The sequence below is a fragment of the Bacillus sp. FSL P2-0069 genome (genome assembly GCF_038593315.1).
Taxonomy (GTDB): domain Bacteria; phylum Bacillota; class Bacilli; order Bacillales; family Bacillaceae; genus Bacillus; species Bacillus safensis.
Genome location: NZ_CP151984.1, coordinates 1436195 through 1493865, shown reverse-complemented (window position 1 = coordinate 1493865; position 57671 = coordinate 1436195). Strand labels below are relative to the sequence as shown.

General features: G+C 43.2%; 60 protein-coding genes and 1 riboswitch (2 of these 61 running past the window's edge). Of the genes, 2 read left to right on the top strand and 58 right to left on the bottom strand.

Features of this window, described 5'->3' with window-relative positions; translation table 11 throughout:
• Together NSQ34_RS07575 and NSQ34_RS07570 are read right to left on the bottom strand one after the other, a co-directional pair.
• On the bottom strand, positions 1-1641 hold the 5' portion of the coding sequence (locus tag NSQ34_RS07575) for a DAK2 domain-containing protein (RefSeq protein ID WP_024426963.1). 33 nt of this gene lie to the left of the window's left edge; 1641 of the gene's 1674 nt are visible here — the first part of the coding sequence; its start codon is at positions 1639-1641; its stop codon lies off the left edge, out of view.
• Positions 1642-1656: 15 nt separating this feature from the next.
• A complete protein-coding gene (locus tag NSQ34_RS07570) occupies positions 1657-2019 on the bottom strand; it encodes an Asp23/Gls24 family envelope stress response protein (protein WP_008344871.1) in 363 nt (120 codons plus the stop codon).
• A gap of 271 nt (positions 2020-2290) precedes the next feature.
• Here NSQ34_RS07570 and rpmB point away from each other — a divergent pair, with 271 nt between their 5' ends.
• On the top strand, positions 2291-2479 hold the full coding sequence (gene rpmB, locus NSQ34_RS07565; protein ID WP_003212514.1) for a 50S ribosomal protein L28: 189 nt from the start codon (positions 2291-2293) through the stop codon (positions 2477-2479).
• A 69-nt stretch (positions 2480-2548) separates the two neighbouring features.
• Here rpmB and spoVM read toward each other — a convergent pair whose 3' ends face one another.
• The 17 genes from spoVM to NSQ34_RS07480 form a co-directional block, all read right to left on the bottom strand.
• The gene (gene spoVM / locus NSQ34_RS07560) at positions 2549-2629 is read right to left on the bottom strand and encodes a stage V sporulation protein SpoVM (protein ID WP_008354550.1); all 81 of its coding nucleotides are present in this window, start codon (positions 2627-2629) and stop codon (positions 2549-2551) included.
• A 71-nt stretch (positions 2630-2700) separates the two neighbouring features.
• Entirely contained in the window at positions 2701-3345 is a 645-nt protein-coding gene (locus tag NSQ34_RS07555; RefSeq protein ID WP_024426962.1) for a thiamine diphosphokinase, read from the bottom strand.
• A gap of 60 nt (positions 3346-3405) precedes the next feature.
• Positions 3406-4056: a ribulose-phosphate 3-epimerase gene (rpe, locus tag NSQ34_RS07550; RefSeq protein WP_024426961.1), complete on the bottom strand. Its 651-nt coding sequence runs from the start codon at positions 4054-4056 to the stop codon at positions 3406-3408.
• A 3-nt stretch (positions 4057-4059) separates the two neighbouring features.
• Positions 4060-4956 carry a ribosome small subunit-dependent GTPase A gene (gene rsgA, locus NSQ34_RS07545; protein WP_024426960.1) on the bottom strand — a complete coding sequence of 299 codons (897 nt, stop codon included), beginning with the start codon at positions 4954-4956 and terminating at the stop codon, positions 4060-4062.
• Between the two features lie 12 nt (positions 4957-4968).
• Positions 4969-6924, bottom strand: coding sequence for a Stk1 family PASTA domain-containing Ser/Thr kinase (gene pknB / locus NSQ34_RS07540; RefSeq protein ID WP_024426959.1), 1956 nt, complete (start codon positions 6922-6924; stop codon positions 4969-4971).
• Positions 6918-7688, bottom strand: coding sequence for a Stp1/IreP family PP2C-type Ser/Thr phosphatase (locus tag NSQ34_RS07535; RefSeq protein WP_034281746.1), 771 nt, complete (start codon positions 7686-7688; stop codon positions 6918-6920). The genes pknB and NSQ34_RS07535 overlap by 7 nt, the downstream gene beginning before the upstream one ends.
• Before the next feature lie 3 nt (positions 7689-7691).
• Positions 7692-8774, bottom strand: a complete 1083-nt coding sequence (gene rlmN, locus NSQ34_RS07530; RefSeq protein ID WP_024424208.1) for a 23S rRNA (adenine(2503)-C(2))-methyltransferase RlmN — start codon at positions 8772-8774, stop codon at positions 7692-7694.
• A 3-nt stretch (positions 8775-8777) separates the two neighbouring features.
• Positions 8778-10121, bottom strand: coding sequence for a 16S rRNA (cytosine(967)-C(5))-methyltransferase RsmB (rsmB, locus tag NSQ34_RS07525; RefSeq protein WP_024426957.1), 1344 nt, complete (start codon positions 10119-10121; stop codon positions 8778-8780).
• Positions 10108-11061 carry a methionyl-tRNA formyltransferase gene (gene fmt, locus NSQ34_RS07520; protein ID WP_024426956.1) on the bottom strand — a complete coding sequence of 318 codons (954 nt, stop codon included), beginning with the start codon at positions 11059-11061 and terminating at the stop codon, positions 10108-10110. The genes rsmB and fmt overlap by 14 nt, the downstream gene beginning before the upstream one ends.
• A 5-nt stretch (positions 11062-11066) precedes the next feature.
• Positions 11067-11549: a peptide deformylase gene (gene def / locus NSQ34_RS07515; protein ID WP_025092560.1), complete on the bottom strand. Its 483-nt coding sequence runs from the start codon at positions 11547-11549 to the stop codon at positions 11067-11069.
• Between the two features lie 15 nt (positions 11550-11564).
• Positions 11565-13973 (bottom strand): primosomal protein N', encoded by a 2409-nt coding sequence (priA, locus tag NSQ34_RS07510; RefSeq protein WP_342501063.1) that lies wholly within the window; start codon positions 13971-13973, stop codon positions 11565-11567.
• Positions 13970-15187 carry a bifunctional phosphopantothenoylcysteine decarboxylase/phosphopantothenate--cysteine ligase CoaBC gene (coaBC, locus tag NSQ34_RS07505; protein ID WP_342501062.1) on the bottom strand — a complete coding sequence of 406 codons (1218 nt, stop codon included), beginning with the start codon at positions 15185-15187 and terminating at the stop codon, positions 13970-13972. The genes priA and coaBC overlap by 4 nt, the downstream gene beginning before the upstream one ends.
• A 117-nt stretch (positions 15188-15304) precedes the next feature.
• Positions 15305-15508, bottom strand: coding sequence for a DNA-directed RNA polymerase subunit omega (gene rpoZ, locus NSQ34_RS07500; RefSeq protein ID WP_003211647.1), 204 nt, complete (start codon positions 15506-15508; stop codon positions 15305-15307).
• Positions 15509-15511: 3 nt separating this feature from the next.
• Positions 15512-16126, bottom strand: a complete 615-nt coding sequence (gene gmk, locus NSQ34_RS07495) for a guanylate kinase (RefSeq protein WP_024424214.1) — start codon at positions 16124-16126, stop codon at positions 15512-15514.
• A gap of 9 nt (positions 16127-16135) precedes the next feature.
• Entirely contained in the window at positions 16136-16405 is a 270-nt protein-coding gene (gene remA, locus NSQ34_RS07490; protein ID WP_008344898.1) for an extracellular matrix/biofilm regulator RemA, read from the bottom strand.
• A 76-nt stretch (positions 16406-16481) separates the two neighbouring features.
• A complete protein-coding gene (locus NSQ34_RS07485) occupies positions 16482-17357 on the bottom strand; it encodes a YicC/YloC family endoribonuclease (RefSeq protein ID WP_024424215.1) in 876 nt (291 codons plus the stop codon).
• A gap of 83 nt (positions 17358-17440) precedes the next feature.
• The gene (locus tag NSQ34_RS07480) at positions 17441-20116 is read right to left on the bottom strand and encodes a calcium-translocating P-type ATPase, SERCA-type (RefSeq protein WP_024426953.1); all 2676 of its coding nucleotides are present in this window, start codon (positions 20114-20116) and stop codon (positions 17441-17443) included.
• A 164-nt stretch (positions 20117-20280) separates the two neighbouring features.
• Here NSQ34_RS07480 and NSQ34_RS07475 point away from each other — a divergent pair, with 164 nt between their 5' ends.
• The gene (locus NSQ34_RS07475) at positions 20281-21990 is read left to right on the top strand and encodes an NFACT RNA binding domain-containing protein (RefSeq protein WP_326349656.1); all 1710 of its coding nucleotides are present in this window, start codon (positions 20281-20283) and stop codon (positions 21988-21990) included.
• Between the two features lie 37 nt (positions 21991-22027).
• On the opposite strand, the gene NSQ34_RS07470 is transcribed toward NSQ34_RS07475, so the two are convergent.
• From NSQ34_RS07470 to spoIIGA, 39 genes are all read right to left on the bottom strand, one after another.
• Complete coding sequence (locus tag NSQ34_RS07470; RefSeq protein ID WP_268456178.1) at positions 22028-22531, bottom strand: bifunctional precorrin-2 dehydrogenase/sirohydrochlorin ferrochelatase; 504 nt, start codon at positions 22529-22531, stop codon at positions 22028-22030.
• Complete coding sequence (locus NSQ34_RS07465; RefSeq protein ID WP_024426950.1) at positions 22512-23297, bottom strand: sirohydrochlorin chelatase; 786 nt, start codon at positions 23295-23297, stop codon at positions 22512-22514. The genes NSQ34_RS07470 and NSQ34_RS07465 overlap by 20 nt, the downstream gene beginning before the upstream one ends.
• A gap of 74 nt (positions 23298-23371) precedes the next feature.
• Positions 23372-24127 carry a uroporphyrinogen-III C-methyltransferase gene (cobA, locus tag NSQ34_RS07460; protein WP_024426949.1) on the bottom strand — a complete coding sequence of 252 codons (756 nt, stop codon included), beginning with the start codon at positions 24125-24127 and terminating at the stop codon, positions 23372-23374.
• A 29-nt stretch (positions 24128-24156) separates the two neighbouring features.
• The gene (cysC, locus tag NSQ34_RS07455; protein ID WP_034281722.1) at positions 24157-24750 is read right to left on the bottom strand and encodes an adenylyl-sulfate kinase; all 594 of its coding nucleotides are present in this window, start codon (positions 24748-24750) and stop codon (positions 24157-24159) included.
• Between the two features lie 14 nt (positions 24751-24764).
• Positions 24765-25901: a sulfate adenylyltransferase gene (sat, locus tag NSQ34_RS07450; RefSeq protein WP_024426947.1), complete on the bottom strand. Its 1137-nt coding sequence runs from the start codon at positions 25899-25901 to the stop codon at positions 24765-24767.
• Between the two features lie 57 nt (positions 25902-25958).
• Positions 25959-27023: an inorganic phosphate transporter gene (locus tag NSQ34_RS07445; protein WP_024426946.1), complete on the bottom strand. Its 1065-nt coding sequence runs from the start codon at positions 27021-27023 to the stop codon at positions 25959-25961.
• Positions 27024-27036: 13 nt separating this feature from the next.
• Positions 27037-27738, bottom strand: coding sequence for a phosphoadenylyl-sulfate reductase (locus NSQ34_RS07440; protein ID WP_024426945.1), 702 nt, complete (start codon positions 27736-27738; stop codon positions 27037-27039).
• 45 nt (positions 27739-27783) lie between these two features.
• Entirely contained in the window at positions 27784-27930 is a 147-nt protein-coding gene (locus tag NSQ34_RS07435; protein WP_073205135.1) for a YezD family protein, read from the bottom strand.
• A gap of 74 nt (positions 27931-28004) precedes the next feature.
• Positions 28005-28107: riboswitch (SAM riboswitch) on the bottom strand.
• A 167-nt stretch (positions 28108-28274) separates the two neighbouring features.
• Positions 28275-28913 (bottom strand): orotate phosphoribosyltransferase, encoded by a 639-nt coding sequence (gene pyrE, locus NSQ34_RS07430; RefSeq protein ID WP_024424225.1) that lies wholly within the window; start codon positions 28911-28913, stop codon positions 28275-28277.
• A gap of 7 nt (positions 28914-28920) precedes the next feature.
• Positions 28921-29625 (bottom strand): orotidine-5'-phosphate decarboxylase, encoded by a 705-nt coding sequence (gene pyrF, locus NSQ34_RS07425; protein ID WP_025092550.1) that lies wholly within the window; start codon positions 29623-29625, stop codon positions 28921-28923.
• Positions 29597-30529: a dihydroorotate dehydrogenase gene (locus NSQ34_RS07420; protein ID WP_024426944.1), complete on the bottom strand. Its 933-nt coding sequence runs from the start codon at positions 30527-30529 to the stop codon at positions 29597-29599. Before NSQ34_RS07420 ends, pyrF begins: the two co-directional genes overlap by 29 nt.
• Positions 30523-31299 (bottom strand): dihydroorotate dehydrogenase electron transfer subunit, encoded by a 777-nt coding sequence (locus tag NSQ34_RS07415; RefSeq protein WP_176967438.1) that lies wholly within the window; start codon positions 31297-31299, stop codon positions 30523-30525. Before NSQ34_RS07415 ends, NSQ34_RS07420 begins: the two co-directional genes overlap by 7 nt.
• Positions 31296-34511: a carbamoyl-phosphate synthase (glutamine-hydrolyzing) large subunit gene (gene carB / locus NSQ34_RS07410; RefSeq protein WP_176967439.1), complete on the bottom strand. Its 3216-nt coding sequence runs from the start codon at positions 34509-34511 to the stop codon at positions 31296-31298. The genes NSQ34_RS07415 and carB overlap by 4 nt, the downstream gene beginning before the upstream one ends.
• On the bottom strand, positions 34496-35590 hold the full coding sequence (locus NSQ34_RS07405) for a carbamoyl phosphate synthase small subunit (protein WP_024424230.1): 1095 nt from the start codon (positions 35588-35590) through the stop codon (positions 34496-34498). Before NSQ34_RS07405 ends, carB begins: the two co-directional genes overlap by 16 nt.
• A complete protein-coding gene (locus NSQ34_RS07400; protein WP_342501060.1) occupies positions 35587-36873 on the bottom strand; it encodes a dihydroorotase in 1287 nt (428 codons plus the stop codon). The genes NSQ34_RS07405 and NSQ34_RS07400 overlap by 4 nt, the downstream gene beginning before the upstream one ends.
• Positions 36857-37780, bottom strand: a complete 924-nt coding sequence (locus tag NSQ34_RS07395; RefSeq protein ID WP_034281705.1) for an aspartate carbamoyltransferase catalytic subunit — start codon at positions 37778-37780, stop codon at positions 36857-36859. The genes NSQ34_RS07400 and NSQ34_RS07395 overlap by 17 nt, the downstream gene beginning before the upstream one ends.
• Before the next feature lie 130 nt (positions 37781-37910).
• Positions 37911-39239, bottom strand: a complete 1329-nt coding sequence (locus tag NSQ34_RS07390) for a solute carrier family 23 protein (RefSeq protein ID WP_025092549.1) — start codon at positions 39237-39239, stop codon at positions 37911-37913.
• A 155-nt stretch (positions 39240-39394) separates the two neighbouring features.
• Entirely contained in the window at positions 39395-39937 is a 543-nt protein-coding gene (gene pyrR / locus NSQ34_RS07385) for a bifunctional pyr operon transcriptional regulator/uracil phosphoribosyltransferase PyrR (protein ID WP_024424234.1), read from the bottom strand.
• Between the two features lie 170 nt (positions 39938-40107).
• Positions 40108-41022: an RluA family pseudouridine synthase gene (locus NSQ34_RS07380; protein ID WP_176967441.1), complete on the bottom strand. Its 915-nt coding sequence runs from the start codon at positions 41020-41022 to the stop codon at positions 40108-40110.
• On the bottom strand, positions 41019-41486 hold the full coding sequence (gene lspA, locus NSQ34_RS07375; protein ID WP_024424236.1) for a signal peptidase II: 468 nt from the start codon (positions 41484-41486) through the stop codon (positions 41019-41021). The genes NSQ34_RS07380 and lspA overlap by 4 nt, the downstream gene beginning before the upstream one ends.
• A 94-nt stretch (positions 41487-41580) precedes the next feature.
• Complete coding sequence (locus NSQ34_RS07370; protein WP_024424237.1) at positions 41581-41955, bottom strand: hypothetical protein; 375 nt, start codon at positions 41953-41955, stop codon at positions 41581-41583.
• A gap of 160 nt (positions 41956-42115) precedes the next feature.
• Positions 42116-44881, bottom strand: a complete 2766-nt coding sequence (ileS, locus tag NSQ34_RS07365) for an isoleucine--tRNA ligase (RefSeq protein ID WP_176967442.1) — start codon at positions 44879-44881, stop codon at positions 42116-42118.
• A gap of 356 nt (positions 44882-45237) precedes the next feature.
• Complete coding sequence (locus NSQ34_RS07360) at positions 45238-45732, bottom strand: DivIVA domain-containing protein (protein WP_008344947.1); 495 nt, start codon at positions 45730-45732, stop codon at positions 45238-45240.
• A gap of 26 nt (positions 45733-45758) precedes the next feature.
• Positions 45759-46535, bottom strand: coding sequence for an RNA-binding protein (locus NSQ34_RS07355; protein ID WP_176967443.1), 777 nt, complete (start codon positions 46533-46535; stop codon positions 45759-45761).
• Positions 46536-46588: 53 nt separating this feature from the next.
• Positions 46589-46870: a YggT family protein gene (locus tag NSQ34_RS07350; RefSeq protein ID WP_024424240.1), complete on the bottom strand. Its 282-nt coding sequence runs from the start codon at positions 46868-46870 to the stop codon at positions 46589-46591.
• A 6-nt stretch (positions 46871-46876) separates the two neighbouring features.
• The gene (gene sepF, locus NSQ34_RS07345) at positions 46877-47335 is read right to left on the bottom strand and encodes a cell division protein SepF (RefSeq protein WP_024424241.1); all 459 of its coding nucleotides are present in this window, start codon (positions 47333-47335) and stop codon (positions 46877-46879) included.
• Position 47336: 1 nt separating this feature from the next.
• Positions 47337-48026 carry a YggS family pyridoxal phosphate-dependent enzyme gene (locus NSQ34_RS07340; protein WP_041118124.1) on the bottom strand — a complete coding sequence of 230 codons (690 nt, stop codon included), beginning with the start codon at positions 48024-48026 and terminating at the stop codon, positions 47337-47339.
• 6 nt (positions 48027-48032) lie between these two features.
• A complete protein-coding gene (pgeF, locus tag NSQ34_RS07335; protein ID WP_024426938.1) occupies positions 48033-48872 on the bottom strand; it encodes a peptidoglycan editing factor PgeF in 840 nt (279 codons plus the stop codon).
• A 235-nt stretch (positions 48873-49107) separates the two neighbouring features.
• Positions 49108-49344 (bottom strand): YlmC/YmxH family sporulation protein, encoded by a 237-nt coding sequence (locus tag NSQ34_RS07330; protein ID WP_008344958.1) that lies wholly within the window; start codon positions 49342-49344, stop codon positions 49108-49110.
• A gap of 79 nt (positions 49345-49423) precedes the next feature.
• Complete coding sequence (locus NSQ34_RS07325; protein ID WP_024426937.1) at positions 49424-50200, bottom strand: ABC transporter ATP-binding protein; 777 nt, start codon at positions 50198-50200, stop codon at positions 49424-49426.
• Between the two features lie 130 nt (positions 50201-50330).
• On the bottom strand, positions 50331-50687 hold the full coding sequence (locus tag NSQ34_RS07320; RefSeq protein ID WP_007499733.1) for a PTS glucitol/sorbitol transporter subunit IIA: 357 nt from the start codon (positions 50685-50687) through the stop codon (positions 50331-50333).
• A gap of 26 nt (positions 50688-50713) precedes the next feature.
• Positions 50714-51724 carry a PTS glucitol/sorbitol transporter subunit IIB gene (locus tag NSQ34_RS07315; RefSeq protein ID WP_024426936.1) on the bottom strand — a complete coding sequence of 337 codons (1011 nt, stop codon included), beginning with the start codon at positions 51722-51724 and terminating at the stop codon, positions 50714-50716.
• A 13-nt stretch (positions 51725-51737) separates the two neighbouring features.
• Positions 51738-52268 carry a PTS glucitol/sorbitol transporter subunit IIC gene (locus NSQ34_RS07310; RefSeq protein WP_024424246.1) on the bottom strand — a complete coding sequence of 177 codons (531 nt, stop codon included), beginning with the start codon at positions 52266-52268 and terminating at the stop codon, positions 51738-51740.
• 18 nt (positions 52269-52286) lie between these two features.
• The gene (locus tag NSQ34_RS07305; protein WP_024424247.1) at positions 52287-52718 is read right to left on the bottom strand and encodes a transcriptional regulator GutM; all 432 of its coding nucleotides are present in this window, start codon (positions 52716-52718) and stop codon (positions 52287-52289) included.
• A 12-nt stretch (positions 52719-52730) separates the two neighbouring features.
• On the bottom strand, positions 52731-53975 hold the full coding sequence (locus tag NSQ34_RS07300) for an SAF domain-containing protein (RefSeq protein WP_056766377.1): 1245 nt from the start codon (positions 53973-53975) through the stop codon (positions 52731-52733).
• 244 nt (positions 53976-54219) lie between these two features.
• Positions 54220-55158 (bottom strand): sugar-binding transcriptional regulator, encoded by a 939-nt coding sequence (locus NSQ34_RS07295; RefSeq protein ID WP_135031834.1) that lies wholly within the window; start codon positions 55156-55158, stop codon positions 54220-54222.
• 150 nt (positions 55159-55308) lie between these two features.
• Positions 55309-56088 (bottom strand): RNA polymerase sporulation sigma factor SigG, encoded by a 780-nt coding sequence (gene sigG, locus NSQ34_RS07290; RefSeq protein WP_024424250.1) that lies wholly within the window; start codon positions 56086-56088, stop codon positions 55309-55311.
• A gap of 143 nt (positions 56089-56231) precedes the next feature.
• Positions 56232-56951: an RNA polymerase sporulation sigma factor SigE gene (gene sigE, locus NSQ34_RS07285; protein WP_007499746.1), complete on the bottom strand. Its 720-nt coding sequence runs from the start codon at positions 56949-56951 to the stop codon at positions 56232-56234.
• Positions 56952-57009: 58 nt separating this feature from the next.
• Positions 57010-57671, bottom strand: the 3' portion of a protein-coding gene (spoIIGA, locus tag NSQ34_RS07280) for a sigma-E processing peptidase SpoIIGA (protein WP_046310869.1). It continues 268 nt past the right edge of the window; 662 of the gene's 930 nt are visible here — the last part of the coding sequence; its start codon lies off the right edge, out of view; its stop codon occupies positions 57010-57012.

Below are 57671 nucleotides of genomic sequence, written 5' to 3'. Positions count from 1 at the left end.
CTGTTTTCCATCGTGGACTTCAACTTCTACATCTTCAAATGTTTCTTCAATAAAGGCTTGCAGTGCATCCAGCTCATCAGATGATGCATCTTCCCCTTTAATGATGGTGACAATCTCATCATCTTCTGTCACCATTTTGGTTAGAAGTTCTTTTGCTGCATCTAATTGATTTTTCGCTGTTAACGTGATTTTCCCGTTGAACAGACCCATATAATCACCTTTCGCAATGTCGATTCCATCAATTTGAGTATCTCTTACTGCAAAGGTAATTTGCCCGCTTTTCACATGGTCAATCGCTTCTAGCATCGCTCTTTCGTTGTCTTCATTTGAAGCTGCTTCATTGAGAGAAAGAAGTGCCGACATTCCTTGAGGAACGGTCTTCGTCGGAATGACAACGACCTCACGGTTTGAGACAGTTGCCGCCTGTTTAGCTGCCATGACAATATTAGAATTATTAGGTAAGATAAAGACGGTTTCGGCATGTACGCTTTCTATTGCTGTGACAATGTCTTCTGTGCTCGGATTCATCGTCTGTCCGCCTTCAATGACGACGGAAGCTCCGATACTTTTGAACAAGTCAGCAATTCCTTCTCCCATTGCGACACTGACGACGCCAAAGCGCTGTTTTTCAGCAGCAGGTGCTTTTGGTGCAGCAGGTGCGTGTTCTCTTTCTTCGTTCACGATTGAGCTATGTTGCTCTCTCATGTTTTCTATTTTCATATTAATTAAGCTGCCGTAGCGCTGTGCATAGGATAAGACATCTCCTGGCTGCTCTGCATGAATATGAACTTTCGCCAGTGTATCGTCAGACACCACAAGAAGTGAATCTCCGAATTCACTTAAGTCTTGTCTGAAGGCATTCTCATCAAAGGACTGTTTGTCTTCTTCAAATTTCACCATAAATTCAGTACAGTAGCCAAATTCGATATCTTCTGTGTTCATATGGCTTTGCGCACTTTTATGATGCTCTGCACTAACGAGTTCTTTTAGCGTAGGTAAAGAAGCCGCTTTAGGAGGAAGCTCTTCTCCTCTTAATGAAGCAAGGAAACCTTCATATACGCATAGAAGTCCTTTACCTCCACTATCGACAACACCCACTTCTTTTAAGACAGGAAGCAGATCTGGCGTTCGATCAAGTGATGCTCTTGCTTCCTCAATCGTTAACTCTAGAACGCGGTCAATTTGATCCTCTGCTGCCGAAACAGCAACCGCTTTCTTTGCTGCATCCTTTGCAACTGTTAAGATCGTTCCTTCAATCGGTTTCATCACGGCTTTATATGCTGTATCAACACCCGCCTGTAAGGCAAGAGCAAATTCTTTTGCATCAATCGTTTCTTTTTGTTCAATATGTTTACTGAAACCTCTAAAGAGCTGTGACAGGATCACGCCAGAGTTTCCTCTTGCGCCCATCAATAAGCCTTTCGAGAGGGCCACGCCGACCTTCCCAATATGATCGGTATTTGTTTCTTCAACTGCTTTTGCCCCTGAAGTCATCGACAAATTCATATTTGTCCCCGTGTCTCCATCTGGCACTGGAAAAACATTTAACGCATCAACAATTTGTGCGTTTTGAGAAAGATGGTGAGCACCTGCAAGAATCATTTTTGCAAATGAGCGGCCATCAAGATTTCTAATAGACAATATATTTCCTCCTTACTACGGGTTCGTAACTTTTACTCCTTGTACATAAATGTTGACCGAGTCAACAGAAAGTCCAATTGTGTGATGAATCGTGTATTTGACTTTCGTTTGAACATTATGTGCGACTTCTGATATTTTTGTACCGTAGCTTACGATGATGTACATATCAATATGAATGCGGTCTTCTTTTTGACGCACAAGAACACCCCGGCTGAAGTTCTCTTTGCGGAGAATATCCGTCAAGCCGTCCTTGATTTGATTTTTGGACGCCATGCCAACAATACCATAGCAATCGATCGCAGCGCCTCCTGCCACCATTGCAATGACTTCATTTGATATATCAATTTGTCCGTATTTCGTTCTAAGTTCAATGGACACATTGGTTCCCCCTTTTTGAGAAATTGCCCTGAGTTATCACTATTTTACTATAAGACCCTTCTTTTTAAAAGAAATCATTCAATCCGACCCAATCCTACTTATACTATAGCCTTGATTTTTTATCAAGATGTCAAGGTATTTTTCTTGAAAGAGGAGTAAACAATCCTTGCAAACCCCTTGAAGCTGTGGTAAATTATTAAAGTATCTTGAGGCATCTCTAAGTACGTATATGAAGAATATGATGATGTTTTCGCAGTTAGGAGGGAAACAAATGGCACGTAAATGCGTTATTACAGGCAGAAAAACAAAAGCTGGGAACAACCGTTCTCACGCAATGAACTCTACAAAACGTACATGGGGCGCGAACCTTCAAAAAGTTCGTATTCTAGTGGACGGTAAGCCTAAAAGAGTATATGTATCAGCTCGAGCTTTGAAATCTGGTAAAGTTGAGCGTGTATAAGCAAGAGTAAACGCCTGCTACAATAAACTGTAGCAGGCGTTTTTATGTGGAAATAAAGGAGATTACTCATTAATCTTTTTTAAATGAACCAAGCATCGCACGGACAATGCCGCCAAGAAATCTAGGCAGTTTGATTGTATAAAATTTCATTTTGTCCCCCTCCTAAAAGTACCGCTTGCAGCACAATTGAGCTTAATCAGCCATCCACATTGATAGGTTGGTCAATCTTTGCTTCTTACCATTATTAATATGCCTTCATGAAAAGAAAAAGTACCACTTGAGTGGATGAGTTCGTTACTAATACATAGTGTGGAACCAGGCTCAATATGACAATTTTTCAGAGGATATTTGAAACCTTTTAATGTCAGCTTTTCAACCGATGTACCAAAGGGCAGAAACGACACATATTTTTTATCAGGGTCTTCTTTTATTTCGTATGTACCAGGTCCAAACATTTGAATGATATTTTGCTTATCTACAAGAGTGATGTTCTGCTTGTGCTGAATGCCTTGATATAGAAGGTGAATATTTCCTAGAAAGTGATCAGCCCTTCCTCCTGTAATGCCGTAGATGTGAATATGCGCTGGGTGCTGGCGCATGGCCCAGTTCAGCGCAAGCTCTAAATCGGTTTCATCCTTTTCAGCCTGAAATACATTCAAGGCAGGCAATTTCTTTTTCAGCTCACAAAGCTCTTCTTCTGTCACACTGTCAAAATCACCAAAAGCCTTGGCAGGCATGATGCCGTTCTCTAGTAAAAAAAGCGTCCCCCGGTCTACACCGACCCAGAGAATATCGTCCTGTGATGCTTCCTGTTCAAGGGGCGGGATGTATTCAAAAGGACCGCCGGCTACGATATGTATGTGCATGATATACGCTCCTCTCCATGTAAAAAGAACCAAAGATCAGAGTGACTTTGGTTCCTTTTTTTACGCTTCTCGAATGGCCTGAATGGCGGCTGCACGGTTGTTTTTACCGTATACCGCTGAGCCGGCCACAAGTAAGTTAGCGCCCGCCTCTTTACAGCTCTTTGCAGTCTCTACATTGACACCGCCGTCTATTTCTATGAGTAAGTCTGATAAGCCCTTTTGTTCGCTAAGGGTCTTCACTTCTTTTACCTTCTCGAGGACAGATGGAATGAACGCCTGTCCGCCAAAACCAGGATTCACCGTCATGAATAAGACAAGGTCTACGTCCTCTAATACATGCTCAATCTGAGAAACAGGTGTGTGCGGGTTCAAGACGACACCTGCTTTTACACCTTGTTCTTTTATGTGCTGTATCGTGCGGTGCAAGTGCGGACAAGCTTCTACATGGACAGAAATAATGTCAGCACCTGCTTTTGCGAATGCAGGAATATACCGGTCTGGCTGCTCAATCATTAAGTGAACATCGAGCGGCAGCTTTGTATGCGGTCTGATCGCTTCCACAACATTCGGTCCAAATGTGATATTCGGTACAAAATGGCCGTCCATCACATCGATATGAATGTAATCCGCTCCGCCTTGTTCCACATCACGGATATCTTTCTCCAAATTGGCGAAATCTGCTGATAAAATGGAAGGGGCAATATAAACCATGAGTTAGTACCTCGGCTTTCTGTCTTTGATTTCAGTTAAAAACTCTAAATAATGCTGATAGCGATACGCTCTGATTTGCTCTTGTTCGACCGCGCCTTTTACTGCACAGCCAGGCTCTTTCACATGCAGACAGCCTCTAAACTTACAATCAGCACTCCGCTCTTTGATTTCTAAAAAGTAAAGACCTAAATCTTCCGCTTCGATGCCGGTAAATTCGAGCGAGCTAAAGCCAGGTGTATCTGCAATGAGCCCTTCTGCTGTACGAATGAGTTCGACATGTCTTGTCGTATGCTTTCCCCTTCCAAGATGAGAGGAAATATCATTGGTTTTCAGCGCCAACTCAGGACTCATCGCATTTAAAAGGGAGGACTTACCTACACCAGACTGACCGGCAAATACAGTGATTTTATTGTGAAAATGCGGGGTCAGCTTTTCAATTCCGTCTCCCTCGATCGTGGATGTTACATGAACATCATATCCAATTTGCCGATAGTCCTCTGCATAGCCTTGAATACTTTCACGCTCTTCATCTGTTTTCAATAAGTCCATTTTTGTGATACAGATAATCGGCTTAATATCATTTGCTTCCACCAGCACTAGAAATCTGTCTAAAAGCGATGTGCTAAAGGTCGGTTCTGTCGCAGAGAAAACGAGCACCGCTTGATCGACGTTACTAATAGGCGGACGAACAAGTTCGTTTGTCCGCTCTTTTACTTCTAATAAATAGCCTTCTTTATCGTTATCCGCTTGATATACAACATAATCTCCAACTAGAGGTGTGATTTTGTTTTTTCGAAAAATGCCTCTCGCTCTGCACTGAATCACTTTTCCACTTTCTAGAGACTCATCGAGCACATAATAAAATCCGCTTAATGCTTTAATAATTTTGCCCTCAGGCATAAAGTCCCTCCTTTATTCATCGTCAGGGTATTCGATTGTTTTAGAGCTTACGACTTTATCATCAACCGTCACTTGATAGTATCCTTTTTGACCCGGTTCAATCTTAAATTTAATGGTCCGTTCAGTTGGTGCAGTGATGTTAAAGGTTTCATATGAATCAGAAATGCTATGCTCAGCATCGTCAATGGAAATCTGAACGGTCATCTCTTGCCCTTCAGTGACTGGCTCATACGGGATGGCAATCTTCTCAGTTACCGTTTTAGCCGGTTTTTTCTTCGGTCCGAGTGAGAAGGTGATCTTAACCGTATCCCCTGGTTTCACAGCAGTACCTGCTCCTGGCTCCTGCTTCATGACCTCACCTTTTGGTACATCATCAGAATACGCTTCTTTTTCATCAAGCTTTAATCCGTTATCCTCTAAATAATTCGATGCAGCCTGTTTACTATATGTCGTTAAATCCCGCAAAGTAATATCGGCAGGACCTATGCTGACCGTCAACGTCACTTCTTCATCTGCTGCCACAAGCTCAGTACTCGCTGAAGGTTTCTGTTCCATGACAATTCCAGATTCGGTGTCATTATCATTTACTTCCTCCACAACAACTTGCTTAAACCCTTTTTTCTCTAATAATTCTTTTGCTTTATCGACCTTTTCACCTGTTACATCAGGTAATTCGGTCTTTTCTTTGCCAGTACTTTGGTAAAGCTGAATCTCGGTTCCTTCTTTTACCTTTGTGCCGATTTTCGGGTCTGTTTTGACGACAAGCCCTTTTTCAATTTTTTCATCAGCGATCTCAATTGGTTCAGAGGCCACGGTAAAGCCGGCTTTCTTCAAGGTGTCCTCTGCTTTTTCAATCGTCATGCCAGATACATCAGAGACCTCAACATCTTTTGGAAAGAGCAGTCCGGGAAACACAGTGATGGCTAAAATGGTCGCAGCAGTTAGAATAAACAGGATGGATGCCACAACCCAAGGCCATTTTTTTCGTTTCTTTTTCGGCTTTTGTTTCTCTTTTTTCTTCGGTTTTTGCACCGGATGGACAGCTGTTTTTTCATTGTCTTGATCGACTTGATGATCTTGAATGATTGGGATCGCTTTCGTTGCTTCATGATCCTCTTCAATGACAAAGCGTTTTTCTTTTAGTCTTGAAGGGTCGAAAGCAGTTTGCAGATCTTTTTGCATTTCAGATGCATCTTCATATCGATAAAATGGATCTTTGGCCATTGCCTTTAAAATGATGTTTTCCACGCTTTGTGGAACAGAAGGATTCCATCTTCTTACAGATGGCGGCTCTGATTGCAAATGCTTCAGCGCAACACTGACAGCTGATTCCCCTTCAAATGGCATGCGTCCAGAAATGAGTTCATAGAGCACAATTCCAAGTGAATAGATGTCTGACTTTTTCGTCGCAAGACCTCCGCGGGCTTGCTCTGGAGACAAATAGTGCACGGATCCTAGAACCGAATTTGTGTGGGTGATGGTCGCTGAGCTGAGTGCAATGGCAATCCCAAAATCAGTGACTTTAATATTCCCCATGTTGTCTATTAATATATTGTGAGGCTTAATGTCCCGGTGGACGAGCTGCTTTGCATGGGCTTCTTCCATTGCCGCAACCACTTGCTCCATAATGCGAACGGCTTCTTTCGGATGAAGCGGGCCATTGGCATGTATGTATTCTTTCAGCGTCATCCCCTCGACATATTCCATGACAATATAATAAATGTCATCTTCTTCCCCTACATCGTAGATGCTGACAATATTTGAATGATCTAAACTTGCGGCTGACTGCGCCTCGCGCCGGAAACGTCTAATAAAATCATCATCGCTTGCAAAGTCAAAGCGCAAAATTTTAATCGCAACTTCGCGATCTAAAATCATATCCTCCGCCAAATAAACGTTTGCCATTCCGCCTCCGCCTATGACGCGAAGAATCTGATAACGGCCGCTGATCCGTTTTCCGATCAACACTTGCTGTCACCCTCCTCTGGCTGGGAGGAGATTTCTAACAATACTGCTGTAATGTTATCTTCACCGCCGTTGTCATTCGCTGTTTGGATTAATGCTGTTACTTTTTCATCTGGTGCGGTCGTTTGCGTTAAAATATGAATCAAATTCTCTTCTTCTACTTTATTTGATAAACCATCTGAGCAAAGCAGGATTTGATCTCCAGGGTCCACTTCAAAGGTATGGGCATCGATTTGAACGTGTTTATCTGTTCCTAATGCTTTCGTAAGCACATTTTTTCTTGGATGATATTCTGCATCCTCTTTTGAAATTTCACCTGTTTTCACAAGCTCATTTACAAGTGAATGGTCATCTGTTAGCTGGGTCAGTGCTCCTTCTCTTAGCAAGTAGCAGCGACTGTCGCCAATATGGGCAATTGTGACCGTTTGCAAATGAACGAGCGCACAAACAATGGTTGTCCCCATTCCTTGGCACTCCTCATTGTTTTTCGCATGTTCATATACTTGATCATTAATGTCACTTATTTTTGAGATTAACCAGCTTTCTTGCTCTGCTGGTTTTGCTGGAATTGAAGATGTTTCTTCCCAGTATTCTTTTAAAGAAGAGACGGCCATCCTGCTGGCGACATCACCAGCAAGATGACCTCCCATTCCATCTGCTACAACAGCTAGAAGGGTGTCTTCTTTTGCTTCAAAAATACCTGCATCATCTTCATTATGCTGACGGACTTTTCCTGTATCGGTTTGAAAGGCTGCCCTTATCAACATTCGTCACCTCGTCTCTTCCTGACGCTCCTTCGCTCTTAGCTGACCGCAAGCAGCATCAATATCATGGCCTTGCTCTCGTCTAATTGTTACGTTTACGCCGCGTTCTTTCAGCGTTTTTTCAAATAGGAAGATTTGTTCTCTTGGTGTTCTTACATAATCCCTTTCCGGTACATAGTTCACCGGAATGAGGTTCACGTGGCACTTGATTCCTTTTAATAAGTCTGCAAGCTCTTCTGCATGATGCACTTGATCATTTACTCCGCCAAACAGGCCGTATTCAAAGCTGACACGTCTACCCGTTTTTTGAATGTAGTATTCAATGGCTTCCATTAATTTTGGCAGCTTATATGCCTTATTGATCGGCATCAGACGGCTTCTGATCTCTGTGTTCGGTGCATGCAGAGAGACAGCAAAATTGATTTGCATTTGCTCATCAGCGAATTGATAGATCTTTGGAATGATTCCGCTTGTCGACACTGTAATATGACGCGCGCCAATATTTAAGCCGTTGTCATGGTTGATGATTTTAAGGAAGGCAAGCATTTCGTCAAAGTTATCAAACGGTTCGCCAATTCCCATGATGACAACCGAGCTGACTCTCTCATCTGTTTCGTCAAGTGCCTGCTGCACTTTCAATACTTGAGCAACGATTTCTCCTGCTTCAAGGTTTCGTTTTAACCCGCCAAGTGTAGATGCACAGAATGTACAGCCGATTCGGCAGCCAACCTGAGTTGTGACACAGACAGAGTTGCCGTATTCGTGGCGCATCAGTACTGTTTCAATCGTATAGCCATCATGTAATTCAAATAAAAACTTGATCGTTCCGTCTTGAGACGTTTGTTTGATCACAGTTTTTAATGTGGTGATCGCAAATTGATTTTTTAATTTTTCTCTTAAATCCTTTGAAAGGTTAGACATATCGTCAAAGGATGTCACACGTTTCTCATAAAGCCACTCGAAAATTTGGGCTGCGCGGAAAGGCTTTTCGCCTTGTTCTTTTAACCATTCTTTCATTTCGTGAAGCTCAAATGAGTAGATCGACGGCATTTCTGTCTTCAGTTCTTTTCTTACTTTTTGTTCTGTCATTTTTTATCCCTTCTTTCTCATGCTGCAAATAAAGAAACCATCTGTTCCGAAATAATGAGGAAGGATTTGTACACTTCCGTTTTGAACAAACGGAGCAACCTGCTCAGGCAGCCGTTCATTAAGAGATAGATCGGGTTCGAAGTCTTGGTGTTCTTGTAAAAACGCATGAATCACTTGTTGATTTTCTGTTGGGTCCATTGTACACGTACTGTATACAAGGGTTCCGCCCGGTTTTAAAAGCGGGGCCGCTTCCTTTAAAATGGCCTGCTGGATAGCTGCAAGCCTTGCTGAGTCTTCTTGTGACTTTGTATATTTCATATCTGGTTTGCGTCTAATGACGCCAAAACCGGAACACGGTGCATCAATGAGAATACGGTCAAACGAAGCTTCGCTGTAATAGTCTGCCGCTTTCCTTGCATCAAGTGCTTTTGCCTCAATGTGAGTAAGGTTCAGACGTTTTGCTGCTTGTTTGATGAGTTTCACTTTGTGTTCATGTAAATCAAGAGAAACAATTTTGCCCTCATCGTTCATACGTTCTGCAATATGTGTTGATTTTCCGCCAGGAGCCGCACAGGCGTCAAGCACCGTTTCTCCCGGCTGAGGGTCGAGCGCTCTTGCGACAAGCATCGAGCTTTCATCTTGTATCGTCACATAGCCTTCTTGAAAAGAAGGGGTTGAGACGATGGACCCTTTCATGAGCTTAAGTGCATCTTCAGATAAGTCGCCAAGCTCCGTTTCAATGCCTGCATCCATTAGTTTTTGCTGCAGTGCCGTGCGGTCAGTTTTCATTCGATTGACACGAAGGGTTTGCTTTGGCGGAACTAAATGAATGCGGCACATGCTTTCTGCCGCTTCAAACCCGTACGCCTGAACCCACTCCTGCACAAGCCATAATGGGTGGCTTGTCTCAATGGACAGCCGCTTTACGGGATCTTTGATCGCATCAAATGACGGAACGCCTTCTCTTTGTACGGAACGAAGAACACCGTTCACAAGTGAAGAAATGCCTTTGTGCCCGCGCTTTTTCGTTAGCTCGACAGCTTCATGAATGGCTGCACGATCTGGTATTTTTTCAAGGTACACCATTTGATAAAGAGACATCCGCAAAAGCTGCATCACCCATGGAGCGACCTTTTGCGGTTTTTTCACAAAGGGCGTCAGCATATAATCTAATGCCAGCTTATTTTGCAGTGTACCATATACAAGCTCTGTTAACAGCGGTTTGTCCTGATCAGCTAAGTCTTTATCTTTCATGACTGACTGCAACAGCAAATTACTGTAAGCTTGATTTTGTTCGAGTTTGATTAAAGCGTCCAGCGCTACTTCTCTCACATTACTTTTCTTCATTCATTAACCCTAATTTCTGTCCAATTTCGATATTTGCGCCTCTTAAGAAGTCTTCGCCGCTCATTTTTTTCTTACCAGCTGGCTGCACACCTGTTAATAAAAGGCCTTGCTCATTCCCAGTTGCAATGACCGGACCTTCTTTTTGAAGCTCAATCACTTTCCCGGGTTCTTCTTGCGCTTGAAGCGGAACCTTTTTCGCTTCCCATACTTTTAGATGAGCGCCGTTCCATTCAGTATAGGCAACTGGCCAAGGATTTAGCCCGCGAACTTGGTTGTAAAGCTCTTCACCGGTTTTTGTCCAGTCTAATCTTTCTTGCTCCCGCTTAATATTTGGTGCGTATGTGGCCGCTTCTTCATTTTGCGGAATTGGAGAAATAGACCCGCTTAGAACATTTGGCACCGTATCTTTTAGCAGCGTGGCACCAGCTGCACTTAATTTATCATGCAATGTTCCGACATTGTCTAATTCATCGATTTCTACTTCTACTTTACTGATCATGTCACCTGCATCAAGCCTTTCCACCATGTACATGATGGTAACGCCTGTTTTCTTTTTGCCTTGAAGGATCGCATAATGGATCGGCGCGCCGCCTCTTAGTTCTGGCAGGAGCGAGGCATGAACATTGATACAGCCAAACTTAGGTTCATCGAGTAATCGCTTTGGTAAGATTTGTCCAAATGCCGCTGTGACGATTAAATCCGGCTGTAATGCAAGCACCTTATCAATTTCTTCATCAAGGCGCACCTTTTCAGGCTGCAACACAGGAATGCCGTGCTTTAAGGCTTCCACTTTTACAGGAGGCGGTGTGAGCACTCTTTTTCTTCCTTTTGGGCGGTCTGGCTGCGTGACAACCCCTACCACTTCGTATCCTTCTGTTATCAGTGTTTGCAGCACAGGTACTGAGAAATCAGGGGTTCCCATAAATACGATACGTGCCATTTTCTTCACCCTTCCATTTCCGCAAGTTCTTTTTCTGTATAGGTTTCAATGATTTTTGACGTAAATAAAATGCCGTCTAAATGATCAATTTCGTGCAATAAAGCTCTTGCTAAAAATCCGTCTGCTTCTATTGTAAATGGTTTACCTTTCTTATCAAAGGCTTTTACCTTCACATAGTTCGGTCTCTCTACAGTGCCGTATAAAGATGGAAAGCTCAGGCAGCCTTCAATATCTGTCTGGCTTCCTTCTACTTCAAGCACCTCGGGGTTCACTAAGTCAATTCTGCCAGATTCTTCTCCGATATCTACAACAGCGATTCTTTTTGAAATACCGATTTGTGGTGCTGCTAGTCCAACTCCATCCAGCTCAAGCATTGTATCATACATATCATCCAGCAGTTTTTTAAGCTTTTTATCGAACGTCTCGACGCGCTCTGTCTTTTGTTCAAGCACTTCTGCCGGATGTATGACTATTGGTTTTACTGCCACTTACAGCCCTCCGTTTTACATCATCATATATGGATTCATATCTATTGAAATCATCAATTGTTTTTGTTCCATTTCCTTTTGATAATGGTCTTGTATTTTCCGTAGTAAACTTGCCAGTTCATTTTCCCTTTTGTATTTTATCACGCATTGATACCGATATCTATCTTTGATCTTAGCGATTGGCGATGCGGCCGGACCAAGGATTCGAGTATTCGGTGCACAGTTCATTTTTAGGAACTGGACAATTTGGTCAGTAACATGCGCTGCCTTCGTCACTTCTTCGTGTGACACTGTCACCATCGCCAAAAAGTAATAAGGCGGATAGGACTGGTGGCGGCGATGCAGCATCTCCTGTTCATAAAAGGCTTCGTAGTCATGCTGCTTCGTTAATTCAATACTATAGTGAGAAGGTGTATACGATTGAATAATAACCGAGCCCGCTTTTTCATGGCGCCCTGCCCTGCCGCTGACCTGTGTGAGAAGCTGAAATGTTTTTTCACTTGAACGAAAATCAGGGATGTGAAGGGATGTATCCGCACTGAGAACACCAACAAGTGTGACATCTGGGAAATCCAGCCCCTTTGCAATCATCTGCGTCCCGAGCAAAATGTCCGCTTCTTTATTGCCAAAAGACGTAAGGAGCTTTTCGTGAGCACCTTTACGAGACGTTGTATCCACATCCATTCGGATCACACGCGCCTCAGGCAACACCTTTGTCAGTTCTTCTTCTACTCGCTGCGTGCCAGTCCCAAAGTAGCGAATATGCTCACTGTGACATTCTGGACATTCAGAAGGTACTGGAGCTTCGTGACCACAATAATGGCACTTTAGCCGTTTTTGATAGCGGTGATAGGTGAGAGAAATTTCACAATGAGGACATTGCTCCACATATCCGCAATCACGGCACATCACAAAGGATGAATAGCCTCTTTTGTTCAGAAATAAAACGGCTTGTTCTTTTCTTTCAAGCACTTCCTTTAACCTGATCATTAATTCTTCTGAGAACATGGAGCGGTTGCCATTTCTTAGTTCTTCTCTCATATCAATTAACGAAACGTGCGGCAGCTGCTGCTGGTTGACGCGGTGCTTGAGCGGCAGCAATGTATAAACGCCTTTTTTCGCACGTGCATAGGTTTCAAGTGAAGGTGTTGCACTGCCTAATACGACTGGACATTGATGCCGCACTGCTCGTTCAATGGCGACATCCTTGGCATGGTAACGAGGCATTTCTTCTTGTTTATAAGAGGATTCGTGCTCTTCATCTATAATAATCATGCCTAAATTTTCAAATGGAGCGAAAACAGCAGATCTTGCGCCAACGACAAGCTTGACTTCCTTGCGATGAATCTTCCGCCATTCATCATATTTTTCTCCTGTCGATAAGCCGCTGTGAAGAACAGCCACATTTGAGCCAAATCGTTCTTTAAATCGCTGCACCATTTGAGGGGTTAATGAAATTTCAGGAACTAAAACGATCGCTTCTTTTCCTTTTTGAAGAACATGATCAATTGTCTGCAAGTAAATCTCCGTTTTGCCGCTTCCTGTCACTCCGTGCAGCAAAAAGGTTTCGTGCTGATCCTCCCTGACCGCTTGATGAATATGTTTTGCCGCCTCTCTTTGCTCAGGCGTGAGATCAAGTGATGCAGATGGTGTAAACTCCCGGTCACGGTAAGGATCCCGGTAGACCTCTTCATAGCTTTCTGTTAACAGCCCTTCTTGAATAAAGGTTTTAAGCGTTTGAGAACTCGCGCCTGTTTGCTGCTGCAAGTCTTTCGCTAAAAAGGTGGTCTCTCCCGCTTGAAGCAAATAGGAGATCAGTGCCTTTTGTTTCACCGCATTTTTCTTTAGCTGCTGCTGCTTTTCTTCAAGTTTTTCTTTCGATACAGCCAACTGGAGCATGCGGACCTTTTTCTTTCCAGATTTTTGCGAGACATGGTATCTCACCTCTAGATGACCTTTTTGGACATGCTTTTGAATCTGTTTTAATTGTTCAGCCGGGATGTCAGCATAAAGAATGCTCTCACGCTGACCGAAAAGCTCTTTCAATGACTGCGGAAGTTCTTCCTCTGATAGCACCTGTATTTCTTTTTCATACTTTGCCTTCATGGCTGCGGGCAGCATCGATTGAAGTGCCGTAATATGATAGGACAATGTTTTTTCCGTCAGCCAGTGGGAAAGCTCCAGCAGCTCATCTGTCAGAACAGGTGATAAATCAAATAAATCGACTATCTCTTTGATGCTTCCTGTCTTGATGTCTGTTTCCTCTTTGACTTTTGTCACAAACCCTTGAATCTTCCGCGGGCCAAAGGGAACGACCACCCTCATTCCCGCTTTGACGAGATCTTTGAATCGATCTGGTACACGGTAATCAAATGGCCGGTCAATGGCTTTCGTTGTGACATCTACGATGACTTCAGCAATCATGCGCGATCACGCTCTTCTGGAAGCAGCTGTATTGCCTCCTTTAAAATTTCAAAAGCGAGGTCTTTTTTGCTCATCATCGGCAGCTCTTTTTTCGTTCCATCTGCTTTGATGATCGCTGCCACATTTGTATCTGTGCCAAATCCTGCACCTTCTTTAGTGACGTTATTGGCCACAATCATATCTAGGTGCTTGGATTCAATTTTCTTTTTCGCATAATATTCTACATCCTGCGTTTCAGCTGCAAATCCGATCAGCACTTGATGCTCTTTTCTTTTCCCTAGCTCTTTTAAAATATCTTTTGTCCGGGTGAATTCAATGTCCAGTGTGCCGTCCTGTTTTTTCATTTTATGAGCATATGTCGTGACAGGGGTGTAATCGGCAACAGCTGCTGATTTAATGACAAGATCTGCTTCTCCGTATACATCTAGCGCAGCTTGATACATCTCCTCAGCTGATTCAACGTGCACTACATGTACATGGTCAGGTTCAGTTAAAGAAACAGGTCCAGAAATCAGCGTAACATCTGCCCCCATTTGCTGAGCAGCCTCTGCGATCGCATAGCCCATTTTTCCACTAGAACGATTTGTAAAGAATCGGACAGGATCGATGACTTCACGTGTAGGACCTGCTGTCACCACGACTTTTTTTCCTGAGAGCGGTAAGCTTTTTGGCTCATCAAAAAAAGCACGGATGTGTTCAACAATTTTTTCAGGCTCTTCTAATCGCCCTTTTCCAATGTATCCGCAGGCTAAATAACCTTCACTTGGCTCAATAAACCGGTAGCCGTCTTCATATAATGTGCGAATGTTCCGTTTCACAGCGGGGTGATCGTACATATGCACATTCATCGCTGGTGCGATCCATACAGGCGCTGTTGAAGCAAGCAAAGTCGTCGTCAGCATATCATCTGCAAGTCCAGCGGCCATTTTACCAATCGTATGTGCTGTTGCAGGGGCAACAAGAATGAGATCGGCCCAGTCAGCTACGTCAATATGCGCAATGACTCTTGGATTGTTTTCTTTGAATGTATCTACATATACCTCATGCCGAGACAGTGCTTGGAAGGTAAGCGGAGACACAAACTCACGAGCAGATTCCGTCATAATCACTCTTACATTTGCGCCTGCTTGTACGAGTTTACTAGTAAGTGCTGCTGCTTTATATACGGCGATTCCTCCGCTGACACCGAGCAATATATTTTTTGACTGTAACATTTGTTTGTCCCCCTTAACGGCCTTTTTCACAAATTCGTCTACAATTCAAAAAAGTCAAAACCAATCATAGTTTTGACTTTTTTGAACGTATCGTATCTGCATTGCAGAAGCGATGTGTTATTCTTGATCCTCTTTTTCAAATGTCAAAAGACCAGCGTCAATTTCTTCTAGTGCTTTGCCTACGAATTTGTAAGACTTTGTGTTTTCAATCTGCTGATCTTGATGGATCTGCATTTCACGTGCACGACGTGCCGACACTGTTACAAGTGTATATTTTGAATCAAGTTTGTTCATCAATGAGTCAATTGAAGGATCTAACATGGTTTATTCTACCCCCAGCATTTTTTTATATCTTGGTGCGACTCTGTCTCTGCGCAGGTGTTCTGCAAGGACGATCGCTTTGATTCTTTCACAAGCAAGCTCGACATCATCGTTTTCAACGACATAGTCGTAAGCATCCATCATTTCAATTTCTTCTTTCGCAGCAGCCATTCGGTTTCGAATGAGCTCCTCAGATTCTGTACCGCGAGTAATGATACGGTTTTGAAGTTCTGAAAGACTAGGCGGTGCAAGGAAAATAAAAAGACCTTCCGGGAATGCTTCTCTTACTTGAAGTGCACCTTGCACTTCAATTTCAAGGAAAACATCTTTTCCTTCGCTTAATGTCTGTTCTACATAGTCAACAGGCGTGCCGTAGTAATTCCCGACGTACTCTGCCCATTCTAACAGCTTTTTGTTTTCAATCATATGTTCAAATTCTTCCCTGGTTTTAAAGAAATAATCGACACCATTTCTTTCACCTTCACGCGGTTTGCGTGTCGTCACAGAAATAGAGTATTCAAATTTCGTATCTTCCTGGGAGAAAATGGCTTGTCTGACCGTTCCTTTTCCAACTCCCGAAGGTCCAGAGAGAACGATTAAAAGTCCTCTTTCTTTCATAATGGCGTATTACCCCTGCCCTTCATCTATGATTTCTTCTTTTACAGAAAGTCTTTGCGCGACAGTCTCAGGCTGAACGGCAGATAAGATGACATGGTCACTGTCCATAATGACAACAGCACGGGTTCTTCTTCCGTATGTAGCATCTATGAGCATGCCTCGATCTCTTGCGTCTTGTATCATTCGTTTAATCGGTGCTGATTCCGGACTGACGATCGAAATCATCCGATTCGCTGAAATGATGTTTCCAAATCCGATATTGATCAACTTTATGGTCATCTTCTTTCGTCCCCCTGTAATATAAACGTCTCTAGTCTCGCCGAAAGAGACGCACTGTAAACAGCATACACAATGACTATTCTATATTTTGCACTTGTTCTTTTATTTTTTCAATAGCACTTTTCATTTCAACCACCAGCTTTGTTAAATGGTGATGGTTCGCTTTTGATCCAATGGTGTTCACTTCACGGTTGAGCTCCTGTACAAGGAAGTCAAGTTTCCGGCCGGCAGCACCGCCTTGCAGCAAGATTTGCTGAAACTGCTGAAAATGACTTTTTAATCTCGTGATCTCTTCTGTAATGTCACACCGGTCAGCAAAGATGGCTGCCTCTGTAGTCAGTCTGCTCTCGTCAAGCGCCTCTCCGATCCATTCTTGCAATCGCTGATTCAATCGTTCTTTGTACTGACTCACAACCTCTGGTGCAAAGACTTTGATTTCTTCTGTATAGGCCTCTAGTTCAGAAAGCCTCAGTTCACAGTCTTTTTGAAGGGATGCTCCCTCTTGCTCTCTCATGAAGCAAAGCTCCTTGACAGCAGCCTCGCAAGCTTCCATCAGCAGCTGCTCTAACTGTTCATTTCGGCTGGCTGACTCTTCCACCTGAACGGCAAGCTCCAGCCCCAGTAAGTCATGTGCATGCTGAATGCCTGAAATGTGATAGCGTTTCTCGAGGTCTTTTGCGGCTTTCATGTATTCATCAAGCAGCGGCCAGTCGATCTGTAAGGACCGGCTTGCTAGTTTACCGCCTTCAATCGTGACAAACAGCTCAATTCTACCGCGCTGCACGTGACGAAGAATGATCTTTTTTAATGTATCTTCGAAATATAAAAGCGGCCTCGGCAAACGGGCATGAACCTCTTTAAAACGGTGATTGACCGATTTTAGCTCAACTGACACTGTCAGTTCTCCATCCGTTTTACTCGCTTGGCCGAATCCCGTCATACTGCGTATCATGTTAAAACACCCAATTCTTTCATATTAATAAAATGAAAAAGGTAATAGCAGACACTATTACCTCAAAATTATACCATAATCAATTATTTTTTTCTTGTCAAAAGTGATCCTGCCAGTAAAAAAGTTGGCAGTGCAGACATCCCGATGATCAGCAGCCAATCAATTGGTGCAACCGCGACCGTTTTGAAAATCGGCTGAAGCGGCGGGTAATAAATGACCACAAGCATGAGCAAAAGTGATGACAAAACCGCACCGATCAAATAAAGGTTCCCAAATGGGTTACGTTCAAAAATGGACCGTTCACTGCGGCAGTCAAATACATGAATGAGCTGCGCCAAAACAAGCGTACTAAATGCGACAGTCTGTGCATATTGCAGGTTGTTTGGATCGCGGTGATACACAAATATAAATGCCAAAAGGGTCGCAAGTCCGATGAGGAAGCCTCTTGAAATGACCTTCCAGCCAAGCCCTCTAGCAAAAATGCCCTCTTTCACATTCCGCGGCTCTCTCTTCATGACATCGCCTTCTGGCTTATCCATGCCAAGTGCCATAGCCGGCAGACCATCTGTGACAAGGTTTACCCATAAGATTTGTATAGGAACGAGCGGCAGCGGCAGCGCGAGCAGCATCGCAAACAGCATGACCAAAATTTCTCCGACATTTGATGCCAGCAAATAACGGACAAACTTACGAATGTTTTCATAAATATTCCGGCCCTCTTTAATGGCGGATTTTATGGTCGCAAAGTTGTCGTCAAGTAAAATAAGAGAAGACGCTTCTTTGGCTACGTCTGTTCCAGTGATGCCCATGGAGATACCGATATCTGCTTGTTTAATGGCAGGCGCATCATTGACCCCATCACCTGTCATCGCCACAACATGCCCATTTTTTTGATAGGCTTTGACAATTCTCAGTTTATGCTCAGGGGAAACCCGGGCAAAGACGTATACATTTTCAGCTGTTTGCTCAAGCTCTTTGTCGTTCATCTGATCAAGCGCTTTCCCGTCGAGCACCTGTCCTTGTTTCGGTAAAAGGCTCAAGTCTTTGGCGATCGCTTTGGCCGTTTCTACGTGGTCGCCTGTAATCATGACCGTTTTAATCCCGGCATCCCGGCACTCTTTAATCGCTCGTCTGACTTCAGGACGCGGTGGATCGATCATGCCCTCTAACCCGATAAATGTTAAATCGGTTTCAGCCTGCTTTACAGAGGTGATTTTTTCTGTCAGACCGACTTTTTTATACGCAATGGCAATGGTTCTAAGCGCCTGTCTTGCTAACCCTTGAATCGCAGCTTCTGCTTCTTGCCTATGAGTTGCTGAAAAAGAAGCTGTGCGTCCGCCGTGCATGATATGACTTGAACGGTTCATTAGTACATCCGGCGCACCTTTTGCAATGACATACCGCTCTTTTTGATTCGTTTCAACGACGACTGACATCATCTTTCTTTCTGAGTCAAAAGGAAACTCCTCAATGACATGAAATCCAGCTTCAATGAATTGCTCTGTAAAACCCGCTTTACGTGCTGCGGTAAGAAGCGCCCCCTCTGTCGGATCGCCATCAAGCCTCATCTCCCCGTCTTTTTCAACGATGGTCGATGTATTACAAAGCGCCCCGTATAATAACACCTTTTGCAGGCTTGGGTGCTTGTCGGCATGGACGATTTCTCCGTTTAAGGTAAAGTCACCGGATGGCTCGTAGCCTGTGCCAGAAATATTCCACGTTTTCCCCTCTGCCCATACATGGGTCACGGTCATTTTATTTTGCGTCATCGTTCCTGTTTTATCTGAGCAAATGATTGACGCGCAGCCGAGTGTTTCCACAGCCGGGAGCTTTCTGACGATCGATTTCTGTTTGATCATCCGCTGCACCCCTAGGGAAAGTGCGACAGTGACAATCGCCGGCAGTCCTTCTGGAATTGCCGCAACAGCAAGAGATACTCCCGCTAGGAACATATGATACAATTCATGTCCTTGCACAACACCGAGAACCACTACGAGCACCGTTAAAAATAAAGCAGCCACAATCAGAATTTTCCCGAGCTGCTCGAGACGCCTTTGCAGCGGCGTTTCCATATTACCTGCTGCATCCAGCATACCGGCAATTTGTCCCATTGCCGTATTCATTCCTGTACCAATGACAACCCCTACGCCGCTTCCTCTAGTAACAAGCGTCCCCATAAAGGCCATGTTCGTCAAATCTCCAAGTGAGACATGGCTGCTTGAAAGAGGACTTGCGTGTTTGACCGCTGGGATAGACTCGCCAGTGAGAGCGGACTCCTCAATTTCTAAGCTCTTTGTTTCTAGTAATCTAATATCTGCCCCAATCCGGTCTCCGCTTGAAAATTTCACAATATCCCCTGGCACGAGATGTTTAGACGGGATCTTGACCCATTCATTATTTCTCCTTGCATATACATGCGGAGTTGATAATTCTTTTAACGCTTGAAGGGATTTTTCCGCCCGGCGCTCTTGATAAAAGCCGAGTACACCATTAATCAAAACAATGGCTACAATCGCAACAGCATCAATGTATTCTCCTAAAAAGGCAGAAATGATTGTTGCTGCAAGCAAGATTAACACCATGAAATCTTTAAACTGTGCTAAAAAAATGATCAGAGCCGACGCCTTTTTTCCTTCCTGCAATTCATTTGGCCCGTGTTTTTCAAGCCGCTTTTGTACATCTTTTTCTGACAGTCCGTCACCTATCGATGTATTCATTGTTTTTAATAAATCGGTTTGGTTCAGTTCATGCCAATTCATTTGACCTCGTCCACTCCTCTTTTGTTCTCTCTCATATGCAGTGTTCTATAAGCCAGTTTATTCAGACTCGTCCTAAATCATGCTATAATAATAAGACTGCCTAAAGAACGAGAAAACGGAAGTTCTTTCAGTAGATTTGTGTGAAAGAAGAGGGTGTATCCAACATGTCATTTGACGGCATTTTTACATATGGTATGACAAATGAATTGCAAGAGACATTAACTGGCGGGAGGATTTCTAAAATCCATCAGCCATATAAGCACGAGCTGATATTTCATATTCGGGCAAACGGGAAAAATCATAAGCTCCTTTTATCGGCTCATCCGAGCTATGCGAGAGTGCAGCTCACTGAGCATCAATACGACAATCCAAGCGAGCCGCCAATGTTTTGTATGCTCCTCAGAAAGCATCTTGAGGGCGGCTTCATTGAACGTTTTGAACAGATTGGATTTGACCGGGTGATCGTGCTTCATGTAAGAAGCAGAAATGAAATTGGCGATGAGCAGACGCGTAAGCTTTACATTGAAATCATGGGACGTCATAGTAATTTCATTCTGGTAGAGGATGGAACGCAGCAGATCATTGATGGTTTGAAACACCTTTCTCCATCTGTGAACAGCTATCGAACGGTGCTTCCTGGTCACGAATACCTTCTGCCGCCTGCGCAGCAAAAATTGAATCCTTTTGACGTGACAAAGGATGATATTTTGAAGCATTTACGCTTTCAAGAAGGAAAGATCGCAAATCAAATTGTCGATACCTTCTCTGGGGTTTCCCCGCTGTTTGCAAAGGAAGTTGTACACCGGGCCGGTCTTGCCAATCAAGAAACGATTCCAAATACACTGCTCGACATGTTTCAGCTCATTCGCATGCATTCTTTTACACCGCAGCTCACAAGAAAAGACGGAAAAGAGTATTTCTATTTATTAGAGCTTCAGCATGTCCATGGCGAGATGAAGACATTCGACTCACTCAGCCAGCTGCTTGACCGCTTTTATTTTGGAAAAGCTGAGAGAGATAGAGTCAAACAGCAGGCAGCGGACCTTGAACGGTTTGTCGTCAATGAAAAAAAGAAAAATGAAAACAAGCTGAAAAAGCTAAAAAGAACCCTTGAAGAATCTCAAGATGCACACAAATATCAGCTCTATGGCGAATTGTTAACAGCCAATTTATATGCAATTAAAAAAGGGGATAAAGAAGCGACTGTTATCAATTATTACGATGAAGACGGCGGAGAAATCACGATTCCGCTCAAAACAAACAAAACCCCTTCTGAAAATGCCCAGGCATATTTTACAAAATATCAAAAGGCAAAAAATGCTGTAGAAGCTGTAAATGAACAAATTAAGCGGACACATGAAGAAATTGCTTATTTTGAAGAGCTGATTCAGCAGCTGTCCTCTGCTTCACCGAAGGATTTAGAGGAAATGAGAGAAGAGCTTGTGGAAGGAAAATATTTGCGCGCCAAACAAAAGCGTCTCGCCAAAAAGAAAAAACCGGCGGCCATTCAGCTCGAAACGTATGAATCGTCCCAAGGCATATCAATTTTAGTCGGAAAAAACAACAAACAAAACGAGTATTTGACTACAAAGGCAGCTGCTCGTGATGATATTTGGCTGCATACAAAGGATATTCCTGGATCACATGTCGTCATCCGTCACCAAGCACCTGATGAACAAACGCTGCTTGAAGCGGCTCAAATTGCCGCCTATTTTTCAAAGGCAAAAGAGTCCAGCTCCGTACCTGTCGACTATACAAAAATCCGGCATGTGAAAAAACCAAACGGAGCAAAGCCTGGCTTTGTTACGTATGATCAGCAGCAAACATTATTTGTCACGCCTGACGAAGATCTTGTGCTCAAGCTGAGAAAATAAATAAAAAGCCGATAAAATCGAGGGTCAGTCCCCGATTTTATCGGCTTTTTCTTTTTCGTTTTTTTCTTTCGATGTAAAGGGCATCAAGTGCGTCAATATCCTCTTCTTCAAGCAAGGATTCAATTGCCGCAGCCAATTGTTTTGTCCGGGCGGGGCTTGCACCGCTTGTAGAAACTGAAATCGTCACTTTTCCTGCTTTGACAACCTTCGGCACCATCACATTGCCGAGCTCAGATTGGCTCACACAATTCACGAGCTGGTGAGGCTGTGCTGTTTGTGCAATCCATTCATTTACCGAAGGGTCGTTTGTAGCAGCAACAATGAAAAACGCATCCTTTAAATCTTCAGCGCCCACCTTCTTTTCCTTCCAATTCAATGCGTATGTATCAATGAGGCACGCCATCTCTTCAGAAAGATCAGGACTCACAACTGTTATCTGGCAAGACTCCGTACACAATGCCTTTGCTCTTCTTAACGCGACAGATCCGCCGCCGGCGATGACCACTTGTTTATCGGTTAAATCAAGATGGACTGGAAGCATGGATTTCTCCTCGGAAACGAAACGCATCGTCTTTGTTTAAAATGGTTTCTTGCACGCGTTCAATATAAGCCGATTTGACATGCGGATGAAAGCCAATATACCGGCATACCTGGACATCTTTCAGCCGCTTTCTCGCCTGAGCGGCTTCACTTTCAATTTCTTTCATTAAAATCCCCGTAAACAGCAAGTAAGGAACGAGATAGACAGGCCCATCGTCATCTGCTGATAACTGCGCGAGAACATCTCGATAATTTGGCTCACATGCTGTAATAAAACACGGAAGAACCTCTGCATGCGGAAGCAGATTTCGGACATCGTCTGCAATGCCAAACACATCTCGCTTCACATCCGGATCAGAGCTCCCGCGGCCAATTAAAAGAATCCGCGCGCGCTCGCCTTGATATCCTGCTTCTTCAATTCTTGCGGCAACCGCTTTTGTTACTTCTTGATTCACGCCGATTGGCTTTCCATATGTGACCTTCACTTGCGGGAAACGCGCATGCACTTTCTCAATTTCGACCGGGATATCCGATTTGGCATGCATGGCAGTTAAAAGGAGGAGCGGGACGATTGCAATGTGTGTCGCTCCTTTTTTCACACAGGCCTCAAATCCTTCTTCTATAGAAGGGTCCGTCAGCTCTAAAAAACAAATTTCTTGTATATCTGCTTTCACTAACGGCATACAGCTTTTCATAAAAGAAATGGCCTTATCTTGTGCTTCTTTTACCCTGCTTCCATGCCCAACATAAAGGACAGCTTGTTTCATGCGGCTCCTCCCTCTCACTTGTTTTCATCAGACGAAAAGACACGATGTATGCACGTGTCTTTTCTCTATCATTCTCATTTCTCGATGAATGCAGGTTCAAACCAGTTCAGCTTTTGATGAAAATGAACGACATCTCCAACAACAATTAAACTTGGATGCTCGATCCCTTCTTTTTCAACGGTTTCAGACAGTGTCGCCACCGTGCAGCACGTTGTCTTTTGCCTTGTTGTGGTTCCCCAGTGTATAAATGCAGCGGGTGTTTCAGGGTCCCGTCCATTTTTCAAAAGCAGGCGCTGCACTCTTTCCACGTTTTTGACACCCATGTAAATCACAAGAGTATCAATCCCTGTAGCCAGCGCCTCCCACTTTTCTTCAAAATGTTCATCCTTTTGATAGTGACCCGTGACAAAAGCAACATTTGAGCTGAATTCACGATGTGTCACAGGGATGCCCGCATAAGCAGCCGCTGCAATCCCAGAAGTAATTCCTGGGACGACCTCATACGGAATTCCGTGCTCAGCTAAGCATTCGATTTCTTCACCGCCGCGGCCAAAGACAAAGGGGTCGCCGCCTTTCAGCCGTACGACAACGTTCCCTTCCTTTGCATGAGCCACAAGCGCTTCATTGATGGCTTCCTGTCTCATTGTATGATGATTTGGCAGCTTGCCGCAATAAATCAATTCCGCCTCCGGTTTGGCATGGGCGAGAATTTCTTGATTGACAAGACGATCATATAAGATGACATCTGCCCGCTGTATCGCCTTATGGGCCTTTAATGTTATTAAATCTGGGTCACCGGGTCCAGCACCCACAATGTATACTTTCCCCATCTTGCTTTTCTCCCCCTGCCATCAGGCGATTATTTCGTTGTTCCTTTTACATAATCAACAAGACGCTGTTTAGATTCCTCACGGGATAATTCCCCTGTATCTAATACGAGCTCAGGCGCAGCAGGCTCTTCATACGGTGAATCGATTCCAGTGAAAAACGGAATTTCACCGTTTCTCGCCTTTTTATATAACCCTTTTGGATCACGCTCTTCACACACGTTCAGATCACATTTGACAAATACTTCGTGAAATTCCCCATCTTCGACCAACTGTCTGACAGTGTGGCGGTCTTCTTGAAATGGAGAAATAAAAGCAGTGATGACAATCGTCCCTTGCTCCACAAATAGTTTTGCTACTTCTCCGATCCGGCGGATGTTTTCTTTTCTGTCATCATCTGAAAACCCTAGATCTTTATTGAGTCCGTGCCGCACGTTATCGCCGTCAAGAACTGTGACTTGGTAGCCTTGTTCAAACAGCTCTCTTGCAGCTGCATTCGCGATCGTTGATTTACCTGACCCGCTTAGACCTGTAAGCCAGATAATGCCGCTCGTATGATTGTTTTTCTGCTGATATTCTTTTTTTGTAATTGATGAATCATGCCACACGATATGTTCGTTGCTCATGTCATACCCTCCCGTTAAGATACCGTCGTTTTTAATCCTTCGATTAATGTTTCAATGACTTCTTTTCGGCTGAACGTGCTTGGTGGTAATTCACCGTTTCTCAGCATTGTTCGAACCTTTGTACCTGAAAGAATGACATGCTCGCTTTTGTCGTGAGGACACGTTTTTGGAGTGGCCATCGCTTCACATGTATTACAGTAGAAACTGTGTTCAAATTTTAATGGAGTAATGCCGATTTCTTCGCTTGTAAATTGATCAAATAGTTCCTGCGCCTCGTATGTGCCGTAATAGTCACCAACACCTGCATGATCTCTTCCGACAATAAAATGGGTGCAGCCATAATTTTTCCGCACTAGCGCATGAAAAATGGCTTCCTTTGGTCCAGCATAACGCATTGCAGCAGGAAAAACACCTAAAAAGACGCGGTCTTTTGGATAATAACCGTCCAATAATACTTGATAGCTTTTCATTCTTACATCTGCCGGGATGTCGTCAGATTTTGTTTCACCGACAAGCGGATTTAAAAATAAACCATCGACTGTTTCCAGTGCTGTTTTTTGAATATATTCATGAGCACGATGAACAGGGTTTCTCGTTTGGAAACCAACAATGGTTTTCCAGCCGTTATCTTTAAAATGACGTCTTGTTTCTTCTGGCTCATACGTAAATTGAGGGAATGGTTTTTCACTGCGTTTCGTCAGTGTAATTTTTCCGCCAATGTAAGTATCGCCGCGTTCAAATAATTTTTTCACGCCTGGATGATTGCGGTCATCTGTTTTATAGACATTCACCGCTTCTTTTTCTTTATCTGGTGTGTATTGATCCTCTACTTCAATGACCCCATATACAGTTCCATTGTAGGATAAGCGCACGATATCGCCTTGATGGATTTCCGCCGCCTTTTCTTTTGTTACTGGCAGTGTAATAGGAAGAGACCAAACGACACCACTTGCTAGCCGCATACTGCTTACAACTGCTTCATAATCAGCTTTTGTTAAAAACCCTTCAATTGGACTATATCCGCCAATTGCAATGAGTTCAAGGTCTGCAAAGGAAATCGCATCTAGTTCAATTTCCTTCGCAGCCGTGCTGAGATCATATTCTTCATTTACTCGATTAATTAATACGCCACCATGTGGTGTTAAACTCATTTGTTCATCTTCCTCTCAATGTTCATATTTATTAGATGTTAATAGTCGGATTTATGGTTAAATCCCGCCGCCCTGTTCATGAATAGAGCTGCTTTCATTTTTGACTGCCTTCATCAGACTCAGCGCACCAAGTGAGGCAAGCAGTACACTCATCATGATAAAGATAGAGTAATAGTCTCCTTTTAAGAAAAGGCTCACAAGCAAATACGAGAGGCTGAGTGATAAAAAAGGTGAGACCACCCATACTTTCAGCATTTTTTTCACAACATGTTTGTGAAAAATGTTAGGCCCGCCTTTTGCCATTCCAAGTCCGATGATAGACGAGGAGGTGATTTGCGTAAGTGGAACGGGCAGCCCAAAAATAGAGCTGACGATGACAAGCCCGGCACCGGTACTCGAAAGTAAAATCCCTTCGCCTGTTTGATAGCGGGTAATTTTCTTTCCGTTTGTTTCCAGCACTCTTCTGCCTAGCAAGAGGGCCCCTGCTGCGACGAAGATTCCGCCGTAAAGTGTTCCCTGCCCAACTGACAAAACGCCTGAAGCGACGAGCGGGCCGACGGCATTTGCCACATTGTTCATACCGGCTGAAAATGCCTCTAAAAATCCGCTGAGGATTAATACGACAGATAAAATAGCTGTGCCTTTTTTAGACAGCTTCCGTTTAGGGAACATTCTGATGATTTTGACGACAGCAAAGGTAAAAAGAAAGGCAAAAAGCGGGATGATGATCCAAAATGCCACAATTACTAAAATGGATTTCACAAACAATACTTTATACGCGACTGCCACACCAACCACAGCCCCTACTGTGACCTCACTTGTTGATAAAGGAATCGCCATGAGATTCGCTATGAAAAGTGATAGTGCAGCAGAACCAATGATAATACAAACGATTTCAAGTGTAATGACTGATTCTGGCATAATACCAGAGCTGATCGTTTTGACGACCTCGCCGCCGCCAATCACTGAACCTGCTAAAATCCCCACTGCACAAAAACTGAGTGCATAAATGGGCTTTTGAATGGCACCTGATCCATACGCAATGCCCATAGAAGCAGCTGCCCCGCTTGCGCCTATGTTTAAAGCAAAGAATAGACTAAATAAAATTGCGGCGATTTCCATACGTTATGCTCCCTTACTCATGTAATCCGCACTCTGTCTTTGCTGTTCCTGACCATCTGCCAGAACGCAGATCATCTGCAGTAAATGCTGGCTGTGTACACGGTGCACAGCCGATACTTGGATATCCTTGGTCATGCAGCGGATTATAAGTAAGTTCCTCTCTAGATGCATATCTCCATATGTCCTTCCACGTCCAATGGATGAGCGGACATACTTTCACTGATTTGAATTTTTCATCCTTATTTAAGAAATTCGTCCCTGCTCGTTTTGGTGACTGCTCTCTTCTTAAACCGGAAAGCCATGCTGGATAACCAGAGAGGGCTTCTTGCAAAGGAATGACCTTACGCATATGGCAGCAGCTTTGAGGATTTGTTTTCCATAATTCATCACCGTGCTGCTCATTTTGCTGTTCAACCGTCAGCTCAGGCGTTTTCAATACAATGTCTAAACCCGGGTATCTTTCCTTTACCGCATCAATTGTGTCGTATGTTTCCTTAAAATGCAGACCTGTATCTAAAAAGACAATTCTCGCATCTTTTTTTACTTTTGCAATCAGATCAATCAGAACGATGCCCTCGATGCCAAAGCTGCACGCATACACGAGCTGGTCACCATAATGACCGTACGCCCATTTCAGTACAGACAGGGCTCCTTTATACAAATCATCCTCTTGAAATGTAATGGACGGCTCTTGCCAATTTTCATAAGTTAACATGATTTCTCCCCTTCCGGAGTACCGCTCATATTGCTAATTTCCGCACTACTTCAATCTAATTTTTTCGTTTTTTTCCACTTGAATCACTTGACCGTCCTGAACAATTAACGTAATTGAACCGAATTTCATATCCCCAATCAGTTCTTGCATATGCTTTACTAAGTCCTCATCCTGATTTTGTTTCACTTCCATCTCCTCTTCCTCCTCACCGTTAAAATAAAAAAACTTTCTTTCAGTCCGAAAGAAAGATGAGGAAGCTCACGATTTCCTTATCTTTCAAAATAGAATCATTTTGCAGGAAGTAGCACCTTGCGAATCGCAGGTTGCCGGGTTTCATCGGGCCAGTCCCTCCACCTCTCTGGATAAGAGTTTCAATTTGTCTTAAATATTAACACAATTCAAACAAAAGTCAACCCGACTTTATTGATAGGATTAGTTTTTATTAAAATTTGAGTCTATTTTACTATTTTTACCCAAATAAAAAAGCCGTGCGGGCAGGCACAGCTTTAAAATTGTTAACGATGGACTTTGACTTTTCAGACCGTTTCTTCCATCCAAGATTCAGAGGAAGGGTCTTGTCTCCAGCGTTTTAGTTTGTTCATCGCAGACGGCTCAATCGCTTTCAGTTCAAGTGCCACGTCTGTCAATGTGTCATAGTCTGTCAGGGTGACATATGGAATATTTTTTTCTTGAAAAGCGGCCGCTGCTTTTGGCAGTCCGTATGTGAAGATTGCGGCAACTCCTAGTACCTCGCAGCCCTCAGCTTGAAGAGCAGCAACCACTTCCAGCACACTGCCTCCTGTGGAAATAAGGTCTTCGACGACGACAACCTTTTGGCCTTTCGATACGGCCCCTTCAATTTGATTTCCTTTGCCGTGTGCTTTCGGCTTACTTCTGACATAACACATCGGGATGTTCAAGCGGTCTGCTGCTAATGCCGCATGCGGAATGCCTGCTGTTGCAGTACCCGCGACAACCTCTGCTCCCTTGAAATGAGTGAGAATCAAATCTTTTAGACCTTCCGCAATGTCGTGTCTGACTTCTGGATATGATAATGTGAGGCGGTTATCACAATAGATCGGTGATTTTATACCGCTCGCCCATGTAAACGGTTCGTCTGGTTTTAATGAGACCGCTTTGATTTGTAATAGATGTTTCGCGATTTTTGATTTCATCTGGCAGTCACTCCCACTCTTTCAAAATTTGATGATAGGCTTCTAATGGTTTATCAGCTTTTGTGATTGATCTTCCGACAACAATTTGTGAAACACCTTGCTCTTTTGCATAGGCAGGTGTCGCCACACGCTTTTGGTCATCGGTTTGATCATTCGGTAAGCGAATCCCTGGCGTTACAGTGAGAAAAGAGGGTGAGATATGTTCATGAAGTGCTTTAGATTCATGAACAGAGCAAACAACACCGTCCAGTCCACTTTCATATGCTAATTGTCCGTACCGGATCACAGTCTCTTGCAGCGGACGGTCAATGAGTAATTCGTTTCTCATCATGTCTTCTGACGTACTAGTCAGCTGGGTCACTGCAATAATGCCCGGACGGCTTTGTCCAGCAGGAGTCCCGCTTTCAAGTCCCTCTAATGCAGCCTGCATCATTCGTTTCCCGCCAGCAGCATGCACATTGACCAAATCAACGCCAAGTGCGGCAAGCCGGTTCATCGCTTTTTGCACCGTTGTTGGAATGTCATGTAATTTTAGATCGAGAAAAATGCGGCAATTTTTTTCTTTCAGCGCATCAAGGATGGCAGGTCCTTCTTGGTAAAACAGCTCCATGCCGACCTTCACAAATAATGGTGTCCCTTCAAAGGGATCTAAAAAGGCAAGCGCGTCCTGCCCTGATGGAAAATCAAGCGCGATGATGGGCAAGTGCTTCATGTTTCCAGCTCCTTCCGATACATTCCTCTACAGATGAATAACCGTATGCTGCTAACACATTTGGCAGTTCTTCAATGATTTCCGGGCAAATAAATGGATTCACAAAATTGGCTGTACCGACAGCGACTGCACTTGCACCTGCTAGTAAAAATTCAAGTACATCTTCAGCACTTTGCACTCCGCCCATCCCGATAATCGGAATAGAAACCGCTTGACTCACCTCATGCACCATACGTACAGCGACAGGTTTGACAGCTGGTCCTGATAATCCGCCTGTTTTATTGGCAAGGATGGGTTTCCCCGTTTTTAAATCTAAACGCATCCCAATTAATGTGTTAATCATGGTGAGTCCATCCGCTCCAGCAGCTTCAATTGCTTGAGCAATTTCTACAATATTGGCTACGTTAGGTGACAGCTTGACATAGACAGGTACGGAAGAGACTTTCTTGACTGCTTTTGTCAATGATGCTGCCATATTTGGATCTGTACCAAAGGCGATTCCGCCGGTTTTCACATTTGGGCAAGAAATATTCAGCTCAAGGGCATGAACATTTTTTGCTTGGCTGATTTGCTTGGCTACTTCAACATAATCATCCACCTGTGAGCCAGCAACATTCGCAATAATAGGCGTATCAAACTGCTCGAGCCAAGGCAATTCATTTTCAAGCACGCCTTTTAGACCTGGATTTTGAAGGCCGATTGCATTGAGCATACCAGCTCCTGTCTCAGCAACCCTTGGAGTCGGATTGCCAAATCTCGGTTCAAGGGTTGTGGCTTTGATCATGATACCGCCCAGCAATGATAGGTCATATAAGGATGCAAATTCTCTCCCGAATCCAAAGCAGCCTGATGCAGGGATAATTGGATTCTTTAAAGATAATCCCGGTAACTCAACGCTTAGCATGACAATGCCACCTCCTCTGCTTTAAAAACAGGTCCATCAAGACACACTTTGACATAAGGTTTGTCGAGCTGATCGGTATGACAGACACATGCAAAGCAGGCACCAATTCCGCAGCCCATTCGTTCTTCCATCGAAATGTAGACAGGCTTATCAGGATACGTGTCTTTCAGCGCTTTTAGCATAGGTGTTGGACCACAGGAAAGCAGCACATCAAAGCTCAGGTTTTGCTCTTTTATCACATCTGTTACAAAGCCTTTAGCACCGTATGTGCCATCAACCGTTGCAATAAACGTATCGCCGAGTGCTCTAAATTTTTCCTCGTAAAATACATCCTTTTTCGATTGAAAGCCGAGGACATGCTTTACGATGACGCCTTTTTTCGTTAACCGCTTAGACAGCTCATATAGAGGTGGTACGCCAATTCCGCCGCCGACTAGTAATGCCGTCTCTCCGGGCTTGACGACTGAAGGATCATACCCGTTTCCAAGCGGCCCTAATACATCGACTGATTCTCCCTCCCGCTTTTGGGAGAGGAGCTTTGTGCCCTCTCCCTCTGCGCGGTAAATGATGGTTGCTTCTTTTTGCTCGGCATGAATGTTGGCAATACTGATCGGTCTTCTCAGCAGCGGTGTCATCGATTCACTGACCTTTAGATGAAGAAATTGTCCAGCCGTTTGAAAGGAGTCCACAAGGTCACCTTTTAATGTCATTTCGTAAATATGATCAGCGATCTCTCGGTTCGAGACGACCGTCAAGTATGCTTTTTTCATATCGTTACTGTCACCTCAGCATTCGTTTTCACTTCTGGCATTTCATCCGCTCTAAATGTCATGCTCTCAAGCACTCTTAAAATGGCTTCTGCTGTATCTAGTGACGTTAAGCAAGCCACTCCGTTTTCAACAGATTCACGTCTAATTCTAAAGCCGTCTCTTGCCGGCTGTTTTCCTTTTGTTAATGTGTTGATCACGAATTGGGCTTCCCCGTTTCGAATGACATCAAGAAGATTTTTGCCTTCTTCTCCAATTTTGCCGACTACACTTGAAGGAATGGAGGCTTGTTTTAAATAATTCGCCGTTCCTTCTGTTGCTAAAATATGATAGCCGATCGAATGGAATCTTCTTGCGATCTCAAGTCCTTCTTCTTTATCCTTATCAGCCACTGTCAGAAGAACGGTTCCGTCATTAGGGATTTGAATGCCTGATGCAATCAATCCTTTATATAGGGCTTTTTCGATCGTGACATCTTTCCCCATGACCTCACCTGTTGATTTCATTTCAGGCCCGAGTGTAATATCCACTCTTCTTAATTTTGCAAAAGAGAAGACTGGAACTTTGACGTACACTCCTTCTTGCTCTGTATGAAGCCCTTCTTCGTAGCCATAATTTTTGAGCTTGTCCCCCAAGATGACTTTTGTCGCAAGGTTTGCCATCGGAATGCCTGTAATTTTACTTAAGAAAGGAACCGTCCGGCTTGATCTCGGGTTCACTTCAAGTACATACACTTCACCTTTTGATAGGACAAATTGTATGTTCAAAAGCCCAATAATGTTGAGTCCTTTGGCAAGCTTGATCGTGTATTCTGCGATCTTCGCTTTGATGTCCTCAGACAATGTTTGCGGCGGATAGACCGCAATCGAGTCACCAGAGTGAACTCCGGCTCTTTCAATGTGTTCCATAATGCCTGGGATCACGACAGTTTCTCCATCAGACACGGCATCTACTTCAATTTCTTTTCCTGTCAAATACTTGTCAATTAACACCGGATGCTGCGGATTGACTTTCACCGCATTCTCCATGTAGTGAAGAAGCTCTGTTTCTTGATACACAATTTCCATCGCGCGGCCGCCTAATACATAGGAAGGACGGACAAGGACTGGGTAGCCGATTTGATTGGCAATCGCTACAGCTTCAAGCACAGACGTTGCTGTTTTCCCTTTAGGCTGCGGCACACCGAGTGTTTCCAACGTTTGTTCAAACTTGTCCCGGTTTTCTGCGCGGTCTAGGTCTTCTAGAGAAGTTCCAAGAATTTTCACCCCTCTATTTGATAATTCATCTGCTAGGTTGATCGCCGTTTGTCCGCCGAACTGAACAACGACTCCTTCAGGCTGTTCAAGGTCGATGATATGCATGACATCTTCTACAGTGAGTGGTTCAAAGTAGAGCTTATCTGAAATACTAAAGTCTGTTGAGACCGTTTCAGGGTTGTTGTTTATAATGATCGCTTCATAGCCTGCTTGTTTAATTGCCCACACAGAGTGAACAGTCGCATAATCAAATTCAACCCCTTGTCCAATTCGGATAGGACCTGAACCTAATACGATGACGCTTTTCTTGTCAGTCCGTTCTGATTCATTTTCATCTTCATACGTGCTGTAGAAATATGGTGTCTCTGATTCAAATTCTGCTGCACATGTATCCACCATTTTGTATACAGGTACAATGCCTGCTTCTTGTCTTAGCTTGTAGACATCCGCTTCGTTCATATTCCACTCGCGGCTAATGTAGATATCTGAGAAGCCTTTTTCTTTTGCTTCTTTTAATACGTCTGTATTGCCTTTGTTTTCTTTTAATGTCTTCTCAAAGACGATAATGCCTTCCAGCTTATGAAGGAAGAAGTAATCAATTTTTGAGAATTCATGTATTTGTTCGACTGTATAGCCTCTTCTAAGTGCCTCAGCGATATAAAATAATCGTTCGTCTCCCGCTTTGATAATCCGCTTTTCAAGCACTTCATTTGTGATGTCTGCTTCATCTTTTAATTCAATGTGATGCACATCGGCTTCAAGTGAACGTACTGCCTTTAGAAGAGACTCTTCTAATGTGCGGCCGATCGCCATGACTTCACCAGTTGCCTTCATTTGCGTACCAAGACGTCTGTTCGCAGATTCAAATTTATCGAACGGCCAGCGCGGTATTTTAGAAACGATATAGTCAAGTGCCGGCTCGAAGGCTGCATAGGTTTTACCTGTGACTGGGTTCATCATTTCATCAAGCGTTAAGCCGACAGCAATTTTCGCTGCCAATTTGGCAATTGGATAGCCTGTCGCTTTTGACGCAAGCGCAGAGGAACGGCTCACACGCGGGTTTACTTCGATGATATAGTATTGAAAGCTGTTTGGATCAAGTGCCAGCTGAACATTACAGCCGCCTTCAATGCCAAGTGCACGGATCAGCTTAAGCGACACATTTCGAAGCAGCTGATATTCTCGGTCACTTAACGTTTGGCTTGGTGCTACAACAATACTGTCACCTGTATGGATGCCGACAGGGTCAAAGTTTTCCATGTTACAAACAACGATTGCATGGTCACCGCTGTCTCGCATGACTTCATATTCAATTTCTTTAAAGCCGGCAATGCTTTTTTCAAGTAAGCATTGTGTGACTGGGCTAAGCTTCAGACCGTTTTCAACGATTTCCTTCAGTTCTTGCTCGTTTGTACAAATACCGCCGCCCGTTCCGCCTAATGTATAGGCTGGTCTGACGATGACAGGGTAACCGATTTGATCCGTGAACGCCATCGCTTCTTCCAGGTTATGAATGATTTCACTTTCTGGTACTGGCTCATTTAGTTCATTCATTAAATTACGGAATAAATCTCTATCCTCTGCTTTTTGGATGGCTGACAGCTTTGTACCGAGTACTTCAACGCCGCATTCAGCCAATACGCCAAGCTCTGACAATTCAACAGCAAGGTTTAATCCAGTTTGCCCGCCAAGTGTTGGCAAGATCGCATCAGGGCGTTCTTTTCGAATGATTCGTGTTAAAAATTCTGGTGTCAGTGGTTCGATGTATACCTTATCAGCCATTTCTGTATCTGTCATGATGGTCGCAGGGTTAGAGTTCACAAGAACGACTTCATAGCCCTCTTCTTTTAGCGCTAAGCAAGCCTGTGTACCTGCATAGTCAAACTCCGCTGCCTGACCGATGATGATAGGACCTGAACCGATTACTAAAATCTTTTTGATGTCTACGCGTTTTGGCATACTTCTTCCCCTTCTTTCTCAGTCGTATGAATCATTTCCATGAACTGGTCAAATAAGTAGTTTGCATCTTCTGGACCCGGTGATGCTTCTGGGTGGTACTGAACAGTGAATGCTGGTGCTTCTTTATGTTTTAATCCTTCAATCGTATTGTCGTTTAGGGCAATATGTGTGACTTCGAGCACGTCTTCGTTAATACTGCTAACCGTGTAGCCGTGGTTTTGAGACGTCAGTGTCACCTTGCCAGTTGCTAGTTCTTTCACCGGATGGTTTGATCCTCTGTGGCCAAATTTCATTTTTTCTGTACTTGCACCGCACGCTAGAGCAAATAATTGATGCCCGAGGCATATACCAAAGAGCGGCACCTTTCCAATCAATTGCTGAATCATCTCAACGGCTTCTGGTACATCCACGGGATCTCCAGGTCCGTTTGAAAGCATGATGCCATCAGGCTTTAGCTGCAGCACTTCATCTGCAGTGATGTTGTATGGCACCACAATGACGTCGCAGTCACGTTTATTGAGCTCGCGCAAAATGCCGTGCTTCATGCCGAAATCGACAAGGACAATTCTTTTTCCTCTGCCTGGGCTTGGGTACGCATTTTTCACAGATACTTGACTCACTTGATCTGTTGGCAGCTGCAATGTTTGAAGGCGGCGGACAACGTCTTCTACTTGTTCATCAGGTCCTGCAAACGCCCCTCTTAAAGTGCCTGCACTTCGAATCATTCTAGTCAGCTTCCGTGTATCGATTCCGCTTAGCCCCGGAATGTTTTTCATTTTTAAATATTCATCGAGTGAGTATGAAGAGCGCCAGTTTGAGGGCTTTTCACAAAGCTCTTTCACAATCAGCCCTTTTACAAACGGTGTGATCGATTCAAAATCATCACGGTTAATGCCATAGTTGCCGATAAGCGGGTAAGTTAGTGTGACAATTTGTCCGCAGTAAGATGGATCAGATAAAATTTCTTGATAGCCCGTCATCCCTGTATTAAAGACAACTTCTCCGACTGATGGTTCTAAGCTGCCAAAGCCTGTTCCTTCGAATACTGTTCCGTTTTCTAGCACTAAGCGTCTCTTCATTTTACTAGTCTCCCCTCTTCATAAACGACTTTCCCAGATGCAAGTGTCATGACCGGCCATCCTGATACAGTCAATTTGTCAAACGGTGTATTTTGCCCTTTAGATAAGAAGCTTGTTTTATCGATTGCCATTTCTTTGTTTAAATCAATAAGTGTGATATCAGCTATGTGCCCTTCTTCAAGCTTTCCGTATGGAAGGGAAAATGCTTCTGCTGGTTTGATTGTCATATAATCAACGAGTTCTTTTAATGTCCATTCGCCTGTTTTGACAAATCGTGTATACAGAAGCGGGAACGCTGTTTCAAGTCCCACAATTCCAAACGGGGCACGCTGCATGGTTTCGTTCTTTTCTTCTTCTGTATGCGGCGCATGGTCTGTTGCGATGAAATCAATCGTTCCATCTAACAGTCCCTCGATCAATGCCTCGCGATCCTCTTTTCCTCTGAGCGGCGGGTTCATTTTATAATTTGTATCAAGACCTGGAATGTCCGTATCACACAACAGCAGGTGATGCGGTGACACCTCAGCCGTCACACGGATGCCTGCTTTTTTTGCATCGCGTACGACCCGCACAGATTCTTTCGTACTGATATGACATATATGATAATGACAGTTCGCTGCTTCTGCTAAAAGAACATCTCTTGCAATATGCACTGATTCACAAATGGACGGGATTCCGTTTAACCCATTTGCTTTTGAAAATTCTCCTTCATGAACGCACCCGCCGTAAATGAGCGAGTTATCTTCACAGTGCGCCACAATCGCTTGATCAAGACTTGCTGCCTGTTTCATCGCTTCGTACATCATGCCTGCTGTTTGGATGCCGACACCGTCATCTGTAAAAGCAAAGGCGCCTGCTTCTTTTAGTGCTGCAAAATCCGTCATCTCTTCCCCAATTTGTCTCGTTGTGATGGAGGCGTATGGCAGCACTCTCACAGATGAGGTCTCTTCGATTCGATTCAACAGCCATTCCATTTGCTCTTTTGTATCTGGAACCGGCCTTGTATTCGGCATCGCTGCAATCGTCGTATATCCGCCTCTTGCGGCTGCTTTAGAGCCTGTTTTAATCGTTTCCTTTTTCTCTCCGCCCGGCTCTCTTAAATGCACATGCAGATCGATCAAGCCTGGTGACACAAATAGCCCTGCTGCATCAATAACCTCTTCTCCGTCTTCTCTTTCTAGGTGACCAATCGCTTGAATCACTTTTCCTTTTACCCTAATATCCTGCTGCACTCTTTCACCTGTGCTTGTTAAGATAAAACCGTTTTTAATGAGATATGACATAGACAGAATCTCTCCCTTTTTGATGTAGTGTGCTATTTTGAAAAGCTCTTTTTAATACGGCCATTCGGATATAAACACCATTTTCCATTTGTTTGAAAATCCTTGACTGCTTGGACTCTACTAATGAATCATCTATTTCAACACCTCTGTTTACTGGTGCTGGATGCATAATAATCGCGCGTTCTTTCATTTTGTTTGCTCTGTCTACTGTTAATCCATAAGTTGATAAGTAATCTTCACTGCCCATTTTTTCAGCGTGCCGTTCATGCTGGATTCTAAGCAGCATCACCACATCAGATTGTGCGATGGCTTCATCTACTTGGACATACGTTCCGTGAGGGTTTTGTTCATCCTGGAAGGAAGCAGGTCCTGAAAAGAGGACTGTCGCTCCCAGCCTCGTTAAAACCTCAGCATTTGATCTTGCCACCCTGCTATGTTTGATGTCTCCATGAATCGAAATCGTTAAGCCTTCAAAGCCGCCAAACTCTTCAAAGATGGTCATGAGGTCAAGCAGTGATTGGGTTGGATGCTGCCCGCAGCCATCTCCTGCATTGATGATGGGAATTCCAACCTTCCCAATCAGCTCGTTATAATATTCATCGGTGCTGTCTCTGATCACACATGCCTTTACTCCGATCGATTCGAGTGTTTTTACCGTATCGTAAAGTGTTTCGCCCTTTTGAACGGAGGTGCTAGCCGCATCTAAGCTCAGGACATTCATCCCAAGTTTCTTCTCGGCTACTTCGAAGCTAAAACGTGTTCTTGTGCTTGGTTCAAAGAAGAGGTTTGCCACAAATTCTCCGGCTAATCCATGTTCTTGTTTCCCCTTTTTGAGTGCAGCTGCTTCTTCAATCAGCTGTAATATCTCTTCTTTTGATAAGCTGCTCATTGTCGATAAATCATTCATTTTTTCTTCCCCCTCTAGTTTTTCATCACTTTCAGGTTCAAAAAAACCCTAAGCCTCGGCAGCTTAGGGTTCTCCAAAAGAAGCAGCGGCACTTTCGTGCATTCTGCTCCATTTAGAACCCTTGTCAGCCTCACTGGACTTCTTTTAAAAGGTTTTCTGTATTTGATTCATTTGAGTTGTCATCTTCTGCTTTTTGATGCGGCAGGATCAGATTTAACAGGACACCCGTAATCGCAGCAAGTGCCATTCCAGATAGGGTAAGATTGATTTGTTTCACCTCAATGAATGCCCCGCCAATTCCAATGACTAGGATGACTGATGCGATAATGAGATTACGCTTTTCTTCAAAATTCACCTTATGATCAATCAGAATTCTCAGACCGCTTGAAGCAATGATTCCAAAGAGCAGAAACGAAACGCCTCCCATCACCGCGGACGGCACTGTACTGATTAATGCTGATATTTTTCCTACAAAACCGAAGCAGATCGCAAACACCGCTGCTCCGCCGATGACGAAGATACTGAACACTCTTGTGATGGCTAGTACGCCAATGTTCTCTCCATAAGTTGTTGTTGGCGGTCCGCCAATAAGTGAAGCGAAGATCGTTGCCGCACTGTCTCCTAAAATGGAGCGGTGAAGACCTGGTTTTTTAATAAAATCTTGTCCTACGACCTTACTTAACACCACTTGGTGGCCGATATGCTCAGACATTGTGACAAATGCAACCGGCACCATCACTGTGAGAATGCTTAATGTCACAGCAGGTGTATAGTCGACAAATGGCACGACGAAGTCTGGTACAGCAAACCATTTTGCGTCAATGACCGGCTGGAAGTTCACAATGCCTTGAGTTAAGGCAAAGAGATAGCCGCTGATGATGCCGATTAATACTGGGATTAAGCTAAGGAATCCTCTTAGGAAAATCATACTGATAATGGTCACAGCCAGTGTGAAGCCAGCAACCATTAAGTGCTTGAGGCTGTAAACTAGCTCGGTGGCATTCGGATCAACATACATCGCCATGTTGACTGCTGTTCCAGCGAGTCCGAGTCCGATGACCATAATGACTGGTCCTACGACCACCGGCGGCAGAAGCTTCATCAGCCAGCCTGTGCCGAGCCATTTAATGAACAGGGCGATGAGTGCATAAGCGACACCCGCCATGAAGGCGCCAACCATTGCGGCTCCAGGGCCGCCCGTTGCTTTCACATTCAGTATGGGGGCGATGAAGGCAAAGGACGATCCAAGATACGCCGGAATTTGTCCTCTTGTGATAATTAAGTATACAATCGTTCCCACACCGCTTGAGATGAGCGCGACGGCTGGACTCATATCAATGATTTTTGGTACAAGAATGGTCGCACCAAACATCGCAAACAAATGCTGAAGGCTAAGTGACAGCCATGTGAATGGTTTTGGGATATCTCGAATGCCTAAATTGGCTTTTTGCTGACTCATGATTTTCCTCCTAGATGTGTCCTTTTTCATTAAAAAAGCCTCTTTGCGAGTATGCGCAAAGAGGCCTAGATAAACCGGACACGTCATGTTAGCCGTGTGCTCGGTGTCTCTGTTATTGCCCTCTTTGCAAACTCACTGGAATGCATTTAAAAAGGTTATTTTTCATATATAGCGACAAGGTCGTTCTGATCTACTTCATTGAGCTGAACCATGACTGTCTCTGCTTTTGAAGTCGGAATGTTTTTCCCGATATAATCCGCTCGAATCGGCAGCTCCCGGTGTCCCCGGTCAACGAGCACAGCCAGCTGAATGGAAGATGGTCTTCCTACATCCACAAGGGCATCCATAGCTGCTCTGACGGTTCTGCCTGTAAACAGGACATCGTCAACAACAATAAGTGTTTTGTCATTAATGTCAGCTGGTATGTCTGCACCCTTTACAAGCGGGTCTTGGTTGTCTGTCTTTTTTGTCAGGTCATCACGGTATAGCGTAATATCAAGTTCACCTACAGTGACTGGATTCCCTTCAATTTGCTCGATGCGCTCTGCAAGGCGCTTTGCAAGATGTATGCCTCTTGTCTTGATCCCGGCAAGGATGACATCCTTCATCCCTTTGTTGCGCTCAATCATTTCATGTGCAATTCGGGTAAGCGCTCGTCTAATCGCTTGTTCATCAAGAATGACTGCTTTTTGTTCCATCTATTACACCTCTTTTTGACAAATAAAAAGCCCCTTCTGCAAAGGGCAGAGAGGGGCGTTCATTTGTGCATACGCGTGCACAAATTGATCCGTTATCCTTCTCAGCCTCTCTGGACTGTTTTAAAGAATCTCAATTTCTTTGTTTATTATTTCAGAAAAAGCACGGCCTGTCAATCGTTATTTCTTAATGAATCGATAAAAGCCTGCATATCAGCTGGAATTGGTGCTGTGAACTCGATATATTCTCCTGTTCTAGGATGATCAAATCCTAAAACACCTGCATGCAGCAGCTGTCCATTAAAATCGACTGTTTTTCTCGGCCCATATTTCGGATCTCCTGCAAGAGGGTAGCCGATATATTTCATATGAACACGAATTTGGTGTGTTCTTCCTGTTTCAAGACGGCATTCGACAACCGTGAAGTCTTTAAAGCGTTCAATCACATCAAAGTGAGTAACGGCTTGTTTTGCATTTTCTTTTGTGACCGTCATGCTTTGGCGGTCTTTTTTGTCTCTGCCAATTGGTGCATCAATTGTGCCTGTATCATGCTGGATAATACCGTGGACAACAGCCGTATACTTTCTTGTAACAGTTTTAGCCACCAGCTGATTGACGAGTGACTCATGTGCCATATCGTTTTTCGCGACCATTAACAGCCCAGACGTATCTTTATCAATTCGGTGGACAATTCCAGGACGCATCACACCGTTAATCCCTGATAAGTCTTTGCAATGTGCCATCAGTCCATTTACAAGTGTTCCTGACACATGACCCGGCGCTGGATGAACGACCATTCCTCGTGGTTTATTTACGACTAACACATCTGCATCCTCATAATAAATATCAAGATCCATTGGTTCTGCTTCTACATCTAGCGCTTCCGGATCTGGAATCTCCACTTTGATTTGATCTCCAACTTGTACTTTGTAATTAGCCTTTACTTGTTTCCCGTTTACTTCGATCAGCCCATCTTTTACCCATTGCTGGACTTGGGTTCTTGACCATTCTGGTTCTGTCGTGCTTAGAAATTTATCTAGCCGTTCACTCGTTTGTTCTTCTGAAACGGCAATATTTACTTGATTCATGTAGTTGACTCCTTATTTTTCTTTCCATCTAACAGCATTTGAATGAAGAGCAGAATAACCCCTACACAGAGAGAAGAATCTGCAATATTAAAGATTGGGTAGTGATAATCCCCAAATACGAAATGAGCAAAATCAACCACTTCCTGACGGAAAATACGGTCAATAAAGTTGCCGATCGCTCCGCCAAGCATTAAGGCCAGCGCTACTCCCAGCAGCTTGTCCTTTTGTCCATGTTTTTGTAAGTAATAAACAATTCCCGCAATAACAACGAGTGTGATCACATAGAAAAACCACATTTGTCCTTGGAGAATTCCCCATGCGGCTCCTGAATTTCGGTGAGACGTGATATAAAAGAATCCATCAATGACTGGAACAGAATCACCGAGCATCATATTTTTGACAATGAGCCATTTTGTTAATTGGTCTAAACAAATGATAACGAATGCGATTATGTAATAGAACACACACGTTCCTCCATCTTCATACTTTGATCTTTAAGCATTTTATCAAGAAAACAGGAAGGAGTAAAGAAACTTTAGTTGACAGACAAAAACCTCCCTACATGTGGAAGGCTTCAAAATGAGAATCATTCGATTCGTAAGGATAAGGAGTGAATGCTTTTTTCTCGTATTGCTTATGATATAAAAAGTCGTCAGCCGTGCGGGCGGTAGGAAGAATACTCATTTGTTCAAGCGGAATCACATCTCCTGTTGCCTCACATATGCCATAGGTTCCTTGTTCAATTTTTGCAATAGCGAGAGACACATCTTGCAGCTCTTCTTTGATGTGATAAAGAAGCGTGGTCGTTTTGACCTCATTCAATGTGACATGCTCAGCGGGTGAACGAAATGATGCGTATTCAAACAGTTTAGATTGCAGCTCTTCTTTCATTTGAAGGAGTTCCGTGTAAATCGTCTCTAGATCGCCATTCATGTCGCTATTTCAACTCCTGCCCTGTCGTGATAATCATATTGTTGCCCCGACTGGTCACTTTAAAGCCATAAGATTTTTCCTTTCGTTCTAAACGCTGTCATTTTCTCATAAAAGAAAACGCCCCGCATATGACGGGGCGCCAGCTTGTGATATCGCACTGTTAATTCTGGTAATATTTCTCCACGATTTCAGCATTTTTCAGCGACAATGTTGGGTATTTCGGATTTGCCCCAACGTCTTTTGAAATAATGCGGGAACGCTCGCACAGTTCTCCTTCTGCTTTTTGAACCACAATTCGTCCTGATGTATATTCAGGCGCTGATGTATCTGCATGCTGCTCATCTTCTACCGTTAATTCAGAGATGATAAAGAGCTGCTTCACATCTTCTTTAATGGATGCAAGAAGGTTTTTCACTTCATCTGTCGCATAAAGCGTCACACTTGCTTCAAGTGAACGTCCGATGACTTTCTCATTACGCGCAATCTCCAGCGCTTTTAGCACATCGTCACGTACCTCCATAAAGCGGTCAAACTTCGTTTCTGTCGCTTTAGCTTGAGGAACTAGCACACCTTCTGGCATATCTGTTAACTGAACACTTGGCTCTTCAACAAAGCTTAAGTGGCTCCATAATTCATCTGCGGTATGCGGAAGAATTGGTGCAGTCAGCTTCACTAAAGCCATTAATGTTTCGTAGAAGACCGTCTGCATGCTGCGGCGGTCTGGATGATCGGCATGCTCAATGTAGACGACGTCCTTTGCAAAATCGAGATAGAAAGAGCTGAGCTCAATCGTACAGAAATTGTGAATCGCATGATAGACGACCGCAAATTCGTAATCATCATAAGCTTTTTTCACTTTATCAATCAATTTGTTTAATTTGATCATGATGTATTGATCCACTTCGCGAAGCTCTTCTACTGGCACGGCATTAACTGCTGGGTCAAAGTCAAATAAGTTTCCATGCAGGAAGCGGAAGGTGTTACGGATCTTACGATAGACTTCTGCTACTTGTTTCAAAATATCATCAGATACTGGATGATCGGCTTGATAGTTGACTGAAGATACCCAAAGTCTTAGAATCTCTGCACCAAGCTGCTTCGCAACCTTCGTTGGATCAATCGTATTGCCTAATGATTTACTCATCTTACGTCCTTCTTTATCAAGCGTAAAGCCGTGGCTTAGGACACCTTTATAAGGTGCTTTTCCAGTAACAGCAACTGCTGTTGATAACGAGGAGTTAAACCAGCCGCGATATTGGTCAGAGCCTTCAAGATAAAGATCTGCCGGACGGACTAGGTCATCTCTTTCTTCTAAAACAGCTTGGTGAGAAGAACCGGAATCAAACCATACATCCATGATGTCCTGCTCTTTTGTGAATTCACCATTCGGGCTGCCTGGATGTGTAAAGCCTTCTGGCAATAGCTCTTTTGCTTCTTTTTCAAACCAAATATTCGAGCCATGCTCTCTAAATAATTGAGATACATGCTGAATGGTTTCGTCCGTGATGATCGGCTCACCATTTTCCGCATAAAAGACTGGAATTGGAACGCCCCATACACGCTGTCTTGAAATGCACCAGTCACCTCTGTCACGCACCATATTGAACAGGCGTGTTTCTCCCCATGCTGGAACCCATTTTGTTTCTTTAATATTGTCTAATAACGCTTCTCTAAAATCTTTAATGGATGCAAACCACTGAGCTGTCGCACGATAAATCGTTGGTTTTTTCGTTCTCCAGTCATGCGGGTAGGAGTGCGTGATAAAGTCGAGCTTTTTCAGCGCACCTTTTGCTTCAAGCTGTTCTGTGATGGCTTTATTGGCATCCTCGTAGAATAGTCCTTCAAAACCAGGCGCTTCATCTGTCATCACACCTTTTTCATCTACTGGACAGAGCACATCAAGACCGTATTTCATACCGACAATAAAGTCATCTTCCCCGTGGCCTGGTGCTGTGTGAACACAGCCAGTTCCCGCATCAGTTGTCACGTGATCGCCAAGCATCACAAGAGAATCTCTATCGTAAATTGGATGTGCTGCAACGATTTTATCTAATTCTTTACCTTTTAATGTTTTCACAACTTCGTATTCTTCAAAGCCGAGTGTTTTTACTACTTGTTCAACCAGTTCAGATGCAACGACATAACGCTCAGCACCGACTTGAAGAACACTGTACTCTAAGTTTGGATGAACACAAATGCCAAGGTTTGCAGGAAGCGTCCAAGGTGTTGTTGTCCAGATAATGAATTGTTCGCCGTTTTCAAGAACGCCTTTGCCATCTTTTACTTTAAACGAAACGTAAATCGATGGTGAACGTTTGTCTTTATATTCAATTTCCGCTTCAGCGAGGGCTGATTCACTTGAAGGAGACCAGTTAACAGGCTTTAATCCTTTATAGATATAGCCTCTCTTCGCCATTTCACCAAAGACAAGGATTTGCTGTGCTTCGTATTCAGGCTTTAATGTGACATATGGATTGTCCCAGTCTGCTCTAACGCCTAATCGCTTAAACTGGCTGCGCTGACCTTCAATTTGCTTCCAAGCATACTCCTCGCATAGTTTGCGGAATTCTGCTGTAGACATTTCTTTGCGTTTGACTTTTTTATTTTTAGTAAGAGCTGTTTCAATTGGCAGCCCGTGTGTATCCCAGCCCGGAACATACGGTGCATGATACCCGTTCATTGATTTAAAACGGACGATAAAATCTTTTAGGATTTTATTGAGTGCATGCCCCATATGAATGTCACCATTCGCATATGGAGGTCCATCATGCAAAATAAACGTCGGGCGTCCTTTAGTCCGCTCTAAAACCATTTGATAGATGTCTTTCTCTGCCCATTCCTCTTGGATTTCAGGCTCTTTGTTCGGCAAGTTCCCTCTCATCGGGAATTCTGTTTTCGGCATTAATAAGGTGTCTTTGTAGTTCATACCCATTCCTCCACATGCAAATTCTGATTAAAAAACAATAAAAAAAGCCCTCTCATCCCATAAGGGACGAGAAGGCTTGTCTCGCGGTACCACCCTTTTAGACAAGCGATATGAAAGAGCCGCTTATCCACTCTAAAATCGTAACGTGATCAGACGCCTTTTCTTACTGGTTTTTTTCAGAAAAGGAACTAAAGGGGTGATCTCATTGCAGCGTCTCGTAATGTCAGGCTTCCACCATCCCTGATTCGCTTTATTACGCATGTGACAGCTGCGAGTGTCCCTTTCAAACGTTTATCTCTTGTTAATTTATGATGGTATTATATGCAACATGAGCACGTCATGTCAAGATGATGCGCTTATTCTTTTTCATCAAAGACAGCGTCTACTTCATATTCCAGTAAATGATCCCAATCGTCATTTTTCAGAAGATCAAGCTGCGCTTCGATGAGCATTTGGAAACGAGTTCTAAAGACCTTCGACTGTTTCTTCAGCTCTTCGATTTCCATTGCAATTTTTCTTGATTTTGACAGCGCTTCGTTGATAATACGGTCTGCATTTTTCTCTGCTTCACGAATAATCAATTTTGCTTCTTTATCAGAATGACGTTTTACGTCTTCTGCTGCTTCCTGCGCCACAAGAATCGATTTGTTTAATGTCTCTTCAATTGTTGCAAAATGACCTAGTCTTTCATCAAGCTCATTTACTTTGTCTTCAAGCTCGTTCTTTTTACGAAGTACGATCTCGTAGTCTTTACGTACTTGGCTTAAAAACTCGTTTACTTCATCTTCATCATAGCCGCGAAAGCTTTTTGTGAACGTTTTATTATGAATATCATTAGGTGTTAATGGCAACCTCGCCACCTCCAGATTCAAGTTCGTTATGTCAGAAGCTCAAATGTTACTTTGAATTTATCTTTTTTGGTCTTCCCATCAATCGTTTTGAGGCTAAAGCGGCCAAATCCCCGAACAGAGAGCTGATCGCCTTCACCGATTGTAAAGGAAGGGTCCTCTGTGACTTTCCAATTGACTTTGACAAGCCCATTTTTGACTAAAAGCTGTGCTTTTTGCCGAGACTGACGGCTGACAGCAGCACATACAGCATCAAGCCGAAGTGAAGAAATGGTATCTTCTTTGATATCAGTCTTCGTGATCACTGGCTTTATTTCTGCCTGTGTGATTTCCTCTAATGAAACGGCTGCTCTGCCGACATGAGTCAGCTGCGCCCGCACAAAATCGGCGACATCACTTGTACAAATAAACTGCACATCTTCCTCTGAAAATAATAGATCTCCGAATTTTTGACGCTTCAAGCCTGTCCCAATCAATGAGCCGAGAAGCTTCGGGTGTTCTATAGAAATAAACTTTTTCGCATAGTTCACCTGAAAATATGACAGCTCAACATCTTGAATAGAAGGTTCTAAATAATCAGGATAAATGAGGGCTCTTTTGCGCTCCGCTCCCTCATACCCGCCAAAAAACATGATCCCAAGTTCTTCGCCATGCTGGATGACGGACTCAGTAATAAATTGCTCACGCGGATCAAGGAAATCTGTTAATTTCATTCGATATTGGTCGAGTGCGATTTTTTTCCAGCCTAACACTTGGTCGACAAATGGCTGTTCGTCTTTTCTAAAATGCTGATAGATATCGCTCATTTTGTTCCCCTCTTATGTAAAAGAGCCTGGCAGTGCCAAGCCCGGCAGCCTGTTTACATGAAGCGCACAATCATATTGTAAAGACCAGTTAGTCCATATGATGATGCAAAACGAATCACAAGCAATGCCACAATCGGCGAGATGTCAATCATGCCGATTGGCGGAATAATTTTACGAAATGGTTCTAAATACGGTTCGCAAATATTTGTCAGAAAACGGCCAAACACAGTTTCTCTTGCAGATGGCACCCATGACATAAAGATGTAAATAATAATCGCGAATGAGTAAATCGTTAATACCGTTCCTAAAATATTAAAAATGAAATTTAGAATCACTATGATTTACCACCTCTGAGGTTCTTCCTCTGTCAATAGCTCTGATATTGTGCCAGATACATCTACATTATCAGGTGTGCAGAGGAATATATTCGAGCCAATACGCTGGATGTCTCCACCGATTGCATAAACAGTTCCGCTTAAGAAGTCAATGATTCGCTTTGCTTGATCATGCTGAATGCGCTGCAAATTCACGACGACTGCACGTCTGTTTTTAATATGGTCTGCAATCTCCTGCGCTTCTGCATAAACACGCGGCTCACTTAACACCACTTTAGAGGATTTTTGCACGCTTTGCAAGCTGACAACATTTTGTTTTCCTGTCTGCGGACGATCTTGAAATGCTGCTTTGTCCTTCGTTCCTTTTTCTTCTTGAACGGGTTCTCTTTCTTCATCAATATATTCGTACTCATACTCTTCATCGTCGAGAGTGAAAAAGCTTTTAAACTTATTTTTTATGCTCATGTCACGCACCTCCTGTTTCATTTCCAACAAGTGAAGAGCCAATCCGAACGAATGTCGCACCTTCTTCAATTGCGATTTCAAAATCATTTGACATGCCCATCGATAAATGCTGACAAGGTGCATTTACTTGGTTAAGATGTTTTACTTCTTCTCGAAGGTTTTTTAATGTTTTAAAACAGTTTCGAATCACAGTGTGATCATCTGTAAATGGAGCCATCGTCATCAGTCCAGCAATTTCAATCTGTTTGAAATCAGCGAGCTGCTTCACAAACGGAATGACGTCTTCACTTTTCAAGCCGTGTTTTGACTCCTCAAGTGACGTGTTCACTTGTACAAAACAGCGAACTGTGTGATCCGCTCTTTTTTCAATTTCATTCGCAAGAGACATTCTGTCAAGCGAATGTAAGTAGTCAATTGTCTGAATGACAGATTTCACTTTTCGCGTCTGTAAACTGCCGATGAAGTGCCAGCTAATGTTTTCATCGGTTATGGCCGCCTGCTTTTCAAGTAACCCTTGGTCACGATTTTCACCAAAATGCATAATTCCTGCTTCTTTGGCTTCTTGTGCTCGTTCAATTGAGACATACTTTGTCACAGCAACGACCGATACATCTGCTGGATGTCTACCGGCTCTTTTACATGCTTCGTTTATTTGTTCATTTATTTGTCTGAGATTCTCTCGTACATTCAATTGCACTTATGCCTCCTTAAACCCGACAAAAGACATCATACGTCCTGTTTTGCCTTGATCACGCCGGTGTGAGAAGAATAGCTGATCATTGCAGCTTGTGCACATCGAACTGACATGTATGTTTTCTTCTTTTATTCCTGCATGAAGCAATACGTTTTTGTTTAATGTTTTCAAATCAATTTTATATTGTCCTTGTGAAATCTCGGAATACACATCCTCTGTTGAAAAAGGAAGCTGTTTCACTTGATCCATGACTGCGTCATCGACTATGTAGCAGCAGCTGCCAATGGATGGTCCAATGACGACTTGAATATGATCGGCCTTGGCACCTTCTTGGCGGACCCATTCATCAACCATCTTTGCACCAATTTGCTTGACGGTTCCTTTCCAGCCGGCATGAGCCGTTCCAATTAATCCGTTTTGCGGAGCTAGAAAATAAAGCGGAACACAATCAGCGAAACAAAGAGCGAGCATCATGTTCGTCTCAGAGGTATATAAACCGTCTGTACCAGGCAGTGCCTCATGATAATGAAGACTTCCTCTTCCTCTTTGCTCCTTGGTGACTTTCAGGATGCGATCCTCGTGTGTTTGGTCTGCAAACACCCAATCAGAGAGCGGCACAGCAGCAGCATCTGCTATGACTTGACGATTCATTTGAACACTAGAAGCATCATCTCCTACATGGAGTCCAGTGTTCAATGATTGATATGGAGGTAGGCTGAAGCCGCCATTTTTTGTCGTAAATCCGGCCAATACCTCTTTTCCAGAACATGTCATGTTCGTCCAATCATGAATGGTCATTGCATATGGTGATTTCTGCTGAAAGGGGTCATATTTGTGTGTCAAAGCTGCCTCCCACCTTTCATTCATCTCTCTTTATATCGCTCCTATTTTACCACAAGACATGCATAGACAGTTAGTGGGATTCATTAAATATTACACTCAAATGTGCCCTTTCTGCAGGTTTTTTTTCAAATTGATATGAAAACGTAATCTTTTTACCCGAAAAAGACATTGTTTGCTGAGAATGGAGAGTTTGTTTTAAGGAAAAATTGAATGATTCATTGAGGAGTTATATGAATTAAGAAGACAATCGGACAAGTATCACATCTTCGCCAATTTTTACTATATTTCGCCAAGGGACGATCATTTCCTCTTCTTTTCCGAAAAATCCCATCATTTTCCCTGTGCCGCCAATAATAATCGCTTGGATTTTGCCGCTTGTCACATTAATATCAATGTCCCCAATGGTGCCTAGTTTTTTTCCGCTGGATACATCGACGACATCCTTGATTTGGAATTCAGAAATACTGATCATCTGTCCTTCCCCGCCTTTCGTTTTCTACTATAATATGTATGATGGAAAAGCAGGGACGCAGACCAATAGTTTCTTTTATCTACAATTTACTTAAATGCGGACGGCCATTTCTCCACATGACATCTACCGGACATTCAAAAAAAGAAGAAAGCAAGCCGCTTGTCATCATTTCTTTCGTTTCTCCTTGATCAAAAACAGATCCATCTTTTAATAATAAGGTGTGCTGAAAAACAGGCAGAATCTCCTCTGCATGATGGGTCGTATAGAGCAAAGTAGGCGCATCAGGCTTTGCTGCAATAAATGAGATGGTCTCCAGCACTTGCTCTCTTGCTAAAAAATCAAGACCCGTCACAGGTTCATCTAAAATCAAAAGCTGCGGATCATTCATTAAAGCCCTCGCAATCAAGACTTTTTGCTTCTCTCCCTGTGAGAGGTTTTCATATGTTCTGTTGGCATATTTGAATGAACCAAATGCTTTTAATAGATCAATGGCTTTCTCTTTCATTTCATCTGTCGGGGTTTCATAAAGCCCGATAGAAGCAAATGCGCCGCTAAGTACAATTTCAAAAGCATTGTCGTCTCTATGCAATTTCTTTTCAAGTCCCGCTGAGATGAGACCAATTTTCCTCCTGAGCTTTTCACCAAGAGCTTCCTTGCCAAAGACATGTCCCAGCACTGTCATCTCGCCTGACGTGGGGAAATAATAGGAGCAAAGCATATTTAATAAAGCGGTTTTTCCCGCACCATTTAAACCGTAAAGCACCCAGTGTTCCTGCTTGTTCACCTGCCAGTCAATAGACTGCAGCAGCCATTTCCCATTTCTTTTTAATGAAACATTCTTCAATTCAAGTGACACCATAACTTCCTCCTGAGTAAAAATTCTGAATATACAAATAATGAATGTTTACAGCATATCGTAAATACTCTTTCTGGTAAACCTCATATAAAAAAGCCGCTCCTAATTAGGAACAGCTTTTTTTACATGGTTACGAAATTTCAATTCGTACGCCTTCTTTTATATCAGGAAACGTGTGCGGGGATGCAAAAACAGCACCTGGTAATACATCATCAAACGGCTCTTGGAAGTAGATCGAAATATGGCCGAGCTCTTTAAAGTTGTCATTTGCTTTATTGCCGAGGGCTGTGATCGTGTACGTTTGATCGCCCACTTGAATGGTTCCGCCCAGCTTCAGCGGCTCTTCTTCTAGATGCTCGAACTCATGAATGACAGACATATCTCTTAATTCCTGCGGCGCTGCGGGTCCAAATAAAACAATCAGCTTATCTTCTTTAAATTGAGGGACTAAGATCCCAATTTCTTTTACGACAGATTGTGTTACCATGTATCTCGATTCCTCCTTTAATACGTTTAATACATACCGAAGCTGGCAACGTATGCGATCACAACAGATAGAACCCCTGTAATAAGACGGCTATACAAAACAGCTGGTACCCCATATTGTACCGTTTCCGGCTTCGCTTCACCAAGTGACAGCCCCACTGGAATAAAATCACACCCTACTTGGCCGTTGATGGCAAATAGTGCAGGAAGTGCAAATTGAGGCGGAATGTTTCCTAGTGCAATTTGACTACCAATCAGAACACCGATGACTTGGGCAATGACTGCTCCAGGTCCTAAGACAGGTGATAGGAACGGCAGTGTACAGACCACAACGAGCAGTAAGAGCCCCCAAAGAGATCCTGCCAAAGGTGATAGAAAATGGGCAATCAGGTCACCGATTTTTGTATAATTGATAATTCCAATTAACATACTGACAAATGCCATGAAAGGAATAATGTTTTTCAAAAGCATATCAACAGAATCACGGCCGGCCTGGTAGAACGTACCGGTGACTTTCCCGATTCCGCGTGAGAATCTCATCAGGAAATTGCCTTTTTCCTGCCGCTCAATATTTTCCTCTTTCAGCTTTGCATACGTTTCTTTGAAATTCTCTTTGTCAATCGACTCACTGTTTTCCTGACCTTCTGCTTTCGCCTCACCATCAGATGCTTCTGCATAGGAAATATCTTTTTCTGTTACGCCTGATACGAAGATATCTTCTGTAATATGTTTAGCAAGCGGCCCAGAAGGAGAGGATGCCAAAACGTCTACAGTAGGAATGCGTTTCATTGGATAAAGTCCGATTCGCGCTGTTCCACCGCAGTCAATGACAACACACATCATTTCATCTTCTGGTATAGAGTTTTTAAAGCCGTCACATGCTTCTGTCCCTGTCATTTCTGCAATTTTACGTGCAACCGGGTGAATGCCTCCCCCTGTAATGGAAACAACCTTTCTTCTTTTACCAGTTGGTTCAAGCTCTAAGCCTTCTCCCCATCCGCCAGCACCTTTTGCAACAAATACTTTGTGGTTTGTCATGTCTAACCCTCCTCTATTGTGAATTCGCTTTCATTTTTCCTGCTAAATATTTTGTAATCCATTCAGTAATGATTCCGCGTAGTAAAATGACGACGATCCCGACTAAGAAGTAACGAACAGCAAGCTCTGACATTGAATATCCAGCTTCTTTAATCCCGTTCGCAATTCCTAAGTAGACAAATAGTTCTCCTGCGTTGGCATACGGGAACAGTGATGTCACCGGATGAACAAATGAAACAGCTGAATCATAGAATGCTGGTTTTTGTTTTTCAGGTAAGAAGCGGCCAAACGTATAAGCCATTGGGTTTGTCAAAATAAGAACAGATAAGATCGGCATTAACGTGTAGCGCAAAATGGTATATTTCGCTGCAAACTGAATGGCTCTATTCACTCGCTCTTCTCCAATAAATTTCATGACAGCATAAGTGAAAGTAAGTAACACAACAAGCGTTGGAACGATACCTGTAATTAGACCCATGAACTGCTTTCCGCCGGCTTCAAACATTCCGATAAAGTGCTCTCCAAACCATTGAATCCATTCCATGTTTCATCTCCCCTTTCTTTAGTTCACATTTGTTATATTTTTTTTCGAAATCGAGACAAGTGCCTGCTCAGCCGCCATGGAAAGTGCTTGCATGACAGCTGGCGCCTTTTTACGCTTTTTCAACGTTTTCTTCATCATGTGGTGCTCATCCAGCACAGCCCCTACATGCTTGCCTTCATATGCAGGGACTTCTTTAAATTTAGATAAGATCGACACGCCGCCAAGCACATGGCATTTTTGAATGATATACGATTCATCCACAATGATGAGCGCAATGGCCCCAGGGCCAACTTTGCGCCGTTCCATTCCTGAAAATAAGTGATAGCCTTGTTTCCCTCTGTAGTCATCAATTAGTGAGTCCATGCTTTTGCGGTAATACTTGATTTGAATAAAAGATAACCCATACTGCACGATGAGAATGATACAAAGTACGATTGCTAATTTTTCCATAGCTTCACGTCCTTATGATTGAAATAAGTGATCTTGTAATGAACGCAGCTTCCAGACGGTTGTGTTTGAATCAAGCTCTACATCATCATGAGTCAGGAACTGTCCTAATTTGATGTCTTTTTTCGCTACGACTTTTCCGCTGATTAAACCAATTGGAATGTGACCGTTCGTTTTCATGTCTTGATGCGTTTCAAGTACACCTCTTACGGAGTATCCGCCAATCCCGTCAAGTGATTCCCCTGCTTTAATAGCTCTTTTCGCAACAGCGACTGTTTCTGACACTGGTACACCAATCGGGTGGATCGATGAATCATGCTGTAAGACCGCTTTTGCGATAGTAACAGGTGTTTCAAGACTCGCTAAATGGAAAGGACGGTAAAGCGTGTAGTGAGGACCTTTTCCAACTTTTAAGTAACGAAGCTCTTCATCTACTGGCTCTAGATCACTCTTGACGATAACAAATACGCCTGGTGCAAGTCCATTTACATATTCAACGACTCCGAAGTTATCGAGCACGCCGCCTTGTTGTTTTTGATTCAATTTATCTGCTACATTCTCTAAATTTGCTTCGACTCCGTGCATACCGACTTTATCTGGCAAAAGCCCTGTTGCGTTACTTAATAAGTTCATTTCTGCCATTGTTTTTGTTCCGTCTTGGAAGGCAGCGAGCATATGTGCACTCATATGTTTACTATCTGCTTCTGCTTTACACGTATCTGGATTTGCTTCTGGGAAGAATGGGTTGTTCTTGCCTTTCCCAGCAACGAGCACTTCAAGTCCCATTGTTTTTGCAAATTCATATAATTCTAGTGTTGCTGCCGGTTCGTCTCCAGCTGATCCAGAATAAACAAGTCCTGCATTTGTGAATAATTTATGCATCACCAAACCGATGGTAATATCAACTTCTACATTTAAAAGAACGAGATGTTTCTTTGAATTAAGCGCTTCCAAAGAAATGTTTGCTCCGACCTCTGGCACTCCTGTTGCATCTACGACAACTTCCACAAAATCTGATTGAATCACTTCTCTATAATCATTTGTGACGACCATTTGATGCGGCTTCGCATGCTGCTTGTAAAAATTCGCTGCCTTCTCTGCTGCACTAAGGTGAATATCACAAACACCTGCTACAATCATGCCTGGAATTTTAGAAATTTGTGAAATAAGTCCAAAGCCCATTTGGCCTGCCCCAATAATTCCTACTTTGATTGGATCTCCACTGCGTTCTCGAGCTAACAACTGTTGATAGATTGACATCTAAATCATCCTTTCAGGTTTTCTTGCTTCTCGGGTAGATTGCTAGAAAAATAATCTGAAACTTTTAACAAATGTTATAAAAATTAACAAAAATCTGTTTCTTGTAACATTTGTTATTTTATTTATCATTTGTTATGAACTTAGTTTATATGATGTGTCAACTTTGTGTCAAGATAAAATCGATAAAATTTTCAATCTTTTTGAGTCTAAAGACTCAAAAAAACTACCTAATCATATTAGGTAGTTACTTTAATAAGGCATCTCCTGTTCGTTCATCCGTAATTAATACATGAATTAATCCACCTTTTAATGCTGCCCGGATCGCTTCAATTTTTTCTTCTCCTCCAGCGACACCAATGACTAGCGGGATTTCTTTCAACTTTTGCGGGCTTATGCCCATTACCCTGTCGTTCCATGGGTGGGGATACACTTCTCCTTGGTGATCAATAAAGTTATAGCAAATGTCACCCGCTACATCCTTCGCTTGAAGAATATCCTCCTCACCGCTTGTCATATAAGATTTCACCATCGTTGAATGCTGCGGAACCCCGCCAATCCCGACAACCGCAATATTTGATGATTCTCCTAATTCAATCACTTTTTTGATTGACGGCTGCCGTATCAGTACATCCTTCGCTTCTTTCGTATCAAGCATGACAGGCACATGTAAAAACTCACATTTAGATTTGAGTGCCTCTGTGCATCTCGCAATAATATAATTGGCATGGATATCAACATCTTCGTTTCCCACACCCCCGACAAGCGGAACAAATGTCACGGATGGGTAGTGCTGAACTGACGTAAGCGATTTCGCCATTTCATGCAAAGTGGTTCCTGAGGAAAAACCGATGACTTGTCCATCCTTCATGACTTTTAATAAAAAGCCTGCCGCCGCAGCGCCGATTCGGCTTTTTGTTGTTTCTTGGCTGAGCGTTTCCACACAGACGACTTCTCGCAGCCCGTATTTCCGCTCTATTTTTCTTTCTAAAGATCCATATTGTTGATTCATTTCATCATGAATAATGATTTCCACGATTCCTGCTTCACGTGCTTTTGCCAAATATTTCGATATGAGCGAACGGCTAACCCCAACAGCATCTGCTATTTTAGATTGAGTGGCGCCTTCTTCATAATACATATGCGCAACCTTAATGAGCAGCCTTCTTTCATCATGGAATGTCATAATAACCCTTCTTTCCGCTTAAGTGTTCCCTAACAAATGATATCTAAAATAACATTTGTTAAAAACAGATTAAATGAAAAAAATAACAGAGTCAATACTAGAGACGTGCTCTTTCCAAGAATGAAAAAAGCCGCACATGAAGCGGCGGCTTTAAAAGATGTTTTTATTCATTTGTTTGATGGCTGCTTTTTCAAGTCTTGAGACTTGTGCTTGAGAAATCCCGATCTCTTCAGCGACTTCCATTTGCGTTTTTCCTTGGAAGAAGCGTTTGCGGAGAATCATTTTTTCTCGATCATTCAATCGGCGCATTCCCTCTTTTAAGGCCAATTCCTCTACCCATTGTGTGTCTTTGTTCCGATCATCACTAATTTGATCCATCACATAAATCGGATCTCCTCCGTCATTATAGATCGGTTCAAACAAAGAAACAGGATCTTGAATCGCATCTAGGGCAAAGACAATTTCCTCATGAGGCACTTCCAGCACTTTGGCAATGTCTTCTGCCGTTGGCTCCTTGCTTGTCTCACTAATCAGCCTCTCACGAACCTGAAGCGCTTTGTAGGCAATATCTCTTAGTGAACGAGACACCCGAATTGGGTTGTTATCACGCAAGTATCGACGGATTTCTCCTATGATCATAGGGACCGCATAAGTTGAAAATCTGACATTGTGGCTTAAATCAAAATTATCAATTGATTTCATTAATCCGATACAGCCTACTTGGAAGAGATCATCCACATACTCGCCTCTGTTGTTAAAACGCTGAATCACACTTAAAACCAACCGCAAATTGCCATTGACTAGCTTTTCTCTTGCTGTATCGTCACCCTCATCTTGCAGCTGTCTGAACAATTTTCTCATCTCTTCGTTTTTCAGAACAGGCAGTTTGGAGGTGTCGACTCCGCAGATTTCCACTTTATTTCTGGACACTTTTTTCCCTCCCTACAGGAGCTGTTGTACAAAGTTCAGTATCTCCTTGGGATGGAAAAATATGCACGAGTGATGATGAGAATCATGAGAAAAGAAGTTGATACCTTTGACAGCAAAGGGACAGAGCTTTCAAAAAAATTTTTTTAGACCATTTTGTTAAATTCTTTTTGTAATCGTTTAATAATTCTTTTTTCAAGTCTTGAAATATACGACTGGGAAATTCCTAACATATCAGCGACATCTTTTTGGGTTTTTTCTTCACCGCCAACTAAACCGAATCTGAGCTCCATGATCTGCTTTTCGCGGTCATTTAATTGCTCCAGCGCTTTTTTCAACAGTTTTTTATCTACATTTGCTTCAATATCCCGTGTGATAATATCATCATCTGTTCCAAGTACGTCTGATAAAAGCAGTTCATTTCCGTCCCAATCAATGTTGAGCGGCTCATCAAACGACACTTCTGAACGAATTTTATTATTTCGGCGCAAATACATCAAAATCTCGTTTTCAATACACCTCGAAGCATATGTCGCAAGCTTGATCTTTTTTTCTGGGTTAAATGTATTGACTGCCTTAATTAGACCAATAGTTCCAATACTAATTAAATCCTCAATATTAATCCCTGTGTTTTCAAATTTTCTTGCGATGTAGACCACCAACCGCAAATTTCTTTCAATCAGGATAGCCCTTGCTGTTTGATCACCTTTTGGTAATTTGACAAGCAGTTCCTGCTCTTCATCCTTTGATAATGGCGGCGGCAGCGCCTCACTACCACCAATATAATAAATCTCATCACTCTTAAGACCTAGCTTCATGAGGAGTTTATACCAGTAGTAAGTGAGTTTAAATTTTAATTTTTTCATCTTCTTCTCCCTTCTAAATGTCAAGTTGACCTCGTAAGATAAAAGACATCACCAAAACTTAAGACACCCCTTGGATGATTTTTCCGTCTAACATATCTGGATGAATGATGGATTGAAATTCCTGATCTGCTGATAAACCGCTCAGACTCATGCCTACAAAACACTTGGCTGGCTGGATCATATGCGTCTTTGAATAAATGATGACCGTATCTGGTTTTAAGCATAGAAGAAACCCGTGATCATGACCGACCGCTCGATATGGAACAAGTCTTAAACGGTCAAGAAGCGGAAATTGATCATCGAGCTTTTGCATCACTTCAACAGGATGAGACTGCTTCATAAGCTCTATAAATGGCTCTCCGCAAATGGACATGAGCTGATCTGCTTGAACGATCATCACAGGTGTTTTCGTCATAGGATCATACAGCTGATTACCGGAATCGACGAGTCCCTTTAAACGGATGATCTCCCCGTGAATGTGTATCTCCACAAGGACTTGTTCATCAAACTGTCTTTTTTTCGCACCGACCTCTCCTAATCTTTTCTTTGAAAACAGCCAAATCGCAGGAAAGCCGGTTAAAACGAAAAGCCAGCTAATGGGATCACCAAAGCCATCATTTTGTGAAATCAACAGCCCGTCTTGAATAACAGTATTGGTTTGTAAAAACGAATGAACCCCGATCATGCCTCCTCCCATCAAAAATGTGATAAAGTAAAAAG

Excerpts from the sequence above, each read along its gene's own strand:
- sepF (WP_024424241.1), bottom strand. The coding sequence starts at position 47,335 with ATGAGCATAAAAAATAAGTTTAAAAGCTTTTTCACTCTCGACGATGAA.
- ileS (WP_176967442.1), bottom strand. The coding sequence starts at position 44,881 with ATGAACTACAAAGACACCTTATTAATGCCGAAAACAGAATTCCCGATG.
- NSQ34_RS07355 (WP_176967443.1), bottom strand. The coding sequence starts at position 46,535 with ATGAGCGATATCTATCAGCATTTTAGAAAAGACGAACAGCCATTTGTC.
- NSQ34_RS07475 (WP_326349656.1), top strand. The coding sequence starts at position 20,281 with ATGTCATTTGACGGCATTTTTACATATGGTATGACAAATGAATTGCAA.
- coaBC (WP_342501062.1), bottom strand. The coding sequence starts at position 15,187 with ATGTTACAGTCAAAAAATATATTGCTCGGTGTCAGCGGAGGAATCGCC.
- NSQ34_RS07300 (WP_056766377.1), bottom strand. The coding sequence starts at position 53,975 with ATGTCAATCTATCAACAGTTGTTAGCTCGAGAACGCAGTGGAGATCCA.
- NSQ34_RS07420 (WP_024426944.1), bottom strand. The coding sequence starts at position 30,529 with ATGCTAAGCGTTGAGTTACCGGGATTATCTTTAAAGAATCCAATTATC.
- cysC (WP_034281722.1), bottom strand. The coding sequence starts at position 24,750 with ATGAGCAACGAACATATCGTGTGGCATGATTCATCAATTACAAAAAAA.
- gmk (WP_024424214.1), bottom strand. The coding sequence starts at position 16,126 with ATGAAAGAAAGAGGACTTTTAATCGTTCTCTCTGGACCTTCGGGAGTT.
- NSQ34_RS07465 (WP_024426950.1), bottom strand. The coding sequence starts at position 23,297 with ATGAAACAAGCTGTCCTTTATGTTGGGCATGGAAGCAGGGTAAAAGAA.
- NSQ34_RS07555 (WP_024426962.1), bottom strand. The coding sequence starts at position 3,345 with ATGCACATACATATCGTAGCCGGCGGTCCTTTTGAATACATCCCGCCC.
- fmt (WP_024426956.1), bottom strand. The coding sequence starts at position 11,061 with ATGGCACGTATCGTATTTATGGGAACCCCTGATTTCTCAGTACCTGTG.
- cobA (WP_024426949.1), bottom strand. The coding sequence starts at position 24,127 with ATGGGGAAAGTATACATTGTGGGTGCTGGACCCGGTGACCCAGATTTA.
- NSQ34_RS07405 (WP_024424230.1), bottom strand. The coding sequence starts at position 35,590 with ATGAAGAGACGCTTAGTGCTAGAAAACGGAACAGTATTCGAAGGAACA.
- NSQ34_RS07435 (WP_073205135.1), bottom strand. The coding sequence starts at position 27,930 with ATGGAAGTGAAACAAAATCAGGATGAGGACTTAGTAAAGCATATGCAA.
- rlmN (WP_024424208.1), bottom strand. The coding sequence starts at position 8,774 with ATGACAGAACAAAAAGTAAGAAAAGAACTGAAGACAGAAATGCCGTCG.
- NSQ34_RS07440 (WP_024426945.1), bottom strand. The coding sequence starts at position 27,738 with ATGTTAACTTATGAAAATTGGCAAGAGCCGTCCATTACATTTCAAGAG.
- rpe (WP_024426961.1), bottom strand. The coding sequence starts at position 4,056 with ATGGTTTATATTGCCCCTTCCATTTTATCAGCAGATTTCGCCAATTTG.
- pyrF (WP_025092550.1), bottom strand. The coding sequence starts at position 29,625 with ATGAAGCACTTGCCCATCATCGCGCTTGATTTTCCATCAGGGCAGGAC.
- sigE (WP_007499746.1), bottom strand. The coding sequence starts at position 56,951 with ATGAAAAAATTAAAATTTAAACTCACTTACTACTGGTATAAACTCCTC.
- NSQ34_RS07485 (WP_024424215.1), bottom strand. The coding sequence starts at position 17,357 with ATGATACGCAGTATGACGGGATTCGGCCAAGCGAGTAAAACGGATGGA.
- rsgA (WP_024426960.1), bottom strand. The coding sequence starts at position 4,956 with ATGCCTGAGGGCAAAATTATTAAAGCATTAAGCGGATTTTATTATGTG.
- NSQ34_RS07330 (WP_008344958.1), bottom strand. The coding sequence starts at position 49,344 with ATGATCAGTATTTCTGAATTCCAAATCAAGGATGTCGTCGATGTATCC.
- NSQ34_RS07480 (WP_024426953.1), bottom strand. The coding sequence starts at position 20,116 with ATGAATTGGCATGAACTGAACCAAACCGATTTATTAAAAACAATGAAT.
- NSQ34_RS07400 (WP_342501060.1), bottom strand. The coding sequence starts at position 36,873 with ATGTCATATCTCATTAAAAACGGTTTTATCTTAACAAGCACAGGTGAA.
- priA (WP_342501063.1), bottom strand. The coding sequence starts at position 13,973 with ATGATTGCTGAAGTCATCGTAGATGTCACAACGAAAGCCATTGACCGG.
- NSQ34_RS07320 (WP_007499733.1), bottom strand. The coding sequence starts at position 50,687 with ATGGTAACACAATCTGTCGTAAAAGAAATTGGGATCTTAGTCCCTCAA.
- remA (WP_008344898.1), bottom strand. The coding sequence starts at position 16,405 with ATGACCATAAAGTTGATCAATATCGGATTTGGAAACATCATTTCAGCG.
- spoVM (WP_008354550.1), bottom strand. The coding sequence starts at position 2,629 with ATGAAATTTTATACAATCAAACTGCCTAGATTTCTTGGCGGCATTGTC.
- carB (WP_176967439.1), bottom strand. The coding sequence starts at position 34,511 with ATGCCAAAACGCGTAGACATCAAAAAGATTTTAGTAATCGGTTCAGGT.
- rpmB (WP_003212514.1), top strand. The coding sequence starts at position 2,291 with ATGGCACGTAAATGCGTTATTACAGGCAGAAAAACAAAAGCTGGGAAC.
- sat (WP_024426947.1), bottom strand. The coding sequence starts at position 25,901 with ATGAGTTTAACACCACATGGTGGCGTATTAATTAATCGAGTAAATGAA.
- NSQ34_RS07310 (WP_024424246.1), bottom strand. The coding sequence starts at position 52,268 with ATGGAATGGATTCAATGGTTTGGAGAGCACTTTATCGGAATGTTTGAA.
- NSQ34_RS07390 (WP_025092549.1), bottom strand. The coding sequence starts at position 39,239 with ATGAGTCAGCAAAAAGCCAATTTAGGCATTCGAGATATCCCAAAACCA.
- NSQ34_RS07445 (WP_024426946.1), bottom strand. The coding sequence starts at position 27,023 with ATGGAAATCGCCGCAATTTTATTTAGTCTATTCTTTGCTTTAAACATA.
- NSQ34_RS07395 (WP_034281705.1), bottom strand. The coding sequence starts at position 37,780 with ATGAATGATTTATCGACAATGAGCAGCTTATCAAAAGAAGAGATATTA.
- NSQ34_RS07370 (WP_024424237.1), bottom strand. The coding sequence starts at position 41,955 with ATGAATGGCGATCTAGAGACGATTTACACGGAACTCCTTCAAATGAAA.
- rpoZ (WP_003211647.1), bottom strand. The coding sequence starts at position 15,508 with ATGTTAGATCCTTCAATTGACTCATTGATGAACAAACTTGATTCAAAA.
- pyrR (WP_024424234.1), bottom strand. The coding sequence starts at position 39,937 with ATGGAACAAAAAGCAGTCATTCTTGATGAACAAGCGATTAGACGAGCG.
- NSQ34_RS07380 (WP_176967441.1), bottom strand. The coding sequence starts at position 41,022 with ATGAATCAAGTAAATATTGCCGTTTCAGAAGAACAAACGAGTGAACGG.
- NSQ34_RS07415 (WP_176967438.1), bottom strand. The coding sequence starts at position 31,299 with ATGAAAAAAGCATACTTGACGGTCGTCTCGAACCGAGAGATCGCTGAT.
- pyrE (WP_024424225.1), bottom strand. The coding sequence starts at position 28,913 with ATGAAATCAAAAATCGCGAAACATCTATTACAAATCAAAGCGGTCTCA.
- NSQ34_RS07470 (WP_268456178.1), bottom strand. The coding sequence starts at position 22,531 with ATGCTTCCAGTCCATCTTGATTTAACCGATAAACAAGTGGTCATCGCC.
- NSQ34_RS07305 (WP_024424247.1), bottom strand. The coding sequence starts at position 52,718 with ATGGAAAAATTAGCAATCGTACTTTGTATCATTCTCATCGTGCAGTAT.
- NSQ34_RS07315 (WP_024426936.1), bottom strand. The coding sequence starts at position 51,724 with ATGACAAACCACAAAGTATTTGTTGCAAAAGGTGCTGGCGGATGGGGA.
- NSQ34_RS07295 (WP_135031834.1), bottom strand. The coding sequence starts at position 55,158 with ATGACATTCCATGATGAAAGAAGGCTGCTCATTAAGGTTGCGCATATG.
- rsmB (WP_024426957.1), bottom strand. The coding sequence starts at position 10,121 with ATGAAGAAAAGTAATGTGAGAGAAGTAGCGCTGGACGCTTTAATCAAA.
- NSQ34_RS07535 (WP_034281746.1), bottom strand. The coding sequence starts at position 7,688 with ATGTTGATAAGGGCAGCCTTTCAAACCGATACAGGAAAAGTCCGTCAG.